The following is a 56,959-nucleotide window of genomic DNA, read 5'->3' on the forward strand; positions in this document are numbered from 1 at the left end:
CCGGTCCCATTCCGAACCCGGCAGTTAAGCTCCCCTGCGCCTATGATACTGGCCGCGAGAGCGGTCGGGAAAGTTGGTCGCTGCCAGGGTTATTTTCTTAACCTTCCACCTTTTTATTGTTAAGCCAAATTTTCTATTATTTTTTCTAAAGCTTTTAATGCAAATTCTGGTGGTATATTTCCTCTTGAAAAATAAAGATATGAATCAAAACCCCATTTCATAAGTCTTGCTAATGGTGAATGGAAAGCTATATCAATATTTCCCCCATATAATACATTAGAGAAAATTAAAGTTGCTTCATGCCCTCCCATGTTCATAATACAAAATACTTCTAAATTATGAGGAGGAATTTCTACATTTTCTCCCATTTCTTCTTTTAAGAAAGTAGCTGCAGCTATACTTGCTTCAATTATTGCTATATGTCCTAGTTTTGGTTGTGCTAATGCTGCAATATCACCTGCTGCAAATATATTTGGAAAGTCTAAATGTCTCATTTTAGTATCTGTAGGTATAAATCCTTTTTCATCTCCTATTCCAGAATCTTTTAATGCTTTAGGTGCAGTATAAGGAGGAATTATAATAGCTAAATCACAAGGTAATTGGGTTTCATCTTCAAAAATTATATAATCTTTTCCTATTTCTTTTAGAACTTTATTGACATGTAAATCTATATTTCTTTCTTGCATAAATTTTCCGATTGTATTTCTAGGATTATCTCCAACGTCTTCAAAAAATACTTTTCCAGGAGTAAATACATCTATTTTGAAATCATCTGGAGATTTCATACTTTTTTCATGTTTTAAATAATAATCAGACATAAACATTATTTCTCCGATGGGTCCTTCACAAGGAGCAGCAAGATTTGGTGCTTTAACCCTTGTTCCCCACGTACTTTTAGCAGCACCGGTTACAATATGGCCTCCTTTAAATGTTTGAATTCTTTTCCAGAGTCTTTGAGCTTGGTAATCATCACAAACTGAATAACCATATTCTCTAAATCCTTTAACACTATCATAATCTTTGACTGCACCTAATGTAATAAAAAGATAATCATATTCTATATTTCCATTTTCTTTTAAAGTTAAAGTATTAGCTTTAGCATTTATATTTATGACTTCATCTTGTATAAAATTTCCATCTTTTGATTCTATTGTAGGTTTCAGTTCCACTAAAGTATGAGAAACAGGTTCACCATTAAAAGCTACTTCAGGAAGAGCTGGTTTTAAAAGGGCGTGACTTCTTGAATCTATAACTGTTAAATCTATTTTATCTCCTATCAAATGACGAATTTTGTAAAATATATGAAGACCTGCAAAACCTGCACCTATAATTACTACTTTTTTCATATTATCTCTCCTTATTCAAATAAAATTTCCTGACAAAAAAGATAAATTTATAGATTTTTTAGTAGATTAGCTACTTTCTCTTCTATCTGATCTCTTATTTTTCTAAATGTTTCTAATTTTTCTTCTTCTGTGCCTTCTGCTCTTGCAGGGTCTGGTAATCCCCAATGCTGAGTATTTACACCAGGTACAACAGGACATGTTTCTGCTGCATCACCGCATAAAGTAATTACATAATCAAGTTCATTTAAAGGAATATCGTTTAATGATTTTGATTTATTTTGAGAAATATCTATTCCTTTTTCTGCCATTACTTTTATAGCTAAAGGATGAACATATCCAGAAGGATTAGAACCTGCAGAATAAACTTCTACATTTTTATCAAGTTTTTCAGCATAATACTTACCAAAACCTTCTGCCATCTGGCTTCTTGCAGAATTTCCTGTACATATAAATCCAATTTTTACTCCCATTTTACCCTCCTATTATTAAATTCCATAAATATAAACCAAATAAAGTAAATAATAAAACTGGTGGCGTTAATATAATTCCAACTTTAAAATAATATCCCCAGCTTATCTTAATTCCTTTTTGTTCAAGAACATGTAACCAAAGTAATGTAGCAAGAGAACCTATAGGTGTAATTTTAGGTCCTAAATCACATCCAATAACATTAGCATAAGCAAGAAGATGTTGGACACTTTCTTTAAATCCTGTATCTGATATAGAAAGATCAACAATCATTACAGAAGGCATATTATTCATTATTGCAGATAAAACTGCTGCAATAATTCCTGTACCAATTATTCCTGCTAAATCTCCGTATGATTGAGATTCAGTAATTAGTTTTGATAATTGAGAAGTTAATCCTACATTTTTTAATCCATAAACAACTACATACATACCGATTGAAAACACGACTATCTTCCAAGGAGTTTCCTCAAATACAAGAGTTTTCATATTTACTATTTTTTCTCTATAAGTTGCTAAACCTAAAATAATAGCTCCAATTATTATTATTATAGAAACTGGAATATGGTATATTTCAGAAATAATAAATCCAGCTAGTAAAAATCCTCCAAGCCACCAAGCAATTTTAAAAATAAACCAGTCTTTTATAACTTCATCAGGATTTTTAAGTAAAGAAGGATCATACTTTTTAACAATATCTTTTCTAAAAAATAGATATAAAACAATAATAGTTGCTACTAATGAGAAAAAGTTTGGAACAATCATTTTAAAGGCATATTCTAAAAATCCTATATTAAAAAAATCTGCAGTAACTATATTTACAAGATTAGATATTACAAGTGGAAGACTTGTTGTATCTGCAACAAAACCACTTGCCATAATAAATGGAAGTATAAATCTATCTTTTAATCCAAGATGTTTAATTTTTGCATAAACAATAGGGGTTAACATTAAAGCGGCACCATCATTTGCAAAAAAATGCTGATATTAAAGCTCCAAGAAGTGTTATATAAATAAATAATTTATTTCCATTTCCACCTGCTTTTTTCATAATATGGAGAGCAGACCATTCAAAAAATCCGATTTTATCCAGAATCAAAGATATGAATATAATACCTACAAAAGCAAGAGTAGCATCCCAGACAATCTTTACAACAATCCAGACATCATTAAGAGAAACAACACCAAATAAAAGGGCTACAACAGCTCCTATTGTAGCCGTCCAACCTATGCTAAGTCCCTTTGGTTGCCAGATAACAAAGATTAAAGTAATTAAGAATATTAAAACTGCAATTACAGTTTGAAAATCCAGTGTTTATAACTCTTTTTTACTTCTGGCCATAGCCTCTTTTATCTCTTCTTCTTTAAGATCACCTTTTATCTCAATAGCTATTTTCCCTTTATCTGCTTTAAAATCCATAAATTGAACTTTTTGCTTTACTTCTTCACTCATACAATCACATTTTCCTGTTTGGCAGTTTTCAACAATCTCTTTTACCTTATCTGCTTCAACAGTGTCATCTTTTATTTCTATAACAACACCATCTTCTGTTTTTTTTATTTTTCCTACATCTTTAATAGTTCTTTTTGTCATTTTAGTACCTCACATAAAAATTTATTTATATGATTATATCATACAAATATAAAAAATTTTTTATATGATGAAAGTCAGGTGTGAAGTTTTAGAAAATTAGATTTGGCATTGGAAATTTATATTTTTGTCTATTTCTATCTGTTTTATAAACTTTAGATTTGCTTTTAATATAGGATTATCAAGATTTAAAAAATAAAAAACCCATTTGCTTTTTCTTTTTGTTTTTACAAAATCTGCATCTCTTAAAATTCTTAAATGAAAAGATAAATTTGGTTGTGATATGTCAAAGATTTCTTGTAATTGGCATACACAAAGCTCTTCAAATTCTATTAAAAATCTAAGAATTTTTAATCTTATATCATCTGATAAAGCATAATAACATTTTTTTAATTCTTGAGTTTCCATATGTATATTTTAATACAATTTTTATAGCTTAATAGATAGATTAAATATAGGAAATAATGTTGCAAATATGAAAAATCCAATCATCACTGATAATATTATTAAGGTTATAGGTTCAAGAAGGGTTATAAATCTTGTAATTAATTTTTCTGTTTGTTTTTTGTAAATATCTGCTATCATCTGAAACATATCTTCAAGTTGTCCTGTTTCTTCTCCAACTGCAAGGATTTGGATACTACTTTCTGGTAAAATCTGTTTTTCTTTTAAGCTATCTGCTAATTTTTTTCCTTTTTCTATTTGTGGTATAACTTCTTGAAGTTTTTCTTTTAATACTTGAAAAGATTTTGCTTTTAATAGTTTTTCTTTCAATAATGAGTTTTCTTGTTGATTTGCTACTATCTCTATTGCAGATGTTATATGTATATTTTTTCCAATTAAAATACCAAGTTCATAAAGGATAAATACTATCTCATCTGTAAAAAACTGCTTTTTAAAAAAAGTGATATTTAAATCTTTTAAGGATTTTATTTTTTTTGATTTTCCAAGTTCTTCTACTTCTAATAATATTAGATTTTTTTTAGACAGTACATTTTTTAGATGGGATACGGAGTTTGCTTCTATTGTTCCTTTTTCTTCTTTCCCTGTTTTTGATAAAGCTTTATATTTATAAACTGGCATTTTAAGATTTAGCCACCTGAAGTACTTCTTCTACTGTTGTAATTCCATTTATCGCTTTTCTAAGTCCATCTTGAAGAAGGGTTCTCATTCCATTTTTTAAAGCTTTAAATTTGCTTTAACTAAAATTAGAGATTAAAAAAAGGTTAATAAACTTTAAAACTGAATACAAAATATAACGCTGTTTGATTTTTTTTAGAAAATAATGATATAATTTATTTTCAACATAAATAAAAATCTGGAGGTAAATTTTTAATGGCAAAAGCAACTATTGTATGGACAAAGATTGATGAAGCACCAGCTCTGGCAACGTATTCTTTATTACCAATTATGAGAGCTTTTACTAAAGATGCTGATGTAGATATTGAATTAAGAGATATTTCTCTTGCAGGAAGAATTCTTGCCCAATTTCCTGATATATTACCAGAAGATAAAAGAGTTCCTGATGAACTTGCATATCTTGGAGAACTTGTATGGAAACCAGAAGCAAATATTATGAAACTTCCTAATATATCAGCATCTTTACCACAATTAAAAGAAGCTATAAAAGAACTTCAAGAACAAGGATATCCTTTACCTGACTATCCAGAGGATCCAAAAACAGAAGAGGAGAAAAAGATAAAAGAAAGATATGATAGATGTGTAGGTTCTGTTGTTAACCCTGTTTTAAGACAAGGAAACTCAGATAGAAGACTTGCTCAATCTGTTAAAGAATATGCAAAAAAACATCCCCATAAATTAAGAGATGTCGCTCCAAACTCAAAATCACATGTTGCATATATGAAAGAAGGAGATTTTTATCAAAATGAAAAATCTGTAATTATCAAAAAAGACACAAAAATAAAATATGTATTTGAAGATAAAAATGGAAATCAGCAAGTATTAAAAGAAGTTGAAGTTGGACAAGGTGATGTAGTAGACGGAACTTTTATGGATAGAAAGGCTTTAAGAGAGTATTTTAAAGAAGTAATTGATGTTGCTAAAAGAGAGGATATTCTTTTCTCTGTCCATGTGAAAGCTACAATGATGAAAGTTTCTGATCCTGTAATTTTTGGAGATGCTATCAAAGTTTATTACAATGATTTATTTGAAAAACATGGAGAAACATTAGAAAAACTTGGTTGGGAACCAAGATTTGGAATGCAAGATCTTGAAAATAGAATAGAATCTTTACCAGAAGAAGAAAAAGAAGCTATTAAAAAAACAATCCAAGAAATTTATAAAAAACAACCAAGACTATACATGGTTGATTCAGATAATGGAATTACAAACCTTCATATGCCTAATGATGTAATTATTGATGCATCTGTTCCTGCAGTAATTAAAAATGGATTAAAAGGTTGGGGTCCTTCCGGTGAAGTTGATGATGTTGTTTTATCTATACCAGATAGATCTTATGCAACAATGTATAAAGAAATAGTAGAAGATATTAAAACAAATGGTCAGTTTGATCCAACAAAAATAGGAACAGTTCAAAATGTTGGATTAATGGCAATGAAAGCTGAAGAGTATGGTTCTCACGATAAAACATTTTTCCCACCAGCAGATGGAAAAATGAAAGTTATTGATGAAGAAGGAAATGTATTAATAGAACACTGTGTAAATGAAGGGGATATTTGGAGAAGCTGTATTACTAAGGATATAGCTATTAGAGATTGGATTAAGCTTGCTATAAATAGAGCTAAAGAAACAGGTTATCCAATAGTTTTCTGGCTTGATGAGTATAGAGCTCATGATAGAAACCTTATAGAGATTGTTAAAGAAGAGCTTCCAAAATATGATCTTTCTGATGTTGAATGGTATATAAAAGCCCCTGAAGATGCTATGAAATATACATTAGCAAGATTCAGAAAAGGAGAAAATACAATATCTGTAACAGGAAATGTTTTAAGAGATTACTTAACAGATTTATTCCCTATTATTGAGGTAGGTACATCTGCAAGATCTTTATCTATAGTGCCACTCATCGCAGGTGGAGGACTTTTTGAAACAGGAGCAGGTGGTTCAGCTCCAAAACATGTAGAACAGTTCTTAAAAGAAGGCCATTTAAGATGGGATTCCCTTGGAGAGTTTTTAGCATTTGTTGAGTCTTTAAAACATGCTTATAAACAACTTAAAACTTTACATAACAAAGATGACAAAAGAATTCTTATACTTGCAGAAACATTAGATAAAGCTGTTGGTAAATATCTTGATAATGATAAAACACCAAAAAGAAAAGTTGGTGAACTTGATACAAGAGGTTCTCATTTCTACTTAGCTTTATACTGGGCAGAAGAACTTGCAAATCAAACAGAAGATAAAGAATTAGCTGAAAAATTTGCTAAAGTTTATGCAGACTTAAAAGAAAATGAACAAAAAATACTTGATGAGATTAAAGCAGTAGAAGGTAAGCCTGCAGAAACTGGTGGATGGTATCACCCAGATGATGAAAAAACTGAAAAATTAATGAGACCTTCCCAAACTTTCAATCAGATTATAGACTCACTTTTAAAATAACCTTTCTAAAAGCCCTCGTATAGAGGGCTTTTTTCTTGAAATTTTCTTGCTTTTTTCTATATTTCTCTAACTAAAAAGTTAGAAACTTTACCTTATGTTAAAATAAAACATAAAAATATTCTAAAGAGGTGTAAAGTTGTTTGAGCTTCTAACTGAAAAATTTTCAAATGTTGTTGAAAAATTAAAAAGAGCTAAAAAATTAGATGAAAAAACAGTAGATGAAGCACTTAAAGATATTAGAAGAGCCTTAATAGAAGCTGATGTAAATATAGAAGTAGTTCAAAAATTTTTAAATGATATAAAACAAAAATTAGTTGGCCAAGAAGTTATAAAAGGTTTAAATGCAGGTGAAACTGTAATAAAACTTATATATGATGAACTTTTAAATATTCTTGGCAAAGAAGAACCTTTAAAAAAAGCAGAAAAAACTCCTACTATTATAATGCTTGTTGGTCTTCAAGGTACCGGTAAAACAACTACCGCTGGTAAGCTTGCCAATTATTTAAAATCAAAAGGTTTTGCAGTTGGAGTTGCTTCTACTGATGTAAGAAGACCTGCAGCAGCAAAACAACTTTGCACCTTAGCAGAAAGTATAAATCTTCCATGTTTTGTAGATGAAGAAGAAAAAGATGCTATAAAACTTACAGAAAAAGTAATAGAAAAAGCCAAAAATGCAGGGCTTTCATATCTAATTCTTGATACTGCAGGAAGACTTCATATAGATCAAGAGTTAATGGATGAACTTGTAGAAATAAAAAATAAGGTTCATCCAACAGAGATTCTTTATGTTGCAGATGCAATGCAAGGTCAAGATGCAATAAATACTGCAAAAGAGTATCACGAAAAAGTTGGACTTACAGGGGTTATTTTAACAAAAGTTGATGGAGATGCAAAAGGTGGAATAGCTTTATCTGTAAGACAAGTTTTAGGGGTACCAATTAAATTTGTTGGAGTTGGAGAAAAAATAAATGATTTTGAACCTTTCCATCCAGATAGAATTGCACAAAGAATTCTTGGACTTGGTGATATTCAAAGTTTAATAGAAAAAATGCAAGCAGCTATAGATGAAGATAAAGCCGAGAAAATGGCTAAAAGAATGATGAATGCTGAATTTACTCTTGAAGATTTAAAAGAGCAACTTCAGATGATAAAAAATCTTGGACCTCTTGAAAATATACTAAAAATGATACCTGGAATAGGAAGCAAAATAAAAGATTTAAAAGTTGACAACAAACAGTTTGTAAAGATAGAAGCAATTATAAACTCAATGACTCCAGAAGAAAGACAAAATCCACATATCATAAATGGAAGTAGAAAAAAAAGAATAGCAAGAGGAAGTGGAACAACAATAATGGATGTAAATAAAGTTTTAAAGCAATATAAAGAGATGAAAAAATTGATGAAAAAAATGAAAAAATCTGGTAAAATGAAACTTCCGTTTAATATGCCAAATTTACCATTTTAAAATTTAAGGAGGTATTAGTAGTTGGTTAAGATTAGACTTGCAAGATATGGAAGAAAGAAGCATCCAGTGTACAAGATGGTGGTAGTTGATAATAAAAAGCCAAGAGAGTCAGATTATATTGAGTATATTGGTACTTATGATCCAATATTAAAAACTGGAAATATAAATATTGAAAAAGCAAAAGTTTGGCTTGAAAAAGGAGCACAACCTACAGAAAGAGCTGCTAAAATCTTAAAAGCATTTGGATTAGAAGAAATTGAAATCCCAAAAGGAAAATAGGAGGTAGAAGAGATGAGCAAACTTCAAGAATTAGTTGAATTCACAGCTAAAGCACTTGTAGATCACCCAGATAGAGTAGAAGTTAAAGAAATAGAGGGTGAAAAAACTACTGTTATAGAATTAAAAGTTGCTCCAGAAGACCTTGGAAAAGTAATTGGAAGACAAGGTAGAACTGCAAGAGCTATCAGAACATTACTTGCGGCAGTTGCAAGAAAGCAAAACAAAAGAGCAGTTCTTGAAATATTAGAATAAAAATAGGGGCTTTTAGCCCCTTTAAATAAAAATATTAAATCTATCATTCTCAATCATTTAAATTAAACAAAATTATTTTTCTATTCAAAATTTAATCAAAAATTATCCAAATAAAAAAATATCTCAATTATGCTAAAATCCTTTAAAATAAACAGTAAAATTTTTCTATAAAAATCAAAAAAGGTGCTTTGTATGTTTAGAGGAAGAGTAAAAAATATTCATTTTGTTGGTATTGGTGGTTCTGGTATGAATGGAATTGCCCATGTCCTTTTAAATCTTGGATTTAATGTCTCAGGTTCTGATTTGAAAGAAAGTAGTACTGTTTTAAATCTAAAAAATATGGGAGCAAAAGTATTTATTGGACATAATCCTAAAAATGTAATAGGTGCAGATGTTGTTGTTTATTCCTCAGCAGTAAAAGAAGATAATCCTGAGATAGTGGAAGCTAAAAAGCTTGGGATTCCTGTAATACCAAGAGGAGAAATGCTTGCAGAACTTATGAGATTTAAATATGGTATAGCAATTGCAGGAAGTCATGGAAAAACAACAACAACTTCAATGGTAGGAACAATACTTGCCAAAACAGGATATGACCCAACTATTGTAATTGGTGGAAAATTAGAGACATTTGGAAGTAATGCAAAACTTGGAAGAGGTGATTTTTTAGTAGCAGAATCAGATGAAAGTGATGGTTCTTTTTTAAGACTTTCACCAACTATTATTTCTATTAATAATATAGATTTAGAGCATGTTGGATATTACAAAGATTTAGATGATATAAAAAAGGCATTTATAGATTTTGCAAATAAAATTCCATTTTATGGAGCAGTAGCATTAAATATAGATGATAAAAATATAAAAGATATTTTGCCTTCAATAGAAAAAAGAGTTATTAAGTTTGCAATTGAAGATAAAAATGCAGATATAGTAGCTTATGATTTAAATCTAGAAAATGGAAGATATAGATTTAAAGTTAATGATTTTGGAGAGATACATCTTTCTATTCCAGGAAAACATAATATTTATAATGCTCTTGCATCAATATCTATAGCTACAGAGCTTAATATACCTTTTTGTGTAATTAAAGAAACCTTAGAAAACTTTAAAAATGCAAATAGAAGATTTGATATAAAATTTGATGGAAAGATTAAAGTCATTGATGATTATGCCCATCATCCATCTGAGATTAAAGCTACTATTTCAGCTGCAAATGATATGTATCAAAATAAAAACAGATTAATAACTATTTTCCAACCTCATAGATATACAAGACTTGCCTCTTTATTTGATGAATTTGTAGATAGCTTTAAAGATAGTGATATTATAATTATTACAGATATATATTCAGCAGGAGAAAAGCAGATAGAAGTAGTTTCAGGAGAGAAATTAGCAGAAACTATAAAAGAAAAGCTAAATAAGCAGGTTTATTTTGCAAAATATCTTTCTGATGTTGAAAATATAACAAAAGATATAATAAAAGAAAATGATGTAATTTTAGTGCTTGGAGCAGGAAATATTACACAAGTTGCAGAAAGCTTGGCTAAATATTTTAGGGGAGAAAAATGAGATTTGGATTTGTAAATGAAAAAAATATGGCTTTATTAACAGACCTTTATGAGCTTACAATGGCTCAAGTTTATCTAAAAGAAAATAGAACAAAAACAGCTATATTTGATTTTTATATAAGACCTACCAAAAAAAGAACCTTTTTCTTAAATGCAGGACTTGAACAGCTTTTATACTATCTTGAGAATATAAAATTTACAGATGAAGATATTCAGTATTTAAAAGAAAAAGGATTTGAAGATTTCTTCTTAGATTATCTTAAGAACTTTAAATTTACAGGAAATATTTATGCAGTAGAAGAAGGAGAGATTGTATTTCCAAATGAGCCTATTGTTCAGGTAGAGGCACCTTTACCTGAAGCACAAATAATAGAAACATTTTTAATAAATACTCTTCAACATCCAATACTTGTTGCAACAAAAGCTATAAGATGTAATATAGCAGGAGATTTTAAAAAGATTTTAGTTGATTTTGGTTTAAGAAGAGCCCATGGAACAGATGCAGGAATGAAAGCAGCAAGAGCCTCATATATTGGAGGATTTGCAGGAACTTCAAATGTTCTTGCAGGTAAAGAGTATAATATCCCAATAGTTGGTACAATGGCACACTCATTTATACTTTCTTATTTTGATGAAGAAAAGGCTTTTGAAGCATTTGCAAAACAATATCCAGAAAATACCATTTTTTTAATAGATACTTTTGATACTATAAAAGGTTTAAAAAACGCATTAAAAGCAGTAAAAAAACTAAATATGAAAAGCTTTAAAGGAGTTAGATTAGATAGTGGAGATTTAGTAAAACTTTCAAAAGAAGTTAGAAAAATACTTGATGAAGAAGGATATAAAGATGCAAAAATAATAGCAAGTGGTTCCATAGATGAGTATAAAATAAAAGAACATATTGAAAAAAATGCACCTATTGATGGGTATGGAGTAGGAACAAAATTAGTAGTTTCTTCTGATCTTCCTTATCTTGATTGTGCTTATAAACTTGTTGAGTATGATGGAAGACCTGTCATGAAATTTAGCCCACATAAGATAACTTTACCATCTAAAAAACAAGTATTTAGACAGTTTGAAAATGGCAAATTTAAAGAAGATACCGTAGGTTTATATGATGAAAATTTAGAGGGAAAACCATTACTAAAAAAAGTGATGGAAAATGGAAAAGTATGTATAAATCTACCGACCTTAGAAAAAATAAAAGAAAAAGCAATTAATAATGTAAAAAAACTACCAAAACAGTTTTTAAATATTGGAAATGAGATAGAATATATTCCTTCAATTTCAGAAAATTTAAAAAAGGTAGTTGAAAAACTAAAAGAAGAGATAAAATGAGAAAAATATTAATATTATTATTACTTTCAATTTATACATCTTTTGCTATAACAATTACAACGACAGTTAAATCAGTTGCAGATATTGTAAAAGAGATTACAAAAGAAAAAGCTAAAGTTTATTATATTATTCCACCAAATGCATCTATTCATACTTATGAGTATAAAGCATCTGATTTAAAAAAGGTTTATCAATCAGATATATTTTTATACATTGGCTCAGGAGAACCTAATATTAATAATATAATTAAATTATTACCAAAAGGTAAACAGATAAAGGTTTCAGATATTAAAGGAATAAAACTTATTAAAGAGTTTGAATTTAAAGAACATACTGAAGAACAGAAACACCACCATGAAACATTTCACCCTGCATTATGGCTTGACCCTGAAAACGCAAAAATAATAGCAAAAGCAGTTTATAAAAGATTAATAAAAATAGACCCAAGGAATAAGAGAATTTATGAAAAAAATCTAAAATCTTTTGAGAAAAAAGTAGATGAAATAATAAAATATGGAAAAGATAAAATAAATAAACTAAAAAATAAAAATTTTATCTCTTACCATTATGCTTGGCCATACTTTACAAAAAGATTTGGACTTAAATATTTAGCAGTTATTGAACTTGGACATGGTAGAGAGCCAACACCAAAACATATTATAAAATTAATTAATTTAATAAAAACAAATCATATAAAATCAATTTTTGCGGCAAAACAGTTTTATAATCCTAAATATGCAGATCTTGTAAAAAATGCTACAAAGGTAAATATTATATTTTTAGACCCTTTTGGAATAAATAAAAATTATATCCAGATGATTAAATTTAATATTGATAAAGTTTATGAAGGTTTAAAATAAGATGGAAAGTTTTTTAAAGATAAATTTAAAAAAATATGCAGTAATTGGTGATGCACATGGTTGTTATTATGAATTAAAAGAACTTATAGAAAAAATATGGTCTAAATATGGAGAAGATACATTTATAATCAGTGTTGGAGATAATATAGATAGAGGAGATTATAATCTAAAAACTCTTGAATTTTGTATGGATTTGCACAAAAAAGGAAAATTTTTAGAAGTTCAAAGTAATCATATGGATAAATTTATTAGATGGTTAAAAGGAAATGATGTAAAAATAAGTTATGGTATGCAAAAAACAGTAGAAGAGTTTAACTCTTTACCAGAAAAAGCTAAAGAAAATTTAAAAAACAAAATCTTAGAATATTACGAAAAAATACCTTTATATCTTATTGTAAATAACAATGAATCTGTAATAGCCCATGCAGGAATAAAAGATGAGATGATAGGGAAAGTTTCAAAAAAGATAAAAAGTTTTGTTTTATATGGAGAAACAACAGGAAGATTTTTAGAAAATGGTTTTCCTGAAAGATTAGATTGGACTATAAATAGAAAAGTAAAACCAGATAGTCCTAAAATTATTTATGGCCATACTGTTTATGAAGAACCTTATATAAATAATAAATGTTATGGTATAGATACAGGTTGTGTTTTAGGAAATAAATTAACAGCATATCTTCCAAGAGAAGATAAATTTGAGTTTGTAAAAGCAAAAAAACAGTATTACAGCTTTTAAGGAGAGTATATGTATTTACCACCAGAATGGTATAAACATTATGGAACTTGGACTACCTACCCTCAAAATCCAGAAACCTTTTTTGATAATTTAGAAAAAGCTCAAAATGAGTTTGCTTTAATGGTTAAATATATCTCTGAAAGTGAAAAAGTTCATATTAATGTTGATAATGAGGAAAATAAAAGAGATTTAGAAAAAAAATTAAAAAAAGTAGATGCACTGCAAAAAAATATAAATATACATATTATCCCTACAAATGATTGTTGGAACAGAGATTTTGGAGCTATCTTTGTAAAAGATAATAAAGACTGGATAGGCCTTGATTTTGAATTTAACTCTTGGGGTGGGAAATATCCTTATGATTTAGACAATCAAGTAGCATCAAAAATGTGCCAGATTTTAAATAAAAAATGTCAAAAAATAGATATGGTTTTAGAAGGTGGTTCAATAGATGTAAATGGAGCAGGTAGTTTACTAACAACAGAAAGCTGTCTTTTAAATAAAAATAGAAATCCTCAATTAACAAAAGAAGATATAGAAAATAATCTAAAAAAATATTTTGGAGTAAAACAAGTTTTATGGCTTAAAGAAGGTATTGTTGGAGATGATACTGATGGCCATATAGATGATATTACAAGATTTGTAAATGAAAATACTATAATTACTGTTATTGAAGAAGATAAAGAAGATGAAAATTATCTACCATTAAAAGAAAATTTAGAGCTTTTAAAAAGCTTTAAAGATACTAATGGAAATAATTTCAATATAATCACGATACCTATGCCAGAGCCTCAATATTTTGATTTTCCAGAAGAAAAAAATTATAGACTTCCTGCAAGTTATGCAAACTTTTATATTACTAATAAATATGTTCTTGTACCAACTTTTAATTGTAAACAAGATAAAATAGCTATTGAAATACTTCAAAAAATATTTAATGATAAAAAAGTAATAGGAATATATGCTTATGATATTTTAATAGGCCTTGGAGGCTTCCATTGCTTAACTATGCAAATACCTCAACTTTAATTTTACTTGCTTTTTTTATATTTTCTTTTGGAAAACCTTATAAAAATGAAGTTATTGTTTATTTAAAAAGTAATATTTCTACTCAAAGTATAAAAGGATTATCTATAGTTAGCAAAAAAGGAAAAAAAGTAGTAATAAAACTTCCAAAAAATGAAACAATGGAAAGTTTTATCCAGAAACTAAAAAAAGATGAAAATGTTTTACTTGCTATTCCAAACTATATAATAAAAAAACAGCTTATTCCAAATGATCCTTTCTATCCTTATCAATGGTATTTAAAAAAAATAGGAATGGAAGATGCTTGGAATATTTCAATAGGATCAAATACTGTCTATGTTGCAGTACTTGATACAGGTGTAGATTATAATCATCCTGATTTGAAAGAACATATCTGGCTAAATACAGGAGAAACCCTTGGACAAGATTTAAACAACAATGGTATAGATGATGGATGTGAAGATAATATAGATAATGATAATAATGGATATATAGATGATTGTTATGGATATGATGCTTTACAAGGAAAAGGAAGTGCTTTAGATAATGATGGACATGGAACCCATGTTTCAGGAATTATAGGGGCAGTAAGTGATAATTTAGAGGGAATAGCAGGAATAAACTGGAATATAAAAATAATTCCTTGTAAATTTTTAAATAAAAACGGAGAAGGAGACCTTAATCATTTAATTGAATGTTTAAAATATGTAAAAAAATTAAAAGATAGTGGTTTAAATATAGTTGCAGTAAATGCCAGTTATGGTTATGATGCTATTCCTGAAATTTTAAATATAGATTGTAATAATCCAGATTACTCAGAAACAGAAAAATGTTTAATGAAATCAATAAATGCAGTTTTTACCGTAGCCGCAGGTAATAGTAGTAATAATAATGATATTTCCACTTTTTTACCTTGTAATTATTCTACAGTTTTAGATAATGTAATATGTGTTGGAGCAACTAATAGACAGGATAAAAGAGCATATTTTTCAAATTATGGAGTAAAAACAGTTGATATTTTTGCACCAGGAGGAGAGTTTGTAAGTTCAGAAAACTGTAGTGAAGGTATTTTAAGTACATATCTTCCATTTAACAATAGTTATGAAGAGGCTTATGCATGTGCAGTAGGAACTTCCCAAGCATCACCAGTTGTAGCAGGAGCAGTAGCTCTTTTATATTCTATAAATCCTAATTTAACACCGAAACAGGTAAAAGATAAAGTTTTAACAACTGGAGATAATATTATTTCTTTATCCGGATATTCTTTAAGTTGTAATAGAGTAAATGTATATAATCTTTTAAAAGATGAAATAAATCCTAAAATATGTATTGATAAACCTATTAATGAAGAAGATGGTAATTATTCCTACTATTTTGGTAATTTTAATATAGGGAAAATAAAAGATATTACATTTAATATAAAAAATTCAGGAAATGATATTTTAAGTATTGGAAATATTACTCTTAAAAATAATCCTTATTTTCAGATTATTTTTGATAACTGTTCTAATAGAAATCTAAATACATTTGAAAGTTGTAGTTTAACCCTAAGGTTTTCTGCAAGCTCTACAGGAATTAAAGTATCAATTTTAAACATACCTAATAATACATATTATCAAAATTTAGAAATTAATCTACGAGCAGATGTATATGATAATAGAGGTGGTGGAGGTGGTGGTTGCTCATTTTCTAAAAATAATTTTAATATTGCTTGGTTTTTATTTATATTACTGATAATATTAAAAAGAAAGGTTATTAAATGGAAGAACTTATACTAGTAATTCATATTTTAGTGGCTTCTTTTTGGATAGGTGGAATGCTTTTTATGGCAATAGTTTTATCGCCTTATGTTAGAAAATTACCTCTTGATTTTAAAAATAAAGCAGAAGTTTATCAAGAAGTTGGAAAAAGATATAGTTTTTGGGGTACAGTAATTGGACTTCCTGTCTTATTTATTACTGGTGTTTTTAATGCTTATTTTATTGGAGGAATAAAATCTTTTAATCTTTTTTTACAAGATTTACCTTATACAAATACTTTAAAATTAAAAATTTTTCTATTTATAATTACTACAATTATTGCAGTTATTCATGATTTTTATTTTGGTCCAAAAGCTCATTTAACAGAAAAATATAAAAAGATAACAAGGATATTTGGTATAACTAACCTTATTATTGGTATTTTGATAATATATTTTGCAGTAAAACTAAGATTAGGCGGTTAAAATGTTTTATATATCAAAAATTACACCACTATTTTTTATTCTTGCATTTATTAATCTGTTTTTATCTTTGTATCTAAAGGCTAAAACAGGAAATTTTATCTATTATGGCCAAATAGCAGTATTTGGATTTATTCTAAACACTATAATTGGAGCATTTTATCAAGTAATTCCAAACTCTCAACAACAAAGATTATCATTAGAATGGATAGAAAAGATTGTATTTATAATTGGAGTTCTTTATTCAGTTTATATTGCTCTTGGAAATTTTAATATTGCTTATTTCTTTATAGCTTCTCAGGTTTTAATATTTTCTTTTCATATATTATCAGTAGTAAAAAATCTAAAGCCTTTAACTGTTAAATATTTAACTGCTTCTATAGTTTTTATGATTTTGTCTTCTATATTCTTATTTTTATCTTTAAAAACAGACAACCTTTCAATTCAGGTAGCTTTGCATACTTTTACTGTTGGAGCAATGATTAATGCAATACTTGGTGTTCAAACTGCTTGGATACCTATGATTTATATGCAAACCTTAGGGAAGACAAAAACAGGACAGATTGTAATAAATTCTCTTTTTTATATTCATCAGATTGTAGTAGTTGGAATAATTTTAAGCTTTTTTATTAGAGATTATAAATTTATTGCAAGTTTTGCTTTATTTGAGTTAATAGTTATACTGCTATTTTTAAAATTTGTATTTTATGACAGCATAAAACCTCAGATTAAACTTCATGGAATACCTTATGTTATTAAATTCTTTATTACAGGGCATATATTTTTAGTTATAGGTCTTATTTTAGCTCATATAGTTGGAGTTTCTGGAAGATTTATACTTATTCCATACCATATATATTTTATGGTTTATGGATTTGGATTGTTTACAATTATAGGAGGAATGCTTCATTTAACACCAAGAATCATTTTTAGTATGAAACAGAATAAAAAAGGTATTCCTCTTTCAAGGAAAAAGTTTGAAAATTTATACAAAATTATATTAATTTCATATGTAGCTTTTATAATACTTGATATTGCAGGATATTTAGTTTTTGGTGTTATAGTATTTAGTTTAGTTTTATTATTTGCATTTTTAAGTTCTTTAATTGATTTTCTAAAACTTTATAAAACCTAAATGTCAAATTCAGCAATTATAGGAGCATGATCTGAAGGAGTTGGTTTTCTTCTTCTTCTTGGCCATAAATCAACTTCAACATCCTTTAATTTTTCTATTAAAGGCTTAGTGCAAAATATATAATCAATTCTCATTCCTTCATTTTTCCATATGGCACCACCTATATAGTCCCACCACGTAAACTGTTGTTTTTCTGGATATAAATATCTAAAAGTATCAATAAATCCCCAGTTTATTAGTTTTTTTAAAGCCTCTCTTTCTTCAGGCATAGTTCCTATACTATCTTTTAATAATTCTGGATCATAAACATCTATATCTTCTAAAGCCACATTAAAGTCTCCAACCATTATAATTGGTAAATCTGGAGAAAAATTTTCCTTTAGCCAATTTAAAAATTTTTCATACCATTCAAGCTTATAATAATATTTCTCTCCACCCCTTAAATCTCCATGAGGAGCATAAACATTTATTATATAAATACCTTTTATTTTTGAGATTAATAATCTTTTTTGATTATCAAAAAAACTGCCAAAATCTTTTATTGTTTCCTCAATAGGCAGTTTAGAACAGATAGAAACACCATTATATCTTTTTTGAGCATTCGCTACACATTCATAGCCTTTTTCTTTAAAATCATTGAAAGGAAATATATCTTCTTCAACTTTTAACTCTTGAAGACATAAAATATCTATATCATATTTTCTTTTTTCTTCAAGCCATTTAAATAAAAGTTCTTTTCTTGCTCTGATTGAGTTTACATTCCAGCTACAGATTTTCATAACTTTTTCCTTTCTTAGTTTTTAAAATTATTATATATTAGGTTGTATGTTTTAATTTTTTGTTAGTTTAACAATAATTTTTATGTATAATTGATTCAAAAAGGAGGATAGATATGAAAAAAGCTATTTTATTTTTAACTATTTTCATTTTTTCATTTTCTTTTGCACTTGAAGGCTCTGTAAAAGGATTTCCTAAAAAAGCACCTGAAATTAAAAATCTTATTACAGATGAAGGAAAACCATTTAGTTTGAAAAATTACAAAGGAAAAGTTTTAATACTGACTTATGGTTATACCCATTGTCCTCATGTTTGCCCTACTATTCTTGCTTATTTAAAGCAAGTAGAAACAGAGCTTAACAAAAAGGGCTTAAAAGGAAAATACAAAATAATATTTATATCGGTTGATCCAAAAGGAGATACCTTAGAAAGGGTTAGAAAATATAAAAAAGAACATGGTTTTGATGATTTTGTTTTTGTAATAGGAAAAAAAGAGGATTTAGAGAAAGTTTGGAAAGATTATAAAATATATGTAAAAGATAAAGGAATAATGACTATGAAACATGGAAATATGATAATGAAACATAGAATGATAGATCATACTGCAAAAGTTACAATAATTGATAAAGATGGAAATATTGTTGAAGAGTTTCTTGGAATGTATCTACCTGTAGATAGTATTGTTAAAGATGTAGAAAAACTTATTAAGGAGTAATAATGGATATTACCCAGCTACTTTTAAATCTTGCCTTAGTTGGTGAAAAACCTGTTTTATATCTACTTATTTTAATGAGTATACTCTCAGTAGCAGTAATAATAGAAAGATTTATATCTATTAAAAAAATAGAAAAAAATTTATTATCTTATGAGCCTTTAAAACTGAAGCTATCATTAGAAAAAAGACTTGGAATTTTAGCAACTTTTGGGAATAATGCACCATTTATAGGATTATTTGGAACAGTACTTGGTATAATGCAAGCATTCCACGACTTAGGACAATCATCAGAATTTGGTGTAAAAGTAGTGATGGAGGGAATTTCTGAAGCTCTTGTAGCTACAGCTATGGGACTTTTTGTTGCTATTCCTTCTGTTATTGCATATAACTATTTTGTTAGGAAAATAAAAACTTTACTTTTAATATATGAAGAAAAGAAAAAACTTCCTTTACAATTAGAGGATTAAAATGAAACTTATAGATAATGATGATAAAGAAATATCAGAAATAAATATGACCCCTTTTGTTGATATTATACTTGTTGTATTAATTATATTTATGGCTACAGCCACTTTTATGGTAGAAGGTAAAATACCTTTAAACCTTCCAAACTCAAAAACTGCACAAAAAAAAGAGATAAAAGAGAAAAAAATCCAGATAACAATAAAAAAAGATGGCTCTTTATTTTTAAATGGAAAACCTATAACAAAAGCACAGCTTAAAGAAGAATTAAAAAATAAAGATAAAGATATTACAGTTGTTTTAAGATCAGATAAAGATACCAAGTTTCAAAATGTTGTTTCAGTTATAGATATTTGTAAACAATCCGGACTTGAAAAGTATATGATAGAAACCAAAAAAGAATGAAAATAAATAAAATATTTTTATTAGCCTTAATTATATCTTTGCTTATACATATATCTATATTTTATTCATTACATTTTTTTAAACAAAAAAAGGAAAAGCAAGAAGAAAAACCAATATTTATTACTTTAAATTATGAAAAACAAAAAGAAAAATCAAAAAAAGGTATTCCAAAAAGAAAAATTCCTAAGAAAACAAAACTAAAAACTGCAAAAAAAAGTAGTATTCCAAAGCATAGCTTTAATAAAAACAGCAATAAAAAAAATATATCTAAAAAGAAGATAAAAAAACATAAAAAGACAAAAAAAATTGTAAAGAAAAAAACTATTTTACAGAATAAAAAAATAAAAAAACAGAAAACTAAGACTAAAAATAAAGAAAAAAGCAAAATCAATAAAAAAATAGAGAAAACAAAACCTAAAAAAATAAAAACTCAAGAAAAAGCAACAAAAAAAGTAGCTATAAGCAAAGAGAAGCCAAAAGAAGAAAAAAAAGTTGAAAATAAAAAGCCAAAGCAAAAGGATGAGGAAAAATTAGTTAATAAAGAGAAAAATCAAGTAAAACAGCCAAACTTACCTTTTCCAAAAACAGAAAATAAAAATTTAAAAATAGCAGAAAAACAAAAAACAAAAAAAGAAGAAAAAAAACTACCAAAGGTACCTATACCACCTGCAGAAAATAATAAAGCGAAAGAAGAAAAACCACCAAAGCAGTTAAATATTTCCCATTTAAAAGGAAAAAATCAGATATTTCAGATAGGAGAAGAAAAACCTAAAAAAGAAGGTACAACAAAGAAAGATGAAGATATTATGAAGTACCTATACTATGTAAGAGATAGACTTCAAGAAAATCTTGCATATCCTTTAACAGCTAAAAGATTAGAAATAGAAGGAACAGTAATAGTTAGATTTATAATAAAAAAAGATGGAACAGTTGATACAAAAGAAATTAAGATTGTAAAAAGTAGTGGTTCTAATGTTTTGGATAAACAGGCTATAATAACTGTAGAAAACTCAATACCTTTTAAACCACCACCAAATAACAAAAGTATTGTTGTGGAGATACCAGTAATATTTGAGATTATAAGGAGTGAGTTTTGAAAAAAGTAGAAATATTTACAGATGGTTCTTCTCTTGGAAATCCAGGACCCGGTGGATGGTGTGCTATTTTAAGATATAACAAACATCAAAAAATAATAAAAGGTGGTAAGAAAAAAACTACAAATAATGAAATGGAACTTTTAGCAGTTGTTAAAGCATTAAAACAGCTAAAAAAGCCTTGTGAAGTAGATCTATACACAGATTCAAAGTATGTAGTAAAGGCGATAAAAGAATGGATACATAATTGGGCAAAAAATAACTGGAAAAACTCAGCTAAAAAAGAGGTATCCCATAAAAAATTGTGGCAAGAAATTTATAACTTAATGAAAATTCATAAAATAAATCCTATATGGGTAAAAGGGCATAGTGGCCATAAAGAAAATGAACTTTGTGATAAAATAGCAAAACAAGAAGCCTCAAAATATATCTAAATCTTAAATAGAAATTAGATGTATTTTAAAGTTAAATATATATTACCTTTATTCTCAAAACCTTCATTCTTTATTTTTAAAATATCACCTGAATTAAGTCCTGGAGGGATTTTTACCTTTAATATCTCTCCTTTTAAATTTTTTATTTTTACAAAATTTTCTTTAAATCTTTTTTCCTTTGGCAAAAATATATCTGCATATAAATCAAGTCCTTTTTTCTTGAAAAATGGATGTTTTTTTAATTTTATATTTAAAACTAAATTTCCATTTTTACCACCATTTATACCTTCATCTCCTAAATCTTCAACAATAATAGATAATCTATCTGATGAAAATGGTTTTATATGGAACTTTTTTTCTTTTATTTCTTTTTTTATACCACTACCACCGCAAGAAATACAGGGATTTAAAATAATAAATTTTCTTCCTTTACATTTAGGACATATAATATTAAGTAGTGGTGTTTTTAATTTTCCTTTTCCTTTACATAAAGAGCATTCTTTTAATATGGAATTTTCAGTAATACCTTTTCCTTCACATTCTTTGCATATTTCCTTTCTTTCATAGGTTATAAGTTTTGTAGTTCCGTTAAATGCTTCTTCATATGTAAGCTCAATGTCTACGTAAATATTTCTGCCATTTACTTTCCTATCAAAAGAAAATATATTTTCTATCGTTTGTTCAATTTTATCTTTAATAGTTTTATTTTTTAAAGTTAAATCATACTGTTTTCTTTTTTCATCATTTATTAAAGTTTCATAAGCTTTTGTGATTAATTTAAATTTTTCAGAGCCTTCAGGGTTTATATCTGGATGATATTTTTTTGCTTTTTCCCTGAAGGCTTTTTTTATTTGATCTTTTGTAGCATTTTTAGGAATCCCAAGAATTTTATAAAAATCCATTATTTATTTTTTTCTTGTTCCTCTTTTTCCTCTGGTGGTATTGCTACAACTACTTTTGCAGGTCTAATTACTTTTTCTTTATATTTATATCCTTTTTGTAATACTTTTACAATCTCATTTGGTTTGTGCTCTGTAGATATATATGTATCAATAGCTTCATGATGTGAAGGATTAAATTCTCCTTCTGCAATTACTTCATTTATCCCAATATTTTCTAAAAATTTAACAAGTTGATAATGAATCATTTGAACGCCTTTAGCTAAAGAAGAAATATCATCAGATAGTTTTGCACTTTCAATTGCTTTCTCAAAATTATCTACTATGTTTAAAAGTTCTTTTGCCAGTTTTTCTATTGTTTCCTCTTTGATTTGTTCTTTTTCTTTTAAAGTTCTTAATTTATAGCTTTCAAAGTCTTGAGATAAAGTTTGATATAAAATACTTAGTTTTTTTGCTTGTTCTTCAGTTTTTTGTAATTTTTCTTTTAGTTGATTTATTTCCTGTTTTAACTGCTCTATATTTTCTTCTGTTTCCATTTTTTCTTCTTTATTTTCCTCTTGTTTTAACTCTTCTTGCTCTTTATTTACTTCTTTTTCTTCAATAGAAATTTCTATATCTTGATTTTTATCTGCCATTTATCTCCTCCTGCTTTTTTTACTATAATATAGGAAATTTCTACTTTAAATCAAAGGAATATATCTTCACCAAAGATAGTTAAATCAATGAATTCGTCAGCTGTTTCTATTAGTTCTTTGGCAGTTGTTTGTTTGAAAGCGGCGACTTCTACTTTTACACCTTTTGTATGTAAATATTTAACAAGCTCAACAAAATCACCATCTCCACTTGTTAATACTGCTACATCTATTTTGTCTGCCATAGATATTGCATCCATTGCTATTCCCATATCCCAATCAGCTTTTATACTTGTCCATAAATTCCCTTGTTCGTCTAATCTTTTGAATATTTTTGGTTCTTTTGCTTTTACTTGATAACCAATATGCCTTAAAGTGTTTATAAAACCTTTTTGATCTACACCTTGAAGTTTTACAAGATAGGCTATAGCTCTTACAAGAACTCTATCATTTAACACTTTATACAAAACACTTTCAAAATTAACTTTTCTATTAAATACATCTCTTGCTGAGTAATATAAGTTTTGAACATCTAAAAATACTGCTATTCTTTGATTTTTATATAAACCTTTTCCCAAATCTTCTCCTTATTCAAATGGAACCAATGCATATCCTTTATTTTGTAATATTATAATCTCTTGCCATGAATTTTTCACAATATTTACAAAATCTATAATATCTTTTTTCTTAAGTCCATATCTATTTAAAGCTATATTACAAGCTTTTATCTGAACATTATATAACTCTTTTAATATCTCAAGCTGATTTTGCAAATCTTCAATTTGGTGTCTTTTTCTAGGTGAGAATTTAGATAAATCTTTTCTTAAAAATAAAACACAACTTCCATGTATAGTTATCTCAAACTTATATTTTAGATTATCTTCTTTAAAATTTTTTATTGTTCTTTCAATTAAAAATAACCTACCTAAAACAAATCTTGCATTATTAGATTCACAATCAAAAACTGCTTTATATTCCTGAGAAAAAGAAAAAGAGAAAAAAAGCAAAACTAAAAATAAGTATTTCATTTTTCTAATTTACTTTTTAACATTAAAGGTGTTTCATGAACATTATGACATTTATAACATACTCCACCAATAGAATTCATAGCTTGCATAAAGTTTTTCTTGTTTTTCTGTCTTACAGACTGAACTAAATTTCTTAAGGCTTTATTTGTTTTTTTACCAAAATAAACATTCTCAACAATCTTATTTGTATGACATTCAGAACAACTTTGAGTTAATGCTTTAAATCTTTTTGTAAAATCTACTGCTGATTTTAAAGCTCTTTTTGTTTTATCATCATCAAAAAAAACTTTTGTTAGTTTATAGCTTGTTGATAATTTTTTCATATAATCTTCAACACTATAATCCATTCCTGATACTGGATCTTCAATTGATATAAGATCAACTGAAGGATAATGGTATTTTACTTTTACAGGTAACATATTCTTTTTATGACAGTTAGAACAGCTTTGCCCTACTAAATTTGCATACTTTCTTATATTTGCTATATTTTTGTTTTTTACTGCTTCAACAAGTTTTTCCATCTCATTTTTTCTAAGATACTTTTTCCATGAAGGAACCATTTTTTCTATTTTAAAATAGGATTCTTTTAATCTTCCAGCCCATTTTTCTGCATTTTTCCAATCTTTTTGCTGTACATTTGTAAGCATTCCTGTAAAAGAAGTAGATGCTTGATACATGTTATATAAAAATAAAGGAGCCTTTGCATTTGGCGGATAGTATTTATCTAACTCTTTAGGGGGTTTTTTTAATTTTACAGTGTTTCCAGCAAATGCTGTTAAAGATAAAGCCATTATACCTACCAATATTCTTTTCATTATATTTCCCTCCTAAATTTCCTATATCTTCAATATAATTTTTATAATTAATATAGTCAATAATTTTTTATGTATAATAGTTTTTTTATGTATAATAGTTTTTGTTGCTATATTTTAATTTATATGGTTAAAATATTTAAAATTTATAAATAATCGTATAGAGGTGTGGAAAAATGGAGCACTTTTATCTAAAAGTATTTAGATACGATCCTACCAAAGATGAACAGCCTTACTACAAAACTTACAAACTACCTGTTGAAAAAGGTATGACAGTTCTTGCAGCTCTATTTAAAGTTAAAGAAACACAAGATCCTTCAATATCTTTTAGGTATAACTGTAGAGCAGCTATATGTGGTTCTTGTTCTATGAAAATAAATGGACATGGGACATTAGCTTGTAAAGAACAAGTAACTAAACTTCTTGAGAAATATAACACAGATACAATTGTTGTAGAACCTATTGGAAATGTTAAACCTTTAAAAGATCTTATATTTGATTTTGATTGGCTATTGGAAAAATTCAAACAAGTTAAACCTTGGTTTATTCCAAAAGAACCACCTCCTGCAGATGGTACAGAATATAGACAAGATCCTTATGATCATCACAAAATAGATTTTGCATCTGATTGTATTTTATGTGCTTCTTGTGTTTCTGAATGTAATGCTTTAAAAGCAAATAAAGATTATCTATCTCCTTTTGTTTTGGCAAAAGCATATAGATTTGCTGCAGACTCAAGAGATGGAGCAAGAAGAGAAAGATTAGAAGCAGTTTTAGATCATTTCAATCTTGAATGGTGTGTAAGATGTTGGCAATGTACAACAAACTGTCCAAAAGAAGTTCAACCTTATGAAAGTATTATAAGACTTAGAATTATTGCAGCAGAAGAAGGATATAAAACTCCCGGTGAAAGACATGCTGAAATATTTGAAAAAGACATTAAAGAAAGAGGCCTTCTTAATGAAATGCTTTTACCAATAAGACAAGAAGGTGTTCTTGGTGCTGTAAAAAGAGCCCCATTTGGAATAAAAATGTTCTTTAAAGGAAAAGTAAATATAGCTGATTTCTTTGGCGGACACAAAGTTAAAAGACATGAAGAAGTTGAAAAAATTTATGAAAAGGCTAAGGAAAAAGAAAAAGAAGTTAAAATTAGAATTCCTCAAATACTTGGAGTTGTATATGAAGATAAAAGGAAAACTAGAAAGAGAGCCAACTTTTTAGACAAAGGAGGTAATGAATAATGGCTGAATTAAAATATGCTTTTTATACAGGTTGTTCTGCAAAGGGAGTAGCTCCTGAGCTTTATAACTCAACATATTTAGTGGCAGAAAAGCTTGGTATGGAACTTATTGAACTTGAAGCTGCTACTTGCTGTGGTGCAGGAGCTGTTCAAGAAAAAGATGAGTTTCTATCATTAACTATAAATGCAAGAAATTTAGCACTTGCTGAAGAACTTGGACTTGATTTATTAACAATATGTAATACTTGTACTGTAATGCTTAGAGAAACAAAATTTAAACTTGATAATGATCCTGAATTAAAAAAGGCAGTTAATGAAGTTTTAGCAGAAGCAGGATTAGAATATAAAGGAACTTCTGAAGTTACTCATTTCTTATGGGAAGTAATAGATGGTGTTGGACTTGATAAATTAAAAGAGATGGTTGTCAGACCTTTAAAAGATTTTAATATAGCTCCATTTTACGGTTGTCATATAATTAGACCTGTATATTTAATAGGTTATGAAGATCCAGATAATCCAAAATCTATAGAAATGATTATTGAAGCATTAGGAGGAAATCCTAAGGATCATGAAGCAAGACTTGCTTGCTGTGGTTTCCACTCTTTCTGGTCTGCAGAAGATGAAGTTACATTAAGACTTACAGCAATGGATACAGAGGCAGCAAAAGAAGAAAAAGCAGATTTTATGGTAACACCTTGCCCACTTTGTCATACTCAACTTGATGCAATGCAAGAAGAAGCAGAGGAAAGAATAGGTACTAATATAGGAATGCCTATACTCCACCTTCCTCAAATGATTGGTCTTGCTTTAGGAATGAATCCTGAAGAATTAGGTCTCCAAAAACATGTAATATCAACAGAAAATATTATCAATAAAATAACAGCGTCTGTATAAATCTTATAAAAGGGCTTTTAGCCCTTTCCCTATATTTATATTATCTAACCAAGCTTGTAAAATCCTATAAATACTTACTTTTAATATTTATATTAATATTCTTATAATATATCTTGAAATTATTATAATATATACTTATAATATAATTTAGTTATATTCTAATATAAATGGAAGGTGATTAAGATGGCAAAAAAAGCAAAGTCAGAAGAACAAATTGTAGATTCAAATTTATGGCAAGATGAAGAATGGCTTGAAGAAAATGCAGAACTTTTAAAAGCTTTAGCCCATCCAAGTAGACTTAAAATAATAGGTTTTTTAAGTTCAGGAAAAAAATGTGTAAAACATATCTGGGAAGCTTTAGATTTACCTCAGCCTAATGTTTCTCAACATTTATCTGTTTTAAGAAATAAAGGTATACTTGGTTATAAACGAGAAGGTTCAATTGTATGTTATTATATTAAAAATGAAAAAGCTTTAAAAATTTATAAATTATTAGTAGAGGAGGAATAAAAAATGGCTGGCAAAGTATGTGTTTTAAATGAATCAAATTGGGAGCAGGAGGTTTTAAACTCTGAACTACCTGTATTAGTTGATTTTTGGGCACCATGGTGTGGACCTTGTAGATTAATAGCTCCTGTTATAGAAGAGCTTGCTGAAGAACTTGAAGGAAAAGCTAAAATATGTAAGTTAAACACTGATGAAAATCCAAATATAGCAATGAAATATGGAATTAGAGCTATCCCTACAATTATGGTATTTAAAAATGGACAAGTAGTAGATACAAAAGTTGGTGTTCAACCAAAAGAAGTATTAAAAAGTTTATTAGTTTAAGGAATTCATGGCTACAGAAATACATCCAACAGCAATAGTTTCTAAAAAGGCAAAAATTGGGGCCAATGTTAAAATTGGCCCTTTTTCCATTATTGAAGATAATGTTGAAATTGGTGATAACACAGAGATTTCTTCCAATGTAAAAATAAAAAACTATACTTCAATAGGTGAAAATTGTAAGATTTTTGAAGGAGCAGTAATAGGCAATATTCCACAACATCTTGGTTTTGAAGGTGAAAAAAGTTTTGTAAAGATAGGAAATAATGTTGTAATTAGAGAATATTGTACTATCCACAGAGGAACAAGATTTGATGATGGTATAACATTAATAAATGATAATACCTATCTTATGGCTTATGTTCATATTGCCCATGACTGTAAAGTTGGGAAAAACACAATTCTTGCAAATAATGTAACCCTTGCAGGTCATGTTCATATAGGCAACAATGTTTTTATTGGTGGTCTTACTCCTATTCATCAGTTTTGTAGAATTGGTGATTATGCAATGGTAGGTGGTGCTTCAGCAGTTGATAAAGATATTCCACCATATACAAGAGCTTCTAAAAATCATGCAAGGCTTTATGGATTAAACCTTGTAGGATTAAAAAGAAATGGTTTTACCAGTGAGCAAATAAAAATTTTAAAAGAGGCATATAAAATACTTTTTATTAAATCTTCTACTTTAGAAGAGGGAATAAGGAAGGTATTAGAAGAATTACCAGAAACAGAAGAGATAAAAAATTTAATTAATTTTATAAAAAATTCAAAAAGAGGAATTACACCAGACGCAACTAAAAAGAAATCAGTATGAAGATAGGTCTTATTGCAGGTTCAGGAGAACTTCCTATCCAGTTTGCTAAAAATGCTTTAGAAAAAGGAAATCAAGTTTTTACAGTTGCAATAAAAAATATTACAGACAAAAAAATTCAAAAATATTCTCAAGTTAAATGGCTTCATTTTGGAGAGGCTCAAAAATTAATAGATACCTTTAAAGAAAAGAATATAAAAAATATTGTAATGCTTGGGAAAATAGAACATTACTCTTTAATATTTTCTATTTATAAATTAGATGAAAGGGCAAAAAGATTTTTTTCATCTTTAAAAGATAAAAAAGCAAAAACTATTTTAGAAGGTGTGATAAAAGAGCTTGAAGCTGAAGGCTTTTATTTTATAGATCCTTCTCCTTATTTAGAAAATCTTCTTGTTCCAGAAGGTTTGGTAAATGATATAAAACCTGAAGGAAAATATATTGAAGATGCAAAATTTGGCCTTAAAATAGCAAAAGAAATAGCTCAATTGGATATAGGGCAAACAGTAGTAGTTAAAGATAAAATAGTTGTAGCAGTAGAAGGTCTTGAAGGCACAGATAAATGTATAATCAGGGCTGGTAAACTTGCAGGAGAAAATACAGTAGTTTGTAAAGTTGCAAGAAAAAATCAAGATATGAGATATGATGTTCCAGTAATTGGCATTAAAACATTAGAAAGCATGAAAAAAGCTAAAGCAAAACTACTTGCAGTAGAAACAAATAGAACTTATCTTTTAGAAAAAGAAAAATTTATAGAAAAAGCTAATAAATATAAAATTTCTGTAATAGGTTTTAATTTAGAAAAGATTTATGAATGAGCAAGAATATCTACAGGAAATTGAAAAGTATTATCTATCTTTAAAAGGTTCTTTAACTTTTTTATCACCAAATGAATCAAATTTAATACTAAAATGGTATAAAGAAAATAGAGATTTAAAATTAATAAAGAAATTGATTAAAGAAGAAATTGCAAAACTGCCTGAAAGAAAGAAAAAATATTTTTCTTTATTGTCTGTTGAAAAAAGATTATCAGAAAAAAAAGAAAAAGCTAAAAAAGATAAAGCAAAACAAAAAAAAGTTTCTATATGGGAAAAAGTTGTAAAAGCTAAAAATTTACCTGAAGAATTATTAAAGGTTCCAGATGATTACAAAGGTGATATAAATCTTTATCAGGAAAAAAATATAATCTCTTATATATGGAAAAATATGAGTTTAGAAGAAAAAGAAAAGTTAAAAAAGGAAGCCATTTTAGAACTGAGAAATTATGATTTTCTTCCTGATGATATAAAATCCACAATAAAAGCTATTATTTATAATAAAATAAAGGAAAGTTTATTAAATGTTTAAATTTTCGTCAAAACTATAAAAAATTAAGTTTTAATGTTTGCATTTAGCAAATAGTTTTCATAATATACACATTAATTTATATAAACCTGTCAATAGTTTGATGATATAATTTTTTTTAGTCTTTATAAGGAGGTAAAAATGTTAAAAATTAATATAGAAGGTATTGGTGAGTTTGAATTTCCAGAAGGAATTACTATAAAAGAAATTATAAATCAGATAGAAGATAAAATTAAAAATCCTTCAGCTATATTAGGTGGAGTTTTTAATGGAGAGATTATAGATATTCATACACCTATCAGAGAAAGTGGTAATTTAAGATTTTTAACTAAAAAAGATAAAGAAAGTTTAGAAATACTTAGACACTCTTTAGCACATATTATGGCTCAAGCATTAAAAGAACTTTATGGCTCAGATAAAGTACATCTTGGAATAGGACCAACTACAGATGTTGGATTTTTCTATGATGTTGAAGTAGAAGGAAAAAGATTAACTGAAGAAGATCTTCCAGTAATTGAAGAAAAGATGAAAGAGATTATAAAAAGAGATTGTCAAATAGAAAGAGAAGAACTACCAAGAGAAAAAGCAATAGAATTTTTTGAAAATACTAAAGAGTTTTATAAAGTAGATTTAATAAGGCATGATATTCCTGAAAATGCTCCTATTTCTGTTTATAAACAGTGTGAATTTACAGATCTTTGTAGAGGACCACATATACCATCTACAGGAAAAGCATCAACAGCTTTTAAACTTTTTAATATTGCAGGAGCTTACTGGAAAGGAAAAGAAGGAAATCCAATGCTCCAAAGAATTTATGGAGTAGCATTTTGGGATAAAAAAGATCTAAAAAAATATCTTAATATGCTTGAAGAAGCTAAAAAAAGAGACCATAGAAAAATAGGAAAAGAACTTGAACTATTTATAATAGATGAAAATGTTGGTGGTGGACTTGCATTATGGCTACCAAAAGGTGCAATTATAAGAAATGAGATAGAAAATGATTGGAGAAAAGAACATATTAAAAGAGGTTATCAGCTTGTTTATACACCACATGTAGGGAAAGAGCAGTTATGGGAAACTTCAGGGCATGTCAATTTTTATAGAGAAAATATGTTTCCTGAAATGCAGATAGAAGAAGAAGGATATTTTGTAAAACCAATGAACTGTCCATTCCATGTTGAAATTTACAAATCAAAACAAAGATCATATAAAGAACTTCCTATAAAACTTGCAGAACTTGGTACTGTTTATAGATATGAAAGAAGTGGAGTTTTACATGGATTAATGAGGGTTAGAGGTTTTACACAAGATGATGCTCATATAATATGTAGAGAAGATCAAGTAGAGGAAGAGATTAGAAAAGTTTTAGAATTTGCAATTGAAACCTTAAAAAATTATGGATTTGAAGAGTTTGAAGTTTATCTTTCAACAAGGCCTGAAAAATCTGTTGGTGATGATAGAATGTGGGAAATTGCAACAGATGCTTTAAGAAAAGCAATAGAGTCTGTTGGATTAGAATATGATATTGATGAAGGTGGTGGAGCATTTTATGGCCCTAAAATAGATGTAAAAATAAAAGATGCTATTGGTAGAATGTGGCAATGTTCTACTATCCAGTTTGATTTTAATCTACCAGAAAGATTTGATATGTATTACATTGGTGAAGATAATAAAAGACACAGACCTTATATGATACATAGGGCAGTATTTGGTTCTATAGAAAGATTTATAGGTGTATTAATAGAACATTATGCAGGCCAATTTCCTTTATGGCTTTCTCCTGTACAAGCAAAAGTAATCCCAATTGCAGATGCTCATGTAGAATATGCTAAACAGGTAGAAGAAAAACTAAAAAATGCAGGTTTAAGAGTTGAGATAGATGATAGAAATGAAAGAATGAATAAAAAAATAAGAGATGCAGAGCTACAAAAAATACCTTATATGCTTGTAGTTGGAGATAAAGAATGGCAAACAGGTACAGTATCAGTAAGAACTAAGAAAAAAGGTAATATTGGTGTATTTACTATTGATGAATTTATAGAAAAGGCTAAAAAATTAATAGATAAAAAAGCTACTGAATATACTTTTGAAGATTAAAATGAGATTTGTATATATTGTTCTTAGCTTTGCTTTAGTATATGGATTTGTTTTTGCATTTCCAATGCATAATTTTGAAACTAAAAATAATAGTCAAGCTCAAGTTATAGAAGGATGTATAGGAGATTGTTCTTCTTGTCATTCTCTTCTTCCTTATGAAGCAAAGCAGATTTTAGGTAAAAAATTTGATGTAAAAAAGATTATATCTATATCTGTAGAAAGAGGATATTTTAAGATAATTTATGAGAACTCAAAAGGTAAAAAAGAGAAGATAAATCTACTTTTTAGCAAGGATAAGGCATGTAAAGACCTTATCCTTTTAGATCATTAAGTTTGAACTCCAAGCTCTTTCCATAAAGAAAAATCTTCTTTTCCTGTTAATAATTTTCTGCCAAGTCTTCTTGCCATTTCTTCATCTTTTCCAGGTTCTCTACCTGCTCTTGTTAAATATCCACCTGCCATTAAGCAGTTTGCAACTTCCATAGCTATATCATGATAGTCTTTTAAATTTTGCTCTCTACCACCACAAAGTCTTATCTCTGCTTTAGGATTAAATATTCTAAATAAGGCTACAATTTTTAAACATTTTGCAGGTGTTAGATTATTTGTGTTTTCAAAAGGTGTCCCGGGAATAGGTATTAGAAAATTTAAAGGTATTGAATGAACATTTAAATTTCTATAAGTATCTGCTAAATCTACAATATCTTCATCAGATTCTCCCATACCAAAAATTCCACCGCAACAAGTAGAAAGCCCAACTTCTTGGATAGCTTTTATAGTTTCAAATCTATCTTTCCAAGTATGAGTACTTACAATATTTGAAAAATATTTTTCAGATGTTTCAAGATTATGGTTAATTCTATTTACTCCAGCTTCTTTTAAAAGCTTTAAATCTTCTTTGTCAACAGTTCCAATAGAACAGCAAACTTTCACAGGATATTTTTCTTTTATATCTTTAACTGCCTCTGCTATTTTTTCAACTTCCTCTTTTGTTGCTCTTTTTCCTGATACAACGATGCAATATCTATTTGCATTTATAGAAACTGCTTTTTCTGCTCCTTCAAGCATTTCCTCTTTTGAAACAAGTCCATAAGCATTTATAGGTGTAGGATATTTTGAAGATTGAGCACAAAAAGAACAATCTTCAGAGCAACCACCATTTTTTGCATTAATTAAAGAACAAAACTCAACTTCATTCTTAAAAAAATACTCTCTAATCTTAGATGCTTCTTCAACTAAATCCATTACTTGCTCATCAGGAATGTTTAATATTTTCAAACCTTCTTCTTTGCTTATTTTTTCTCCATTTATCACTCTTTCAGCCAAATTTTTTATTAAATCCATATTAAACCTCGTTAACCTTTTTTATATTTATAGTTTACCATATATTAAAAATATAATTTTGTATAAAATCAATACTGGATAGAGTTTAACCTCAAAAGTATATAATTTTGAATTATAATAATATTTAAAATATATCTGTAGAGAGGCAAAAATGAGGAAAATATCTATTTTAATTTTATTTATTGGCTTTTTAATTACAGGATGTGCAAATGTGCAAAATGCTTTAAATCCTACACCAGCAAAATTTGTTCCTAAAACAGAAAAATTCGGAAACTATACCTTTGCAGTTCCAGCCAATTTTAAATTAAAAGATGAAGCAACTTTAATGTACAAAAGTGGATCTAATATTAGAGCATATCTTGTTTATTCTGGAACAGGTACCATTGGAAAAATAGTAAAGTTTTTTGATGAAAATTTATCTAAGTATGGATGGACAAAATCTTCTGAATTGATAGGTTCTTCAGCTATATTAGTTTACAAAAAAGGAAATCAGTTATTACTTATAAAAGTGGAAAAGATGATAACAGCCACTTATATAAAAATGATGTTGACTTGCTCTTAATGTCATATAAATTATGATATAATTTTCAACCTTTGCGAGCGTGGCGGAATTGGCAGACGCGCGGGACTTAGGATCCCGTGGCCGCAAGGCCGTGAGGGTTCAACTCCCTCCGCTCGCATTTATTCTTCAAGGTTTTTATTATCTATAAGTGGAAGTTTTTCTGCTGGGATAGGTTCTCTAATATAATATCCTTGAGAATAATCTATACCTATTTCTTCAATTTTTCTTTGAATATTTTCATCACTTACAAACTCTGCTATAGTTTTTATTCCAAGCTCTTTTGTAAAATGAACTATTGCTTTTACTAATGTTAAAGATTTATCATCAGTTAATATATTTTTAATTAAAGAACCATCTATTTTTAGATAATCTACTCCAATATTTAAAATATAAACAAAGTTAGAATATCCAGTTCCAAAATCATCAATAGATATTTTCACATTATATTCTTTTATATCCTTTATGAAATCTGCCACAAGATTATAGCTTTCAATCTCTTCGCTTTCTGTTATTTCTAAAACAACACTATTAGAACTTTTTATATTGTACTCTTTAATTTTATTTTTTATAAATTTATAAATTTCAGAATCTAAAAGATCCAATGTAGAAATATTTAAAGATATCTCTTCTTCTCTATTTTCAAAAACTTTCAAGCTTTTTTCTATCATTATTTTTGTAATTTGAGGATATAATTTTGCTCTTTTTGCAATATCTAAGAAATAATAAGGGGATACAACTTTGCCATCTTCATCTATTAATCTAACTAATGCTTCATACTTTTCTATTTTTTTAGTTTTATTATTATAAATAGGTTGAAAATATGGAACTATTCTATCATTAGCTATAGCATTTTTAATTTTACTAATCCATTTTAATGTATTTACATACTCTTGTTTTGCACTTTTTGATTCATCATAAAATAGATATTTAAAATTAGTTTCTTTTACTTTTTTTACAGCAGCTTCAGTATCTAAAATAGCTTTTTCTATAACTTCATAATTTCCATTGATTAATGCTATGCCTGCCCTTAAAAGAATATTTATATCAAATCCTTCATAATTGAAAGCTCTATTTTCTATATTAAATATAATACTTAATACAAAATCTTTTATCTCATTTTTATCTTTCTTTGAAAAGAAAACAAATGTAAACTCATCTGAAGGAAATTTGTATAATTTTATATATTCTTTTTCAAAGCCTTTTAATATTTTTGACATTTCTTTTAATATATAATTTCCAGCTTCAAAACCATAAATATCATTCAGCTCTCTAAAATCATCAATATTGAATATAACTATAGCATATGGTTGTTTCTTTCTTATATCTTCAATAAGTTTTGTTCTATTTGGTAAAGATGTTAAATTATCGAAATATAACATTCTTCTTAATTTTTCTTGTGCTTCTATTAAATCTGTTATATCTACTCTTACTGCTACAAACTCTTCTATATTACCTTTTTCATCAAGGATTGGAACTATTGACATTTTCATTACTAAAGTTCTTCCATCTTTTGTTTTTATTTTTAATATTCCTTTCCAAACTTTTTTAGATAAAATTGTTTTCCACATATCTTCAAATTTTTCTTTTGGTTCATCTGGATGCCTAAAAATATTATGTGGTTTGCCTAATACCTCTTCTAATTTATATCCTGTTATTTCTAAAAATGCTTTATTTGCATAAGTAATATTTCCCTTTATATCACTTTTTGATACAAGAGTTGCACTATCAAGAGCTATCTGATACCCTTTGAGAAAACTAATATATTTTTTAATTTCATCTTGCATGATATTAAAAGTTTCAGCTATCTTCTTAAATTCATCTTCTGTATTTATAGTTAAATATTCTGTATAATCTTGATTCCTTAATCTTTGAATAGCTCTTTCTATTTTTACTAAAGGTTTTTCTATAGAGTAATAGAATCCAGTAGATAGATAAGATACAATTAACAATAGAGCTATCAGTCCAAAGATAAGTAAATATATTTCTGTGTAAAGCTCATTTTCCCTTTCTTGAATGGAAACATTAATTTTCTGTAAAAGATTTTTTCTAAAAGAATCAATCTTTGAAATAATTTTTCTTGAATCTTCAAAAAATTTCTCAGGCTCTTCATATTCCTTTTGATTGATAATATTTTGAACATAATTTATATAGTTTTCTATATCTTTTTTTATAGATTTATATTCATTTTTCAGAGTATTATTTTTATCCTGCTTAAAATAATATTTAAAGCTTAAATCTAATTTTTGTAGATTGAACTTAAGGACTGAAATTAGATTTTGTATTATTCTTTTATCTTCTGGATTAATATTTTTTTCAGATAAAAATTCTGTTAAATAAACACTTATCTCTCTAATTGTTTCATTAATATTGGGTATTGTATCAAATAGAGCAACTAATATATTATCCTCAACTATATTTTTCCCTCTATGAACATAGAGATCATAGTTAATAGCTAAATTTTCAAGTAAATTTATTATTGTTTTTATTAATTTTGTATGAGCTAAAAAATTCTGTTTTGTATTTTTTATTGATTTAATTTTAAGCCATTCTCTTTTTAAAAATGTAATGTTTATTATATGTTTATAATTTTCTAAATCAGAAAATAATTTATCTATATTTTTTTCTTTAATAAGGATGTCTTTTTTTAATGATTTTTCTCCTTTCAAATATCTATACATTAATCCTCTATGTTCTTGAAAAAGTTTTAAAAGGTCAAAGATTTTTGAAGAAACTTTTAAAGCCTTTTTTTCTTTTTGGATAATAGTTAATTCTTCATAAAAATTTTTATATATAGGATAGGAAAAAATTAGGTAAGGTATTAGGCCACCAATTAGAAACATTACCAAAATTTTGTGTTTAAATTTTAATTTTCTAAAAAAGCTTTCTGCAGGCTTTATTAACCTATCCATCTTATATTCTTAATTCCTTTATTATTTCAAACTCTCTATCAATAACATATTCTGCTATTTTATCTTCAATTTCTGTATTTTTGATAAACTCAATTCCTGCTCTTTTGCTTTCTTTCAAAATATACCTTATAATCCCTTCAGTTTCTATAGTTTCTCCTCTTAACTGAAACTTTATACTTACTTTGTCATCTTTATTTAGAAGATCTATCTTATCTGTATATATACCAATTCCACCTATGGATATATCTCTTATCAATCCTTCTATGATATTACCATTTTTATTAAGATAAACTTTTATTGCTTCTTTTGGAACTACTCTTAAATATCTTCTTTTTTCCTGTGGTAATTCTGTAAAATGAAAATCAGTAAGTGTAATATAATCAAATTCTTTGAATTTTTTTATTTTTGCTTTTATTATCTTTGGAAAAGAAGGAACTTTTAGATATATATATTTTTCTTCTTCAAAAATAGCAAAATTACAATTTTGAATATCAAGTACAACTGTAACTTCTGAAATTTCTTTTATCCAAGATTTACAGATTACAGGTACTTCTTTATAAAAATCAAGTATCTCAATTTTTTCTTTTCTATCTGAAATATTTTTTAGAATAGAAAAGATTATTTCTTCTTCTTCTTTAGCTTTTTCATTTTTTAATTTATGTAGTTCCTCTTCAACTTTTTTATAATAATCTGCATAAGCTTTTTCTACTTCTATTATATATTTGTCTATTAGTTCAATTAAATTTTTTACTGTATTAAAATCTTTCTTTCCATCTAAAATATAATCTATAAAATCTCTAACTAATCTTAATGTTGAACTTATTAATACTATTTTTAAATCTATTTTACTTTCTGCTATTTTATATGCAAAATTATAAAGCTCCTTAGAAGGATCTTTTTCATAATTTAAAAATAACAAATTATAAAGCTTTATTCCTATAGTTGTAAGAACAGAAGATGGTAAACCTTGTATGTTTTTCTGTTTCTTTTCAAGTAGCATTTCTTGAGTAAAAGAGTTTATAAATTTATCTTTTTCTTTTTCAAAAAACTCTTTTTCAGATACAATAGATTTTAATAAATCTAAAATCTTTTTTTCCATAAACAACTCCTATATTTTAAAATATTTATAACAATCTTTATTAAAAGCATAATAAATATAATAAAAAAATAATAAATATCAAAAATTTTTTAAAATGAAAAATTTATCTTGCTTGTATTTAAATTAATGTTGAATATCTTAATTTGCCATAATGTTAAAATAATATATTGGTTTTAATATAAATAGGAGGAATTATTTTGTCTGCAGAATATAAGTTTAATGAAATAGAAAATCAATATTTAAAATTATGGGAAGAAAATAAAGTTTTTAAATCAGAAGAAAAAGATAAAGAAAAGTTTTATGTTCTTGAAATGTTTCCTTATCCATCTGGAAGAATCCATATGGGACATGTAAGAAATTATGCTATTGGAGATGTAATAAATAGATATTTTAGAATGAAAGGTAAAAATACCCTTCATCCTATGGGATGGGATGCCTTTGGTATGCCTGCAGAAAATGCGGCTATTAAAAGTGGAATTCATCCTGCAAAATGGACATATAGCAATATTGATTATATGAGAAATGAGTTAAAAAGACTTGGTTTTTCTTATGATTGGGATAGAGAGATAGCCACTTGTAATCCAGATTATTATAAATGGAATCAATGGATTTTCTTAAAAATGCTTGAAAAAGGCATTGCATATAGAAAATCTGCAACTGTTAATTGGTGCCCTCATGATTTAACAGTTTTAGCAAATGAACAGGTAATAGAAGGAAGATGCTGGAGATGTGATACTCCTGTAGTTCAAAAAGAGATACCTTCTTGGTATTTAAAAATTACAGAATATGCAGAAGAGCTTTTAGAAGATTTAAAACTTCTTGAAGGAAAATGGCCAGATTCTGTTATAAATATGCAAAGAAACTGGATAGGAAAATCTATTGGAGCAACTATAAACTTTCCTATTGATGGTACTACTCAAACATTAGAAGTATTTACAACAAGACCAGATACCATATTTGGTGTAACTTTTATGGCTCTTGCTCCTGAACATCCTTTAACCTTAGAGCTTGCAAAAGGTACAGGCCAAGAAGAAGAAGTTCAAGCTTTTGTAAATAAATATTTATCAATGTCAACTAAGGATAGAAATATAGTAGAAGAAAAAGAAGGAGTATTTACAGGAAGATATGCAATAAATCCTTTAACAAATGAAAAAATACCAATATATACTGCAAATTATATTTTGTGGGGTTATGGTACAGGAGCAATAATGGCAGTTCCTGCCCATGATGAAAGAGATTACGAGTTTGCTAAAAAATATAATATTCCAATAAAGCCTGTTATAAAACCATTAAATAAAGATTGGGATTTTGAAAAAGCACCTTATACAGAAGAAGGAATTTTAATAAATTCAGATGGATTTGATGGATTAAAATCTTCTGAAGCAAAAGAAAAGATAACGAAAATTCTTGAAGAGAAAAAAATAGGATATAAAACAATTAACTATAGACTTAGAGACTGGAATATATCAAGACAAAGATACTGGGGAACACCTATACCTGTTATATATTGTAATGATTGTGGAATTGTACCAGTACCAGAGGAAGATTTACCTGTTGTACTACCTGAAAATGTAGAATTTACAGGAGTTGGTAATCCTCTTGAAAAAGTTGAAGAGTTTGTAAATACAACCTGTCCAAAATGTGGTAAACCTGCAAAAAGAGAAACAGATACAATGGATACATTTGTAGATAGTTCTTGGTATTTCTTAAGATACTGCGATCCAAAAAATGATAAAAAACCTTTTGATAAAGAAAAAACTGAATATTGGATGCCTGTAGATATATATATAGGTGGAATAGAACATGCTATTTTACATCTTTTATACTCAAGATTTTTTGTTAAATTTTTAAGGGATATAGGTCTTGTAGAGATTAAAGAACCTTTTTCTAAATTATTAACTCAAGGAATGGTATTAAAAAAATGGATAAAAATAGAAAAACTACTTGAGATTTATAATATCTCAGAAAATACGAGTTTAACAAAGCTTTACAAAATATTTAACATAGAAAAAGAAGATAATAGGACTATAAAACAGTTTTTAGAAGAAAATCATCTAAATATTAATGATAATGCAAAACTTTTATTTGAAAAATTAAATCTTCCTATGGATGTTTTAAAAGAGCTTGAAGAAAAATATGGAAAATCAGATAAAATGTCAAAATCAAAACATAATACAGTTGATCCTGATGAGATGATAGAAAAATATGGAGCAGATACAGTAAGACTTTATACTCTTTTTGCGGCACCACCTTCTAATAATTTTGATTGGATAGAAAGCGGTGTAGAAGGTACCCATAGATTTTTAAAAAGAGTTTGGAATTTTGTAATGTCAAATAAAGATAAAATAAAAGATATAACTTATACAAAAGAAGATTTTAAAAATTTAAATGAAGAAGACCAAAAATTAAGAAGAAAACTTCACCAAACTATTAAAAAAGTAAATGAAGATATAACAAGAGAATATCAATTTAATACTGCAATAGCATCTATAATGGAGCTTTTAAATGAGCTTACATCTTATAAAGGAAATAATGAAAAAGTATTAAAAGAAGCAATAGAAAATCTAATACTTTTACTATCTCCATTTACACCATTTATATCAGATAAATTATGGAACGAAATAGGTAATGAAGGATTTACAATAAATCGAAAATTTCCTGAGCCAGATGAAGAAGCTTTAATAGAAAAGACAAAAGAAATTCCTGTTCAAGTAAATGGAAAAATGAGAGGAAAAATAGTAGTTCCTATAGATATATCAGAAGAAGAAGCAGTTGAAAAAGCAGTTAATGAAGAAGCAATTAAAAAATGGATAGAAGGTAAAAATATAGTTAAAACTATATTTATAAAAGGGAAAATACTAAATATTATTGTTAAATAGGAGGAATTACATGTTAAAAAAATTAACACTAATTTCATTAATACCTTCTGTTGTTTTTGCACAGGAAGAGTGTAAATGTAAAGAAGATAACAAAGATAAAGAAAAACCACAAGAATTTTCTCTAAGCTTAGGATATGTGCAAACTACAGGAAACTCAGAAACAAATACTATAAACTTAAAATCAGACTATAAATATAAATTTGATTCAAAAAGAATTTATTTTAATTTAAATGGAATATATGGAACTTCAAAAGGAGAAAAAACTGCAGAAGAAATTTCAGGAAATTTAAGACTTGAAAAAAGATATTTACCTTATTTTGTTTTTTGGGATATAAACTATTATAGAAATCCTTTCCAAAGTTATGAGCATTCTGTTAAAACAGGTCCAGGTTTAGGTATATATTTATATGAATCAAAAAAAGCTAAGCTATCACTAGCTTATTATCTATATTATGTTTATAATAAACTCAATGCTCCAAGTCCTTTTTCTAACACTGATGAAGAAAAGTATTACTTACATAATATAGAAGAAAGATTTAAGATAAAATTTACAAAAAATTTAAAACTTAAGCAGAAATTGATATACAAGCTAACAAGTAGAAAAATGCAAGATTATTTTGTTTATTTTGAATCATCCTTAATAAATGCTTTAACAAAACATTTAGCATTAGAAATAGATTATGTAGCAACCTATCAAAATATACCTATAGAAGCAGATATAAAAAGATTAGATACAAAATTTTCTACTTTAATACAGTATAGTTTTTAAGGAGGATTAAAAATGGGATTTAAAAAAATAGTTCTTGGTTATGATGGTTCTGAGCCAAGTAAAAAAGCATTAGAAAAAGCAGTAGAACTTACTAAAGAGTTTGAAGCAGAACTTTTTATAGTTGCAGTTGTTAAACCTTTTGAGTTTGCTGCTATAGATTATATTCCTACTGAAGAGATTGAAAAGTATGAAAAAGAAGAAATATCAAAAGAAAAAACTTTTTTAAATGAAGCAGAAGAATATGCAAGAAGTAAAGGAGTAGGGCCTTTTACAAAAGTACTTGAAGGAGAACCTGCAGAAGAGCTTATGGATTTTGCAGATGAAAATGGATGTGATTTAATTGTTGTTGGATATAGAGGAAAAGGAGGATTTAAAAAGCTACTTCTTGGAAGTACTGCAGGAAATCTTGTAAAATATGCAAATCAATCAGTTTTGATTGTTAAGTAATTTTGCTCTTACTTTATAAATAAATAAAGCAAGAGTTCCTATTAAAAATATAACTCCAACAGCAATAAAATAGTATTCTTTGGCTTTCCCAAAGAATACTTCTGCTGCTTTTCCAAATAAATAGCCTAAGTAAATATATAAAGTAGCCCATATAAAAAGAGAAATTATATTGAAAAATAAGAACTTAAATGTGTTAAATCCAGTTGCTCCCATTAAAACCATAGGAACAATTCTCATCCCATACATAAATCTAACTATAAAGATAGATATTACTCCATATTTTTCTATTAACTGCTTTGCTTTTCTATATTTTCTTCTTGTATAGTTATTTTTTAATAAAAGCTCTCTTCCTTTCCATTTACCAAGAAAAAAATATATTAGCTCATGGAATAAAGCACCTAACATTGATATAATTAAAGATATATAAGGATGTAAATATCCAAGTTTTACAAAAAATCCAACAATTAAAAGGAATATCTCACCTTCTAAAAATGTACCTATGAAAACAGCAATATATCCATAATTTTGTAAAAAATGCTCTACGGATTCTATCCTGCTACTCCTCTGTATTTATTTTCTTATCTATTTTATATTAAAAACTCTATTAAAAATAGTTGGAAAAACATATTTGAAAAGAAGTGAAATATAGAAGATGCCCATATAGATTTTGAGTAATAATAAAGATAACCAAAAATTATAGAAGGAAAAAATGTTAAAACAGATAATATAGAAAAACTTAAAATAAGATGAGGCAAAGAAAATAAAAAAGAAGTAATAATTATAGCTAAATGATTATTAAATCTTTTTGAAAGTTCATTTTGGATATATCCTCTAAAAAATATTTCTTCAGCAAAAATTTGTGGAAACTGATTTAATAAAGAAAATGAAAATCCAGACAAAAATGGAAAATAAATAATTGAAGCTAAAAGGCCATAAATGAAGCCTTTAATCTTAAATAATCCAAATTTCTCAAAATTATAAAACCATAAAGGTAAAATTAAGATAAAAAAAGAAATATAATAAAAGTATGGATAAAGTTTTGCTAAAATTAAACTTATAACTAAAGTAAAATAAAAAATTAAAAAGTTCATAAAGGTATTATATGAAAAAATATGTAGTATGTATAACTGGAGCAAGTGGTGTTATATATGGTCTTAAAATAGTAGAGGTTTTATCAAAAAATAATATTGTTTATCTTTTAATATCTGATAATGGATACTTAGTTTTAGAAAGGGAACATGGAATAAAAAAAACAGAGATAAAAAATTATTTTAATGAAAATGTAAAAATAAAAAATGTAAAAGATATGTCTTCTACATTAGCATCAGGTTCAAGAATTATAGAAACAGAAGGAGTAATAATTGCACCTTGTTCTATGTCAACTCTTGGAGCTATTGCAAATGGAGTAAATTATAATCTAATACATAGGGTTGCAGATATTGCTTTAAAAGAAAAGGTTAAACTTTATTTGCTTGTAAGAGAGATGCCATTTTCATTAATACATATAAAAAATATGGAAAAGCTTTTAAAAGCAGGAGCTATAATTGCAGCTGCATCGCCGGGATTTTATCATAATCCTAAAACAGTAGAAGATATAGTAAATTTTGTAGTAGGTAAAGTATTAGATAGTTTTAATATTAAACATAATCTTTATAAGAAATGGAGAGAAAATGAAGATTAGCGAATGTGCAGAGCTTTATCTTTCATATATTGCAGATAAATCAGAAAATACAGTAAAAAACTATAAAATAGATTTAAAACAGTTTGCAGAAGTTGTAAAAGATAAAGATATTGAAGAAATAACAAAAGCAGATATTGCCAAATTTAGAATGGTGCTACAATCCAAAAAATTAAAATCTTCAACAATAGCAAGGAAACTTGCATCTTTAAACTCTTTTTTTCAGTACTTAATAGACCTTGACTTAATCTCTTCATCACCAATAACTAAATCCCATAGACCTAAAATAAATAACAAAATACCATCCTCACTTACATATGAAGAAGTAAAGAAATTAATAGAAAAAACAGATAATCTTATGGACAGAGTAATAGTTAAATTATTTTTAACTACAGGACTTCGTTCTTCAGAACTTCTTGGAATAAAAAGAGAAGATATAGTAATAGAAAGAGATGGAAAGATTTACAATATAGACTTTGTGTTAGAAGATATAAAAGAAACAGATATAGCTTTTATAAAAATCTTAGGAAAAGGAAATAAAGAAAGACTTGTTCCAATTTCAGGAGATACTTTAAAAGAGTTTACTGAATATTTAAAAAAGTATGATGTTAATCCTGTTTTCCCTATATCTTATATTATGCTATGGAGAAGAATAATAAATCTTGGTAAAAAAGCAGGAATTTATCTTCATCCTCATAAATTAAGACATACTGCAGCAACTTTAGCCTTACAATCAGGAGCAGAATTGAGGGTTATTCAGGAACTTTTAGGTCATGCCTCACCTTTAACAACAGCAAGATATGCAAAAGTAAATCGAAAACAATTAGTAGAAATTACAAAAAATTTATCTAAAACTATAATGGAATAAATTTATTTTATAATATAAAATTAATTATTAAATGAAATTTGAGGTTAATAGATATGTATGAGAAAAGATTGCAAGAAAATCCTTTTATGACAAATTCAAAATTTTTACAAGAGTTTAAAGAAGAAACAGAGCTTGATAGAATATTAAAATTTTTAACTGTTCCAGGCAGAAGTGGAATATATATATCAAGAATAGAAATACAAAAATTAGCAAAAGCTATTGGTGTAGATGTACCAGTAAAAGAAAGAAGAGAAATGTTAAAAGATATTTTTATATATGCAAAACAGATGAATAAAACAATAGATTTATTAAATACAATTATTGATTTTATAGATTATAAAATAAGCCAGTATAAAGAGGTTGAAGACAATTTCCCTTCAAGTAAAGTAATTACTGAAAGATGGATTAAAAAAGCAGAAAAAGCTAAAGCCATAGTAGAAAATATGAGAAAAGAGGCAGAACTACTTAAAGACATATATTAATCTTTATCTGAAAGGAGTTTACCTCCTTTTGCCCAGTTTTCTCTTTCTACTTCATCTATTACAATATAAATTGCTTCTGGTGGCTTATTAGCAACATCTTGTAAAACTTTAGTAATACCTTCTACTATTTTCTGTTTTTGCTCCTTAGTCAATTTACCTGCAACTTTAACATTTACATAAGGCATTTAATCCTCCTGAAAGTTTTTTTATTTTTATCATTAAGTATTATATAGTATAAAGCTGTAATGAAAGCTTATAAAAATGTCCCTGAACCTAAATTTGTAATAGCTGTTGGAGATTGTGTTTTAGATGGAGGAGTATTTAAAGGAAGTTATGCAATTATGGATGGTATAAAAGATAAACTTCCTGTAGATATATGGATAAAAGGCTGTCCACCTGAACCTATAGATATAATTTCTGGACTTTTAAAACTTTTTGAAAATATAGAAAAATAAAACTATACATATTTTTTAACTTCTTTTAAAACCATTTCAGGAGTTATAGCTTTAAAACATCTATAATCTTTATATTTACACTCTTTTTTCCCATGTAAATCACAAGGTTGACATTTTAAATCTGCAAACAAAAAACTTCCTTCATCTTCTAAAGGATAAAATCCAAAATAAGGATGAGTAGCACCATATATCATAATAACCTTTGTCCCAACTGATCTTGATAAATGAGCTATTGCACTATCATTACTTATTGTAAGTTTTGCTTTTGATAAAACTGCTAAGGACTGTCTTAAAGATAATTTTCCTCTTAAATCTAAAACATTTTTATATTCATTTTTATCTTTTTCTAAATCTTCTTTTGAACCTACTAAAACAATATTTTCATTTAAATTTTCTATTACTTGTTTAAAATATGGATAAATTTTACCTTTATATCTTGCTCCTGTTCCTATAGCTATAAAATTTTCAGGTATCTCTATATTTGGAAAATCTTTTTCATCTAATATAAGCTTTGGCTTATAATCTCCTTTTATATTTAAATTTTCTAAAGGTTTAAGATATGCTTTTAAAACATTAAAATTTTGAAGATTTACAAAATTTTTTAAAAAAGGCTTTATTAATAATCTTCTTTGTAGCGATTTTTTATTATACCTTAATGTTTTTATACCTGAAAAAAAAGAAATTAAAAAAGTTCTTAAATTTGAATGAAGATCAAGAATTAAGTCAAAATCTTTTAAACTTTTTGAAAAACTTTTTATATCCTTTACCGTTTTTAAATCTTTTTTATTTAATCCTACAAGCTTTTCTATTCTATAATCTTTTTCAAAAAGGGTATCAAAAGGTTTGAAAGTAATAAATGTTATTTTATAACCTTTTTCATATAAAGGCTGTAAAACTACAGAAGATAATGCTACATCTCCTAAGGAAGAAAATCTAATTACTGCTATTTTCAAGTTTATAACATACTCTTAAGTTGTTCTATTTCTTGTTGAAATTCAGCTACCATAGTTGGATGATTATACTTAGTTGCTTTTTCTATTCCTCTTTCATAAGCCTCTATTGCATTTTCATAATCTCCAAGATTTACATAACATTGAGCTAAGGTTCTATATCCTGCACCTTCATCATCATGTAAAGCTAAATACTTTTTTAAATATATAATTGCATTTTCATAATCACCTTGTTTGTAATATTCCATTGCAAGACCATATAATCCAAGAGGATTATTTGGATCCTTTTCTAAAGCCTTTTTTAATGAATTTATTCTATCACTCATTATTAACTCCTTTTTCTAAAATCTTTTTTATTTCTTCAATTGTAGTTCTAACTGCTTCTTCTAATATTATTTTCCCATATTTTTCTTTTGCAAGCCAAGAGGCTGATTCCATTCTTCCATCTGGATAGATGTTTTTAAACTCATATCTATTTAAAGGCCAGTAAGTATTTGGCTTTTCTATATCTTTTTCTAATTTTGGCTTTATTTTAAAAGCTTCAGGTCTTAAATATTTTGTAATTGATATTTCAGAAGGTGTTGCATGATGTCCTTCTTTATCACCAAATAAATCATAAACTAAGTCTTGAACCTCTTTCAATAAAAACCAAGATATTATTGCATAAATTCCTTCTTTATTTTCATATTTAAGTTGATCAAAAGCAGTTTTAACTGGATTAATATTTCCACCATGTCCATTTATAAATATTATCTTTCTAAATCCATGTTCTAAAAAAGAAGAAACAATCTCTTTAATCAGATTAATATAAGTAATTGGCGATAAAGTGGCTGTTCCGGAAAAAGCCATATGATGCTGAGACATACCATAAGGAAGTGTTGGTGCAACAACTACTTCTATTCTTTTTCCTACTTCTCTTGCTACTGCTTCTGCTGTAATAAAATCTGTTCCAATTAATCCATAAGGGCTATGCTGTTCAACAGAACCTATAGGAATTAAGATAATATCTTTTTCTTGTAGATAAGCTTGCACCTCTACATAAGACATATTTTCAAGTAGCATCTTTCACCTTTATATATTCTTTAAATTTTTTAAAATTTCTTAAAAATTTTAACTGATTAATATTTTTAATATAACCTTTTTTATCTCTAAGCTTTATGATATTTTCAGCTGTTTTCTTGCCAATATATGGAATAGATATTAGCTGATTTAAGTTTGCTTTATTTATATTCACTAACAAATCTTTTTTTGTATATTTGTTAGATGGCTTAAAGAAAGTATAACTAAAAATTATTGCTGTAAAAATTACTAAAAATAAATTGATTTTGTATTTTTGAAACTTTGCAATATCTATCATATAAGTTCTTCTCTGCCTGTAAGCTCATTTTGCAAACCAAGAATAATCTCTATATTTTTCATATCTTCATTTGTAATTCTTACCTGTTTATCTGCTCTAATAAGATAAAATGGATAACTCCCTGAAGCTAAATAATTAAGATAATCTAAAATCTCCTTAGGATTTACAGTTTCTCTATTTGGATTTTCATAAACTTCAATTAAAGATATTGTTCTTCCTATGTTATATTTAGCATAAAAATACTTTATTGTAATATCTTTTAAAGCAGATGCTATTTTATTTTCAAGCTTTTCAAAAACTTCTGAAAATTCCCATTCTTGGGTTTTTTGTTTTGCTTTACTTTCAAAAGATATTGTTATTGGCTCTGTATATCCTGTATCTCTTATAAATTTATGTAGTATTCTAATATCTGGAATTGATCTATTAAAAAGCTCTGTATCTGTTGATGTTTTAGCAACTCCTATAACAAGAGGATTATGCTCAAGTCCATAAAAAAGCTCATATAAAACAAGTAGATACTCAAAATAAACAAGTTTTGATAAAAATGCTTCTAAAATATCTCTTCTTGGCTTTTCATTAAGTCTTTCTTTAATCTGCATCTGTGCTTTAATTTGTATCTCTTCACTAAAGGAAGTAATATCAAAATCAAAGAGCTTTTCTTTTATATCTTTTATTAAACTACCTGCTGCATTTGCAAGTTCTCCACCAAACTCTTTATCAATAAACCAGTTTGTTTTTGGTGGTGGAACAATAAATTTTGATGATAAGGTTCCATCTATTAAAAGTAAATCTGCTTTTTCTTTGTTTGCAAGTTTTACAATTGATTTTAACTCTGATAAAAACATTAAAAGTCTAAAATAGCTATCTGCTTTTTCTGTAATTTTTATTACAGATATATTTATATCTCCAACTAATTCTTCTATTTTTTTTCCATTTTTTTGTCCATAAGAAAATCCTGAAACTGCATAAAGATAAAATCCAAGATAATGTTTTTTATTTATACTTCCATCTTCTCCTATGGCAAATATTTTTTTCTTTGTTGGTTGATAACTATTCCATTTTTCTAAAACTTCTTTTTCTGAGATATTTTCTGAAATTTTAGGAATTAATTCTGATAACTGATTTTGAAGCTTCTTAGCTTTTTTTAAAATTTCTGGATGCATATATCTATTTTATCAAAAAAAGCCCCATTAAGGGGCTTTAGATTATTAGATGTCGTAGTAAAGTTCAAACTCTTTTGGATGAGGTACAAGTCTTATTGCATCTACTTCTGCTTGTTTTGTTTCAATCCACATATTTATAAAATCTTCATCAAAAACGCCGCCTTTAGTTAAAAATTCCATATCTTCTTTTAATGCATCTATTGCTTCTTGGAGTGAACCAGGCATAGAAGGAACATCCGAAAGTTCTTCAGGAGTCATTGAATAAATATCTTTATCTAAAGGTTCTCCTGGATGGATTTTATTTTCAATACCATCAATTGCTGCCATTAATAAAGCAGTAAATGCTAAGTATGGATTTGATGATGCATCAGGGAATCTACATTCTATTCTTTTAGCTTTTGGTGATGCAGAACCCATTGGTATTCTTATAGCTGCTGATCTATTTCTTGCAGAATAAGCAAGTCTTACAGGTGCCTCAAATCCAGGTACAAGTCTGTGGTAAGAGTTTGTTGTTGGATTTGTAAATGCTGCTATAGCTTTTCCATGTTTTATAATTCCACCAATAGCATAAAGAGCTATTTCAGAAAGTCCTGCATATCCATCACCTGCAAAAAGGTTTTCATCTCCTTTCCATATTGAGAAATGAGTATGCATACCAGAACCATTATCACCTGCAAGAGGTTTTGGTAAGAAAGTTACAAATTTTCCATGTCTATATCCTACATTTCTTAAAACATATTTGTATTTTAATACATTGTCTCCTGTAGTAATAAGCTCATCAAATCTAAAGTTTATCTCTCCTTGTCCTGCAGTACCAACTTCATGGTGTTCCCTTTCTACAGTTATACCAACTTCTTCAAGAGTTTTTACCATATCTCTTCTAATTTCTGCTGTTTTATCAAGTGGAGGTACTGGGAAATATCCTCTTTTATAAGGAGTTTTATATCCAAGATTTGGCATCTCTTCTCTACCAGTATTCCACCAACCTTCAATAGAATCTACTTCATAGTAAGAATGATTAGAACCATTGCTAAATTTAATATCATCAAAAATGAAGAACTCAGCTTCAGGTCCAAAAAATGCTATATCACCAATTCCTGTTGATTTTAAGAACTCTAAAGCTTTTGCTGCTATCTGTCTTGGATCTCTGTTATAAGGTTCTTTAGTAATTGGATCTACAACAGAGCATACAAGAGAAACAGTAGGATCTTCAATGAATGGATCAATAAATGCAGATTTTGGATCAGGGATTAAAAGCATATCTGATTCTTGGATACCTTTCCAACCTCTGATAGATGAACCATCAAAAGGAACTCCTTCTTCAAAAGTTTCTGATGAAAACTCATGGGAAGGAATAGTTAAATGTTGCCATTGCCCAAAAGGATCTGAGAATTTTAAATCAATAAAAACTATACCTTTTTCTGAGATAACTCTCATTACATCATCTGGTGTTTGGCATTTGATCATAGCCATATAAATAACCTCCTAAAAATATTATATTTTAATATTATTAAACTGCTTCAGGACCTCTTTCTCCTGTTCTTATTCTTATAGCATCTTCTACAGGAATAATAAATATTTTTCCATCTCCAATTCTTCCTGTTCTTGCTGCATTCATTATTGTTTCAACAACTTTTTCTACCATTTCATCATCTACAACTAATTCAATTTTTAATTTTGGTAAAAAATCTATTACATACTCAGCTCCTCTATAAAGCTCAGTATGTCCTTTTTGTTTACCAAAGCCTTTTACTTCACTAACTGTCATTCCATGAATACCAATTTCTGTTAAAGCTTCTTTTACTTCTTCTAATTTGAAAGGTTTGATTATTGCTTCTATCTTTTTCACTTTCTATCCTCCATCTTTTTACTTTATTTTATAAATCAAATTTTATGCCAGTTTTTATTTAAATTTTTCTAATTTTTTCTTACAAAGTTGCACAAAATTTATTCAAAATTAAATATTTTTGCACAAAAATTATGCATTTAAATCAAATATTACTGTTTTTATTTCTGTATAATCTTCTATTGCAAATTTAGGCCCTTCTCTACCTATCCCGCTTCCTTTAACTCCTCCATAAGGCATATGATCTGCTCTAAATGTTGGTATATCGTTTATTATAACACCACCAACTTCTGCATTTTCAATAAATTTCCATGCATTTTTTATATTATTTGTAAATACTCCAACTTGAAGGCCATAATTTGTTTTATTTACAAGTTTAATAGCTTCATCTATATCTTTAAATCTTTTTACAGTAACAACTGGTGCAAAAGCTTCTTCATAAAATAGTTTACTATCTTCTGCTACATCTACTATTAAAGTTGGTTGAAATACTGTTTTATCTTCAGCACATGCAATACCACCTTTTACAAGTTTAGCACCTTTTTCTACTGCTTCTTCTATCCATGATCTTATTCTATTAACTTCATCTACTGCAATTACAGGTCCAACATCTGTTCTTTCATCCATAGGATCACCAAATTTTAGTTTTGAAACTTCTTCTTTAAGAATTTCTTGAAACTTATCTGCTACTTTTTCATGTACTAAAATTCTTTGTACTGATATACATACTTGTCCTGCTATTGCAAAACCACCAAGTACTGATTTTTTAGCAGCCACTTCAAGATTAGCATCTTCATCTACAACAACTGCTGAGTTTGAACCAAGTTCTAATACTAATTTTTTTAATCCTGCTTGTTTCGCTATAATTTCACCAACTTTTAAACTTCCTGTAAATGAAACAACTCTTACATCTGGATTTGTTGTCATTTCTTGTCCTACATCAGCAAATCCTGGGATAATAGATACTGCTTCTTCAGGTACTCCTGCTTCTAAAAATATTTCACAAAGCATTGTTGGAGAAATAGGTGTTCTTTCTGAAGGTTTTAATATAAACGGACATCCTGCAGCTATAGCAGGGGCTATTTTATGGGCTGTAAGATTTAATGGAAAATTAAAAGGTGTAATACATGCTACTATGCCGGCAGGCTCTCTAAAGTAAAAACCTTTTTTACCTTTTCCATTTGGTGATGCATCCGTAGGAAAATATTCTCCTCCTATTCTTTTAGCTTCTTCTGCTGAAAAAGTAATTGTATTTATGGCTCTATCTACTTCTGTTCTTGCCTCTCTTATTGTTTTTCCTACTTCATAAACAATCGCTTTTGCTATTTCTTCTTTTTTATTTTCTAAAATATTTGCCGCTTTTAAAAGTATTTTATATTTTTCATAAGCAGTTAATTTTTTTAGTTTTTCAAGTCCAATTTTTGCTTTTTCAATAGCTTTTTTTACATCTTCTGGTGAACCTTTTGGCACTTGTCCTATTTTTTTTAGAGTATATGGATAAATTACATCTATCTTTTCTTCTTTATTTACAGGCTTACCACCAATATACATTGGAAAGTCATACATAATTAAACCTCCAAAATTTATTATTTATTTTAAAATAAATATAAAAATATATAAAGGTATTTTAATTGCTTGATTATATTATAGGAAATATAGTAGAAATTTTAGAGGATTCAGTAATTATAGAAACAAGTGGATTTGGCATTAAAGTACATACTCCTCATAAATTTTCTAAAGGAAAAGAGAAAATATATACTCATCTTGTAATAAAAGAAGAAAATATTAAACTTTTTGGATTTAAAGATAGAAAATCAAGAGATTTATTTTTAAAGCTTATAGATGTTAAAGGTGTTGGAGTAAAACATGCATTTTCAATATTAAAAAATCTATCAATAGAAGAAATTTTCAATATTATAGAAAATCAAGATATAAATTCCTTATCAAAAATCCAAGGAATTGGTAAAAAGACTGCATCAAGGATCATTTTAGAACTAAAAGGAAAACTTAATTTTAATGAAAATGAACTCATTAATGAAGCAGTAGATGCATTAATATCCTTAGGTTTTGAAAAAGATAAAGTAATAAAAATAGTATCTCAAATATCTAAAAATACAAAAGATATAGAAAGTATAATAAAGCTATCCCTTCAAAAACTTTCAGAAAAAGGATAAAATAAAGTTATAACTAAACTACAAGGTGAAAAGATAGTGTGGATTTTAGGAAACCATGATGAGCCTGTAAGGAAAACAAGAAATTCTATAATAGAGCTTGTTGGAAATACTCCTTTAGTAAAACTTGAAAAATCTCTTCCAGATGATATAAAAAACAAAGATGTTCATATATTTGCAAAACTTGAAAGTTATAATCCAGGTGGCTCTGTAAAAGATAGGCCTGCTACAAGAATGATTGTTGAAGCTATCCAATCAGGAAAACTTACAAAAGATAAGATTATACTTGATGCAACTTCAGGAAATACAGGTATTGCTCTTGCAATGGTTGGTACTTCCTTAGGTTATCAAGTAGAACTTGCAATGCCTTCTAATGTTAGTGAAGAAAGGAAAAAGATAATACAAGCTTATGGTGCAAAAATACATTTTACTGATCCACTACAAAGTACTGATGGAGCAATTATTTATGTAAGAGAATTAGTAAAAAAATATCCAGATAAATATTTTTATATAGATCAATATAATAATGATGCAAATTGGAGATCTCATTATTATTCAACAGCAGTAGAAATATGGAAACAAACAGAAGGAAAGATAACTCATTTTATAGCTGGTATTGGAACTGGTGGCACAATAATGGGAACAGGTAGAAGGCTTAAAATATTTAATCCTGATATCCAAGTAATTGGTGTACAACCTGATAGCCCATTTCACGGAATAGAAGGACTTAAATATATAGAAACTTCTATAAAACCAGGTATTTTTGATGAAAACAGATTAGATAGAACAATGTTTATTGGTACAGATCCTGCTTATGAAAGAGCAAGAGAACTTGCAAGAAAAGAAGGAATTTTTGTTGGACAATCTTCAGGTGCCGCTTTTGAAGCAGCAATAAAAATTGCAAGAGAGATTGATAGTGGTGTAATAGTTTTCATCTGTCCAGATGGTGGAGAAAAATATCTAACAACTGCTCTTTGGGAATAGTCAATTATGACAAATCTTATAGATAATTAATATTAACATATTTATATTCTTAATATAAGATTTAAAACCCTGCATCTTTCTAACTATTGGAGGATAAATTAATGAATAAAATAGATCCAAAATTAACTATAGAACTTGCTCATCAATGTGTTAAATGCTCTGCATGTCGTTCTGTATGCCCTACATATAGTGTAGTTAAAGAAGAAAGAAGTTCTCCAAGAGGAAGACTTGCTTTAGCAGAGGCAGTAGTTGATGGTGTAATGCCTCTTACTGAAGAAATTGTAGCTCAATGGAACCAATGTGCAATGTGTAGAAGATGTGAATGGATATGTCCAAATGAAGTTGAATATAAAGAGATAATGTTTAGAGCAAGACATTTAGGTAATAAAGAACTTGGTAAAAAAGATATTGTTAAAACAGCAGTATTTACTGGTCTTTCTATGATGGGAAATGTAATTACTAAAACTGCTATGAAATTTGCTCCATCTTTAATGAATGCTTATGGAAAGTTATTTAAAAAAGAAGTACCTGAATATAATGCAGTATACTTAGATACAGGTATTCCAAAATATACAAAACTAATGCCTAAGCCTACTGCTAAACCTTTTGGATTAAGAGGAAAAGTTGTAAAACCAAAAAAAGAGAAAAAAGGGAAACTTTTATTTTTTACAGGATGTATGATTGACGCTTTTTATGGAAAAACAGGAGAAAGTGTTTTAAAACTTATGGAAAACGCAGGATATGAAGTAGTTGTACCTGAAAATATAAGATGTTGTGGAGCTCCTCATTTATATGGAGGAAATATAGAAGCTTTTGAATCTTTAATGAAACATAATAAAGAAGAAATAGATAAATATGATTTTGATGAAATAGTTGTTGCATGTCCAACCTGTGGAGGAGCTTTAGAAGAAGAATATGGATATAAAGTTAAAAGTTTCGCTCAGATTCTTGAAGAACAAGGATATTTAACCTTTAAAGGTGAAGGTGAAAAAGTAACATTCCATTTTCCTTGCCATTCATATACTGCAATGAGTACAGATCCAAATGTATATAGAAATGTATTAAAAAATGTAGTAGATGCTGAGTATGTAGAAGGTGAAAAAGCTATGATGTGCTGTGGATTTGCAGGATATTTCTCTGTTGCAAATTATGAAGTAGCTACAGAACTACAAAAAGATAAAGTACAAGATTTAGAAAAAACAGAAGCAGAATATGTTTTAAGTGATTGCCCAGGATGTGTATTTAATATTTCAGATGGAATGTATAAACATGGAAAAGATTACAGAAAAGTTAAAGTTCAACATTTAGCTGACTATTTAGCAGAAAGATTAACAGATGAACCAATAGAAAAGAAAAAAGAGGAAAAAGAAGAAGAAAATACAGGAGTAAGTTCGGTATATTAAAAACTCCAAAAATTTTCATTAATCTGATAATATATTTAATCCTAACTGCCTGAGTGGCGGAATTGGCAGACGCGGGGGACTCAAAATCCCTTGGGCGAAAGCCCGTGCGGGTTCGACTCCCGCCTCAGGCATAACTTTCTATTTTTTATGATTAAAATACTTTCTTTTTTTTCATTATTTAAATATAATATATAATTCTCAGTAGAAAAAAACTTTTAATTAAACCTTAAAGGAGGTTTTTTATTATGGGCGCTGATAAAAGCCCGAGGATAAACTTTTTCGTAAAAAAATTTTATAAGGAGGATAGAAAATGGAAAAAACCCTCGGATTGCATATCTTAGCGGATCTTTATGGTGTAGATGGTTCTAAAATTGACCACGTTGAAGATGTTAAAGAACTCTTAGAAAATGCTGTAAAGTATGCAAATCTCTCTAAATTATCTTCTCATTTCCACCAGTTTTACCCACAAGGAGCAACAGGAGTAATCCTTCTGGAAGAATCTCATATATCAATCCACACATGGCCAGAACATGGTTATGCTGCCATTGATGTTTATACATGTGGTGGAAAAGAAAAAACATTTAAAGCTATGGAATATATAATAAAAACTTTAAAACCAAAAAGAATAGATGAAAAAGTTGCTGAAAGAGGGGTTATTCCTGTTGATCAGTATCTGACGAATATTGAAAAACTAAAGCTTGAACCTATTAGCGTAGAAGAAAAGTAAGATTATATGATATTAACCATTCCCTCTAAAATATAAAAGGAATATTATTTTTTAAAATTTTTATATGGAGGGAATGGTTATGTCTTTAAATAAAAAATTATTTGAAATTATGCAGGATTTAACCCCTACGGTTATTTCTACAGTAAAAGACGATAAGCCTTATACTACTTTTATTACGTGGGCTATTGCTAAAGATGAAAATACTGTAAGAATAGGAGTAAGTACAAACTCTCAAACAGTAGAAAATATAAGAAATAATGAAAATGTTTGTTTTGAAGTATTTGATAAAGATACTGCTTTATCAGTTTCAGGTAAAGCAAAGATATTGAAAGAAAGTATAGAAGGGATACCTTTCCCTGTAGCTATAATAGAAATTGAAGTTGAAGATATTAAAGATAATTTATTCCCAGGTGCTACTATTGAAGGTAAAATACCTTTTGTTCACACTGGAAATATTGAAAAAGCAGAAGAGTTAGATAATAAAGTATTAAAAGCTTTAAAAGAGTAAAAATGGATAAAAAAGTTTGTGTAAT

At 27.6% G+C, this 56,959-nt stretch carries 65 protein-coding genes, 2 tRNA genes, 1 rRNA gene and 1 pseudogene (1 of these 69 cut by a window edge); 43 read left to right on the top strand and 26 right to left on the bottom strand.

Annotated elements, in window-relative coordinates:
* Window positions 1–89: ribosomal RNA gene (rrf, locus tag CLV39_RS06970) — 5S ribosomal RNA — on the top strand; the annotation flags it as partial.
* A gap of 30 nt (window positions 90–119) precedes the next feature.
* Here the strand turns inward: rrf and CLV39_RS06975 are convergent.
* From CLV39_RS06975 to CLV39_RS07000, 6 genes and pseudogenes are all read right to left on the bottom strand, one after another.
* A complete protein-coding gene (locus tag CLV39_RS06975) occupies window positions 120–1,346 on the bottom strand; it encodes an NAD(P)/FAD-dependent oxidoreductase (protein WP_121923525.1) in 1,227 nt (408 codons plus the stop codon).
* Between the two features lie 47 nt (window positions 1,347–1,393).
* Window positions 1,394–1,816, bottom strand: coding sequence for an arsenate reductase ArsC (locus tag CLV39_RS06980; protein ID WP_121923526.1), 423 nt, complete (start codon window positions 1,814–1,816; stop codon window positions 1,394–1,396).
* 1 nt (window position 1,817) lies between these two features.
* Window positions 1,818–3,126 (bottom strand): annotated as a pseudogene (locus CLV39_RS06985) (arsenic transporter).
* Window positions 3,127–3,129: 3 nt separating this feature from the next.
* Window positions 3,130–3,408 carry a hypothetical protein gene (locus tag CLV39_RS06990; protein ID WP_121923527.1) on the bottom strand — a complete coding sequence of 93 codons (279 nt, stop codon included), beginning with the start codon at window positions 3,406–3,408 and terminating at the stop codon, window positions 3,130–3,132.
* Window positions 3,409–3,504: 96 nt separating this feature from the next.
* Window positions 3,505–3,813 carry an ArsR/SmtB family transcription factor gene (locus CLV39_RS06995; RefSeq protein ID WP_121923528.1) on the bottom strand — a complete coding sequence of 103 codons (309 nt, stop codon included), beginning with the start codon at window positions 3,811–3,813 and terminating at the stop codon, window positions 3,505–3,507.
* Between the two features lie 21 nt (window positions 3,814–3,834).
* The gene (locus CLV39_RS07000; RefSeq protein ID WP_121923529.1) at window positions 3,835–4,488 is read right to left on the bottom strand and encodes a type II secretion system F family protein; all 654 of its coding nucleotides are present in this window, start codon (window positions 4,486–4,488) and stop codon (window positions 3,835–3,837) included.
* A 252-nt stretch (window positions 4,489–4,740) separates the two neighbouring features.
* On the opposite strand from CLV39_RS07000, the gene CLV39_RS07005 reads away from it, so the two are divergent.
* From CLV39_RS07005 to CLV39_RS07060, 12 genes are all read left to right on the top strand, one after another.
* Window positions 4,741–6,984 carry an NADP-dependent isocitrate dehydrogenase gene (locus CLV39_RS07005; protein WP_121923530.1) on the top strand — a complete coding sequence of 748 codons (2,244 nt, stop codon included), beginning with the start codon at window positions 4,741–4,743 and terminating at the stop codon, window positions 6,982–6,984.
* 136 nt (window positions 6,985–7,120) lie between these two features.
* Window positions 7,121–8,449, top strand: coding sequence for a signal recognition particle protein (gene ffh / locus CLV39_RS07010; RefSeq protein ID WP_121923531.1), 1,329 nt, complete (start codon window positions 7,121–7,123; stop codon window positions 8,447–8,449).
* 21 nt (window positions 8,450–8,470) lie between these two features.
* Window positions 8,471–8,728, top strand: a complete 258-nt coding sequence (gene rpsP, locus CLV39_RS07015; protein ID WP_121923532.1) for a 30S ribosomal protein S16 — start codon at window positions 8,471–8,473, stop codon at window positions 8,726–8,728.
* Window positions 8,729–8,740: 12 nt separating this feature from the next.
* Complete coding sequence (locus tag CLV39_RS07020; protein WP_121923533.1) at window positions 8,741–8,980, top strand: KH domain-containing protein; 240 nt, start codon at window positions 8,741–8,743, stop codon at window positions 8,978–8,980.
* 192 nt (window positions 8,981–9,172) lie between these two features.
* Window positions 9,173–10,546, top strand: coding sequence for a UDP-N-acetylmuramate--L-alanine ligase (murC, locus tag CLV39_RS07025; protein ID WP_121923534.1), 1,374 nt, complete (start codon window positions 9,173–9,175; stop codon window positions 10,544–10,546).
* Entirely contained in the window at window positions 10,543–11,883 is a 1,341-nt protein-coding gene (locus CLV39_RS07030; protein ID WP_121923535.1) for a nicotinate phosphoribosyltransferase, read from the top strand. The genes murC and CLV39_RS07030 overlap by 4 nt, the downstream gene beginning before the upstream one ends.
* Complete coding sequence (locus CLV39_RS07035) at window positions 11,880–12,743, top strand: metal ABC transporter substrate-binding protein (protein WP_121923536.1); 864 nt, start codon at window positions 11,880–11,882, stop codon at window positions 12,741–12,743. The genes CLV39_RS07030 and CLV39_RS07035 overlap by 4 nt, the downstream gene beginning before the upstream one ends.
* Before the next feature lies 1 nt (window position 12,744).
* The gene (locus CLV39_RS07040; protein ID WP_121923537.1) at window positions 12,745–13,479 is read left to right on the top strand and encodes a metallophosphoesterase; all 735 of its coding nucleotides are present in this window, start codon (window positions 12,745–12,747) and stop codon (window positions 13,477–13,479) included.
* Window positions 13,480–13,488: 9 nt separating this feature from the next.
* Window positions 13,489–14,508, top strand: a complete 1,020-nt coding sequence (locus CLV39_RS07045) for an agmatine deiminase family protein (protein WP_121923538.1) — start codon at window positions 13,489–13,491, stop codon at window positions 14,506–14,508.
* Window positions 14,478–16,283: a S8 family serine peptidase gene (locus tag CLV39_RS07050; RefSeq protein ID WP_121923539.1), complete on the top strand. Its 1,806-nt coding sequence runs from the start codon at window positions 14,478–14,480 to the stop codon at window positions 16,281–16,283. Before CLV39_RS07045 ends, CLV39_RS07050 begins: the two co-directional genes overlap by 31 nt.
* On the top strand, window positions 16,265–16,729 hold the full coding sequence (locus CLV39_RS07055; RefSeq protein ID WP_121923540.1) for a CopD family protein: 465 nt from the start codon (window positions 16,265–16,267) through the stop codon (window positions 16,727–16,729). The genes CLV39_RS07050 and CLV39_RS07055 overlap by 19 nt, the downstream gene beginning before the upstream one ends.
* A 1-nt stretch (window position 16,730) precedes the next feature.
* Window positions 16,731–17,861 carry a hypothetical protein gene (locus tag CLV39_RS07060; RefSeq protein ID WP_121923541.1) on the top strand — a complete coding sequence of 377 codons (1,131 nt, stop codon included), beginning with the start codon at window positions 16,731–16,733 and terminating at the stop codon, window positions 17,859–17,861.
* Here CLV39_RS07060 and xth read toward each other — a convergent pair.
* A complete protein-coding gene (gene xth / locus CLV39_RS07065; protein ID WP_121923542.1) occupies window positions 17,858–18,640 on the bottom strand; it encodes an exodeoxyribonuclease III in 783 nt (260 codons plus the stop codon). The two genes, CLV39_RS07060 and xth, sit on opposite strands and share 4 nt — an antisense overlap.
* Before the next feature lie 113 nt (window positions 18,641–18,753).
* On the opposite strand from xth, the gene CLV39_RS07070 reads away from it, so the two are divergent.
* Genes CLV39_RS07070 through rnhA form a run of 5 tightly spaced genes read left to right on the top strand, consistent with a single transcriptional unit; the run spans window position 18,754 to window position 21,748 of the window.
* Entirely contained in the window at window positions 18,754–19,353 is a 600-nt protein-coding gene (locus CLV39_RS07070; protein ID WP_121923543.1) for an SCO family protein, read from the top strand.
* Between the two features lie 2 nt (window positions 19,354–19,355).
* A complete protein-coding gene (locus tag CLV39_RS07075) occupies window positions 19,356–19,820 on the top strand; it encodes a MotA/TolQ/ExbB proton channel family protein (RefSeq protein WP_121923544.1) in 465 nt (154 codons plus the stop codon).
* A gap of 1 nt (window position 19,821) precedes the next feature.
* Window positions 19,822–20,220 carry an ExbD/TolR family protein gene (locus CLV39_RS07080; protein ID WP_121923545.1) on the top strand — a complete coding sequence of 133 codons (399 nt, stop codon included), beginning with the start codon at window positions 19,822–19,824 and terminating at the stop codon, window positions 20,218–20,220.
* On the top strand, window positions 20,217–21,317 hold the full coding sequence (locus CLV39_RS07085) for an energy transducer TonB (protein WP_121923546.1): 1,101 nt from the start codon (window positions 20,217–20,219) through the stop codon (window positions 21,315–21,317). The genes CLV39_RS07080 and CLV39_RS07085 overlap by 4 nt, the downstream gene beginning before the upstream one ends.
* Entirely contained in the window at window positions 21,314–21,748 is a 435-nt protein-coding gene (gene rnhA / locus CLV39_RS07090) for a ribonuclease HI (RefSeq protein ID WP_121923547.1), read from the top strand. Before CLV39_RS07085 ends, rnhA begins: the two co-directional genes overlap by 4 nt.
* A 14-nt stretch (window positions 21,749–21,762) precedes the next feature.
* Here rnhA and CLV39_RS07095 read toward each other — a convergent pair whose 3' ends face one another.
* The 5 genes from CLV39_RS07095 to CLV39_RS07115 are packed head-to-tail and all read right to left on the bottom strand — an operon-like array spanning window position 21,763 to window position 25,122.
* The gene (locus CLV39_RS07095; RefSeq protein WP_121923548.1) at window positions 21,763–22,650 is read right to left on the bottom strand and encodes a DnaJ domain-containing protein; all 888 of its coding nucleotides are present in this window, start codon (window positions 22,648–22,650) and stop codon (window positions 21,763–21,765) included.
* Entirely contained in the window at window positions 22,650–23,282 is a 633-nt protein-coding gene (locus CLV39_RS07100) for a nucleotide exchange factor GrpE (protein WP_121923549.1), read from the bottom strand. Before CLV39_RS07100 ends, CLV39_RS07095 begins: the two co-directional genes overlap by 1 nt.
* Before the next feature lie 50 nt (window positions 23,283–23,332).
* Complete coding sequence (locus CLV39_RS07105; RefSeq protein WP_121923550.1) at window positions 23,333–23,857, bottom strand: LabA-like NYN domain-containing protein; 525 nt, start codon at window positions 23,855–23,857, stop codon at window positions 23,333–23,335.
* 9 nt (window positions 23,858–23,866) lie between these two features.
* The gene (locus tag CLV39_RS07110; RefSeq protein WP_121923551.1) at window positions 23,867–24,307 is read right to left on the bottom strand and encodes a DsrE family protein; all 441 of its coding nucleotides are present in this window, start codon (window positions 24,305–24,307) and stop codon (window positions 23,867–23,869) included.
* Window positions 24,304–25,122, bottom strand: coding sequence for a multiheme c-type cytochrome (locus CLV39_RS07115; protein WP_121923552.1), 819 nt, complete (start codon window positions 25,120–25,122; stop codon window positions 24,304–24,306). Before CLV39_RS07115 ends, CLV39_RS07110 begins: the two co-directional genes overlap by 4 nt.
* Window positions 25,123–25,295: 173 nt before the next feature.
* Here CLV39_RS07115 and CLV39_RS07120 point away from each other — a divergent pair, with 173 nt between their 5' ends.
* The 9 genes from CLV39_RS07120 (at window position 25,296) to CLV39_RS07160 (ending at window position 32,664) form a co-directional block, all read left to right on the top strand.
* Window positions 25,296–26,360, top strand: coding sequence for a succinate dehydrogenase/fumarate reductase iron-sulfur subunit (locus tag CLV39_RS07120; RefSeq protein WP_121923553.1), 1,065 nt, complete (start codon window positions 25,296–25,298; stop codon window positions 26,358–26,360).
* Entirely contained in the window at window positions 26,360–27,253 is an 894-nt protein-coding gene (locus tag CLV39_RS07125) for a CoB--CoM heterodisulfide reductase iron-sulfur subunit B family protein (RefSeq protein WP_121923554.1), read from the top strand. The genes CLV39_RS07120 and CLV39_RS07125 overlap by 1 nt, the downstream gene beginning before the upstream one ends.
* A 183-nt stretch (window positions 27,254–27,436) precedes the next feature.
* Window positions 27,437–27,763, top strand: coding sequence for an ArsR/SmtB family transcription factor (locus CLV39_RS07130; protein WP_121923555.1), 327 nt, complete (start codon window positions 27,437–27,439; stop codon window positions 27,761–27,763).
* Window positions 27,764–27,766: 3 nt separating this feature from the next.
* Complete coding sequence (trxA, locus tag CLV39_RS07135; protein ID WP_121923556.1) at window positions 27,767–28,084, top strand: thioredoxin; 318 nt, start codon at window positions 27,767–27,769, stop codon at window positions 28,082–28,084.
* Window positions 28,085–28,091: 7 nt separating this feature from the next.
* Window positions 28,092–28,895: an acyl-ACP--UDP-N-acetylglucosamine O-acyltransferase gene (lpxA, locus tag CLV39_RS07140; protein ID WP_121923557.1), complete on the top strand. Its 804-nt coding sequence runs from the start codon at window positions 28,092–28,094 to the stop codon at window positions 28,893–28,895.
* Entirely contained in the window at window positions 28,892–29,710 is an 819-nt protein-coding gene (locus CLV39_RS07145) for an LpxI family protein (protein WP_121923558.1), read from the top strand. The genes lpxA and CLV39_RS07145 overlap by 4 nt, the downstream gene beginning before the upstream one ends.
* Window positions 29,703–30,239 carry a hypothetical protein gene (locus tag CLV39_RS07150; protein WP_121923559.1) on the top strand — a complete coding sequence of 179 codons (537 nt, stop codon included), beginning with the start codon at window positions 29,703–29,705 and terminating at the stop codon, window positions 30,237–30,239. The genes CLV39_RS07145 and CLV39_RS07150 overlap by 8 nt, the downstream gene beginning before the upstream one ends.
* A 138-nt stretch (window positions 30,240–30,377) precedes the next feature.
* Window positions 30,378–32,333: a threonine--tRNA ligase gene (gene thrS / locus CLV39_RS07155; protein WP_121923560.1), complete on the top strand. Its 1,956-nt coding sequence runs from the start codon at window positions 30,378–30,380 to the stop codon at window positions 32,331–32,333.
* Between the two features lies 1 nt (window position 32,334).
* Entirely contained in the window at window positions 32,335–32,664 is a 330-nt protein-coding gene (locus CLV39_RS07160) for a hypothetical protein (protein WP_121923561.1), read from the top strand.
* On the opposite strand, the gene bioB is transcribed toward CLV39_RS07160, so the two are convergent.
* On the bottom strand, window positions 32,661–33,677 hold the full coding sequence (bioB, locus tag CLV39_RS07165) for a biotin synthase BioB (protein ID WP_121923562.1): 1,017 nt from the start codon (window positions 33,675–33,677) through the stop codon (window positions 32,661–32,663). The two genes, CLV39_RS07160 and bioB, sit on opposite strands and share 4 nt — an antisense overlap.
* Window positions 33,678–33,828: 151 nt before the next feature.
* On the opposite strand from bioB, the gene CLV39_RS07170 reads away from it, so the two are divergent.
* On the top strand, window positions 33,829–34,239 hold the full coding sequence (locus CLV39_RS07170) for a hypothetical protein (RefSeq protein ID WP_121923563.1): 411 nt from the start codon (window positions 33,829–33,831) through the stop codon (window positions 34,237–34,239).
* Window positions 34,240–34,273: 34 nt separating this feature from the next.
* Window positions 34,274–34,357 (top strand) — tRNA-Leu (locus CLV39_RS07175).
* Window position 34,358: 1 nt separating this feature from the next.
* Here the strand turns inward: CLV39_RS07175 and CLV39_RS07180 are convergent.
* A complete protein-coding gene (locus tag CLV39_RS07180; protein WP_121923564.1) occupies window positions 34,359–37,148 on the bottom strand; it encodes an EAL domain-containing protein in 2,790 nt (929 codons plus the stop codon).
* A gap of 1 nt (window position 37,149) precedes the next feature.
* On the bottom strand, window positions 37,150–38,247 hold the full coding sequence (locus CLV39_RS07185) for a PilZ domain-containing protein (protein WP_121923565.1): 1,098 nt from the start codon (window positions 38,245–38,247) through the stop codon (window positions 37,150–37,152).
* A gap of 197 nt (window positions 38,248–38,444) precedes the next feature.
* On the opposite strand from CLV39_RS07185, the gene leuS reads away from it, so the two are divergent.
* The 3 genes from leuS to CLV39_RS07200 are packed head-to-tail and all read left to right on the top strand — an operon-like array spanning window position 38,445 to window position 42,342.
* Window positions 38,445–41,126, top strand: a complete 2,682-nt coding sequence (gene leuS, locus CLV39_RS07190; protein ID WP_121923566.1) for a leucine--tRNA ligase — start codon at window positions 38,445–38,447, stop codon at window positions 41,124–41,126.
* 10 nt (window positions 41,127–41,136) lie between these two features.
* Window positions 41,137–41,895 (top strand): DUF481 domain-containing protein, encoded by a 759-nt coding sequence (locus CLV39_RS07195; protein WP_121923567.1) that lies wholly within the window; start codon window positions 41,137–41,139, stop codon window positions 41,893–41,895.
* A 12-nt stretch (window positions 41,896–41,907) separates the two neighbouring features.
* On the top strand, window positions 41,908–42,342 hold the full coding sequence (locus CLV39_RS07200; protein WP_121923568.1) for a universal stress protein: 435 nt from the start codon (window positions 41,908–41,910) through the stop codon (window positions 42,340–42,342).
* On the opposite strand, the gene CLV39_RS07205 is transcribed toward CLV39_RS07200, so the two are convergent.
* Both CLV39_RS07205 and CLV39_RS07210 read right to left on the bottom strand, forming a co-directional pair.
* On the bottom strand, window positions 42,322–42,912 hold the full coding sequence (locus CLV39_RS07205; protein ID WP_342769310.1) for a DedA family protein: 591 nt from the start codon (window positions 42,910–42,912) through the stop codon (window positions 42,322–42,324). The genes CLV39_RS07200 and CLV39_RS07205 overlap by 21 nt on opposite strands.
* Before the next feature lie 17 nt (window positions 42,913–42,929).
* Window positions 42,930–43,433, bottom strand: coding sequence for a CPBP family intramembrane glutamic endopeptidase (locus tag CLV39_RS07210; protein ID WP_121923570.1), 504 nt, complete (start codon window positions 43,431–43,433; stop codon window positions 42,930–42,932).
* A gap of 11 nt (window positions 43,434–43,444) precedes the next feature.
* Here CLV39_RS07210 and CLV39_RS07215 point away from each other — a divergent pair, with 11 nt between their 5' ends.
* The 3 genes from CLV39_RS07215 to CLV39_RS07225 are packed head-to-tail and all read left to right on the top strand — an operon-like array spanning window position 43,445 to window position 45,370.
* Window positions 43,445–44,023, top strand: coding sequence for a UbiX family flavin prenyltransferase (locus CLV39_RS07215; RefSeq protein ID WP_121923571.1), 579 nt, complete (start codon window positions 43,445–43,447; stop codon window positions 44,021–44,023).
* Window positions 44,013–44,888, top strand: coding sequence for a tyrosine-type recombinase/integrase (locus tag CLV39_RS07220; RefSeq protein WP_121923572.1), 876 nt, complete (start codon window positions 44,013–44,015; stop codon window positions 44,886–44,888). Before CLV39_RS07215 ends, CLV39_RS07220 begins: the two co-directional genes overlap by 11 nt.
* Window positions 44,889–44,941: 53 nt before the next feature.
* Entirely contained in the window at window positions 44,942–45,370 is a 429-nt protein-coding gene (locus tag CLV39_RS07225; protein WP_121923573.1) for a hypothetical protein, read from the top strand.
* Here the strand turns inward: CLV39_RS07225 and CLV39_RS07230 are convergent.
* Window positions 45,367–45,555, bottom strand: a complete 189-nt coding sequence (locus CLV39_RS07230) for a tautomerase family protein (RefSeq protein ID WP_121923574.1) — start codon at window positions 45,553–45,555, stop codon at window positions 45,367–45,369. The genes CLV39_RS07225 and CLV39_RS07230 overlap by 4 nt on opposite strands.
* Before the next feature lie 60 nt (window positions 45,556–45,615).
* On the opposite strand from CLV39_RS07230, the gene CLV39_RS07235 reads away from it, so the two are divergent.
* Window positions 45,616–45,825 carry an NADH-quinone oxidoreductase subunit B family protein gene (locus CLV39_RS07235; RefSeq protein ID WP_245960348.1) on the top strand — a complete coding sequence of 70 codons (210 nt, stop codon included), beginning with the start codon at window positions 45,616–45,618 and terminating at the stop codon, window positions 45,823–45,825.
* Between the two features lie 2 nt (window positions 45,826–45,827).
* Here CLV39_RS07235 and CLV39_RS07240 read toward each other — a convergent pair whose 3' ends face one another.
* From CLV39_RS07240 to CLV39_RS07275, 8 genes are all read right to left on the bottom strand, one after another.
* Entirely contained in the window at window positions 45,828–46,778 is a 951-nt protein-coding gene (locus tag CLV39_RS07240; RefSeq protein WP_245960349.1) for a glycosyltransferase family 9 protein, read from the bottom strand.
* A 2-nt stretch (window positions 46,779–46,780) separates the two neighbouring features.
* Window positions 46,781–47,101, bottom strand: coding sequence for a tetratricopeptide repeat protein (locus tag CLV39_RS07245; RefSeq protein ID WP_121923575.1), 321 nt, complete (start codon window positions 47,099–47,101; stop codon window positions 46,781–46,783).
* Window positions 47,094–47,837, bottom strand: a complete 744-nt coding sequence (locus CLV39_RS07250; protein WP_121923576.1) for a creatininase family protein — start codon at window positions 47,835–47,837, stop codon at window positions 47,094–47,096. Before CLV39_RS07250 ends, CLV39_RS07245 begins: the two co-directional genes overlap by 8 nt.
* Entirely contained in the window at window positions 47,827–48,132 is a 306-nt protein-coding gene (locus tag CLV39_RS07255; protein WP_121923577.1) for a ComEA family DNA-binding protein, read from the bottom strand. Before CLV39_RS07255 ends, CLV39_RS07250 begins: the two co-directional genes overlap by 11 nt.
* Window positions 48,129–49,295 (bottom strand): DNA double-strand break repair nuclease NurA, encoded by a 1,167-nt coding sequence (locus tag CLV39_RS07260; protein WP_121923578.1) that lies wholly within the window; start codon window positions 49,293–49,295, stop codon window positions 48,129–48,131. Before CLV39_RS07260 ends, CLV39_RS07255 begins: the two co-directional genes overlap by 4 nt.
* 45 nt (window positions 49,296–49,340) lie before the next feature.
* Window positions 49,341–50,768: a type I glutamate--ammonia ligase gene (gene glnA, locus CLV39_RS07265; RefSeq protein WP_121923579.1), complete on the bottom strand. Its 1,428-nt coding sequence runs from the start codon at window positions 50,766–50,768 to the stop codon at window positions 49,341–49,343.
* Window positions 50,769–50,805: 37 nt separating this feature from the next.
* Window positions 50,806–51,144: a P-II family nitrogen regulator gene (locus tag CLV39_RS07270; protein WP_121923580.1), complete on the bottom strand. Its 339-nt coding sequence runs from the start codon at window positions 51,142–51,144 to the stop codon at window positions 50,806–50,808.
* Between the two features lie 129 nt (window positions 51,145–51,273).
* Window positions 51,274–52,707 (bottom strand): aldehyde dehydrogenase family protein, encoded by a 1,434-nt coding sequence (locus CLV39_RS07275; protein WP_121923581.1) that lies wholly within the window; start codon window positions 52,705–52,707, stop codon window positions 51,274–51,276.
* A gap of 65 nt (window positions 52,708–52,772) precedes the next feature.
* Between CLV39_RS07275 and ruvA the strand changes: the two genes are divergently transcribed.
* The 7 genes from ruvA to trmFO form a co-directional block, all read left to right on the top strand.
* On the top strand, window positions 52,773–53,315 hold the full coding sequence (ruvA, locus tag CLV39_RS07280; RefSeq protein WP_121923582.1) for a Holliday junction branch migration protein RuvA: 543 nt from the start codon (window positions 52,773–52,775) through the stop codon (window positions 53,313–53,315).
* A gap of 36 nt (window positions 53,316–53,351) precedes the next feature.
* Window positions 53,352–54,296 carry a cysteine synthase B gene (gene cysM, locus CLV39_RS07285; RefSeq protein ID WP_121923583.1) on the top strand — a complete coding sequence of 315 codons (945 nt, stop codon included), beginning with the start codon at window positions 53,352–53,354 and terminating at the stop codon, window positions 54,294–54,296.
* Between the two features lie 101 nt (window positions 54,297–54,397).
* Window positions 54,398–55,699, top strand: coding sequence for a (Fe-S)-binding protein (locus tag CLV39_RS07290; protein WP_121923584.1), 1,302 nt, complete (start codon window positions 54,398–54,400; stop codon window positions 55,697–55,699).
* Window positions 55,700–55,746: 47 nt separating this feature from the next.
* A tRNA-Leu gene (locus CLV39_RS07295) sits at window positions 55,747–55,830 on the top strand.
* Between the two features lie 179 nt (window positions 55,831–56,009).
* Complete coding sequence (gene speD / locus CLV39_RS07300) at window positions 56,010–56,426, top strand: adenosylmethionine decarboxylase (protein WP_121923585.1); 417 nt, start codon at window positions 56,010–56,012, stop codon at window positions 56,424–56,426.
* 79 nt (window positions 56,427–56,505) lie between these two features.
* Complete coding sequence (locus CLV39_RS07305; protein ID WP_121923586.1) at window positions 56,506–56,934, top strand: pyridoxamine 5'-phosphate oxidase family protein; 429 nt, start codon at window positions 56,506–56,508, stop codon at window positions 56,932–56,934.
* A 2-nt stretch (window positions 56,935–56,936) separates the two neighbouring features.
* Window positions 56,937–56,959, top strand: partial view of an FADH(2)-oxidizing methylenetetrahydrofolate--tRNA-(uracil(54)-C(5))-methyltransferase TrmFO gene (gene trmFO / locus CLV39_RS07310; protein ID WP_121923587.1) — the 5' end (the start) only. The gene runs 1,297 nt beyond the window's last position; only the first 23 of its 1,320 coding nucleotides appear in the window; the start codon lies at window positions 56,937–56,939; its stop codon lies off the right edge, out of view.

Source organism: Hydrogenothermus marinus, from assembly GCF_003688665.1.
Lineage (GTDB): Bacteria > Aquificota > Aquificia > Aquificales > Hydrogenothermaceae > Hydrogenothermus > Hydrogenothermus marinus.

Excerpts from the sequence above, each read along its gene's own strand:
- CLV39_RS07075 (WP_121923544.1), top strand. The coding sequence starts at position 19,356 with ATGGATATTACCCAGCTACTTTTAAATCTTGCCTTAGTTGGTGAAAAA.
- CLV39_RS07005 (WP_121923530.1), top strand. The coding sequence starts at position 4,741 with ATGGCAAAAGCAACTATTGTATGGACAAAGATTGATGAAGCACCAGCT.
- CLV39_RS07070 (WP_121923543.1), top strand. The coding sequence starts at position 18,754 with ATGAAAAAAGCTATTTTATTTTTAACTATTTTCATTTTTTCATTTTCT.
- bioB (WP_121923562.1), bottom strand. The coding sequence starts at position 33,677 with ATGGATTTAATAAAAAATTTGGCTGAAAGAGTGATAAATGGAGAAAAA.
- CLV39_RS07230 (WP_121923574.1), bottom strand. The coding sequence starts at position 45,555 with ATGCCTTATGTAAATGTTAAAGTTGCAGGTAAATTGACTAAGGAGCAA.
- thrS (WP_121923560.1), top strand. The coding sequence starts at position 30,378 with ATGTTAAAAATTAATATAGAAGGTATTGGTGAGTTTGAATTTCCAGAA.
- CLV39_RS07035 (WP_121923536.1), top strand. The coding sequence starts at position 11,880 with ATGAGAAAAATATTAATATTATTATTACTTTCAATTTATACATCTTTT.
- CLV39_RS07170 (WP_121923563.1), top strand. The coding sequence starts at position 33,829 with ATGAGGAAAATATCTATTTTAATTTTATTTATTGGCTTTTTAATTACA.
- CLV39_RS07195 (WP_121923567.1), top strand. The coding sequence starts at position 41,137 with ATGTTAAAAAAATTAACACTAATTTCATTAATACCTTCTGTTGTTTTT.
- CLV39_RS07030 (WP_121923535.1), top strand. The coding sequence starts at position 10,543 with ATGAGATTTGGATTTGTAAATGAAAAAAATATGGCTTTATTAACAGAC.
- CLV39_RS07235 (WP_245960348.1), top strand. The coding sequence starts at position 45,616 with ATGAAAGCTTATAAAAATGTCCCTGAACCTAAATTTGTAATAGCTGTT.
- CLV39_RS07000 (WP_121923529.1), bottom strand. The coding sequence starts at position 4,488 with ATGCCAGTTTATAAATATAAAGCTTTATCAAAAACAGGGAAAGAAGAA.
- CLV39_RS07045 (WP_121923538.1), top strand. The coding sequence starts at position 13,489 with ATGTATTTACCACCAGAATGGTATAAACATTATGGAACTTGGACTACC.
- CLV39_RS06980 (WP_121923526.1), bottom strand. The coding sequence starts at position 1,816 with ATGGGAGTAAAAATTGGATTTATATGTACAGGAAATTCTGCAAGAAGC.
- CLV39_RS07200 (WP_121923568.1), top strand. The coding sequence starts at position 41,908 with ATGGGATTTAAAAAAATAGTTCTTGGTTATGATGGTTCTGAGCCAAGT.
- trxA (WP_121923556.1), top strand. The coding sequence starts at position 27,767 with ATGGCTGGCAAAGTATGTGTTTTAAATGAATCAAATTGGGAGCAGGAG.
- CLV39_RS07020 (WP_121923533.1), top strand. The coding sequence starts at position 8,741 with ATGAGCAAACTTCAAGAATTAGTTGAATTCACAGCTAAAGCACTTGTA.
- CLV39_RS07185 (WP_121923565.1), bottom strand. The coding sequence starts at position 38,247 with ATGGAAAAAAAGATTTTAGATTTATTAAAATCTATTGTATCTGAAAAA.
- CLV39_RS07210 (WP_121923570.1), bottom strand. The coding sequence starts at position 43,433 with ATGAACTTTTTAATTTTTTATTTTACTTTAGTTATAAGTTTAATTTTA.
- CLV39_RS06990 (WP_121923527.1), bottom strand. The coding sequence starts at position 3,408 with ATGACAAAAAGAACTATTAAAGATGTAGGAAAAATAAAAAAAACAGAA.
- CLV39_RS07180 (WP_121923564.1), bottom strand. The coding sequence starts at position 37,148 with ATGGATAGGTTAATAAAGCCTGCAGAAAGCTTTTTTAGAAAATTAAAA.
- xth (WP_121923542.1), bottom strand. The coding sequence starts at position 18,640 with ATGAAAATCTGTAGCTGGAATGTAAACTCAATCAGAGCAAGAAAAGAA.
- CLV39_RS07215 (WP_121923571.1), top strand. The coding sequence starts at position 43,445 with ATGAAAAAATATGTAGTATGTATAACTGGAGCAAGTGGTGTTATATAT.
- CLV39_RS07305 (WP_121923586.1), top strand. The coding sequence starts at position 56,506 with ATGTCTTTAAATAAAAAATTATTTGAAATTATGCAGGATTTAACCCCT.
- CLV39_RS07120 (WP_121923553.1), top strand. The coding sequence starts at position 25,296 with ATGGAGCACTTTTATCTAAAAGTATTTAGATACGATCCTACCAAAGAT.
- CLV39_RS06975 (WP_121923525.1), bottom strand. The coding sequence starts at position 1,346 with ATGAAAAAAGTAGTAATTATAGGTGCAGGTTTTGCAGGTCTTCATATA.
- CLV39_RS07260 (WP_121923578.1), bottom strand. The coding sequence starts at position 49,295 with ATGCATCCAGAAATTTTAAAAAAAGCTAAGAAGCTTCAAAATCAGTTA.
- CLV39_RS07100 (WP_121923549.1), bottom strand. The coding sequence starts at position 23,282 with ATGGCAGATAAAAATCAAGATATAGAAATTTCTATTGAAGAAAAAGAA.
- CLV39_RS07250 (WP_121923576.1), bottom strand. The coding sequence starts at position 47,837 with ATGCTACTTGAAAATATGTCTTATGTAGAGGTGCAAGCTTATCTACAA.
- CLV39_RS07275 (WP_121923581.1), bottom strand. The coding sequence starts at position 52,707 with ATGTATGACTTTCCAATGTATATTGGTGGTAAGCCTGTAAATAAAGAA.
- CLV39_RS07225 (WP_121923573.1), top strand. The coding sequence starts at position 44,942 with ATGTATGAGAAAAGATTGCAAGAAAATCCTTTTATGACAAATTCAAAA.
- CLV39_RS07160 (WP_121923561.1), top strand. The coding sequence starts at position 32,335 with ATGAGATTTGTATATATTGTTCTTAGCTTTGCTTTAGTATATGGATTT.
- speD (WP_121923585.1), top strand. The coding sequence starts at position 56,010 with ATGGAAAAAACCCTCGGATTGCATATCTTAGCGGATCTTTATGGTGTA.
- CLV39_RS07060 (WP_121923541.1), top strand. The coding sequence starts at position 16,731 with ATGTTTTATATATCAAAAATTACACCACTATTTTTTATTCTTGCATTT.
- CLV39_RS07115 (WP_121923552.1), bottom strand. The coding sequence starts at position 25,122 with ATGAAAAGAATATTGGTAGGTATAATGGCTTTATCTTTAACAGCATTT.
- glnA (WP_121923579.1), bottom strand. The coding sequence starts at position 50,768 with ATGGCTATGATCAAATGCCAAACACCAGATGATGTAATGAGAGTTATC.
- CLV39_RS07150 (WP_121923559.1), top strand. The coding sequence starts at position 29,703 with ATGAATGAGCAAGAATATCTACAGGAAATTGAAAAGTATTATCTATCT.
- CLV39_RS07245 (WP_121923575.1), bottom strand. The coding sequence starts at position 47,101 with ATGAGTGATAGAATAAATTCATTAAAAAAGGCTTTAGAAAAGGATCCA.
- CLV39_RS07125 (WP_121923554.1), top strand. The coding sequence starts at position 26,360 with ATGGCTGAATTAAAATATGCTTTTTATACAGGTTGTTCTGCAAAGGGA.
- CLV39_RS07040 (WP_121923537.1), top strand. The coding sequence starts at position 12,745 with ATGGAAAGTTTTTTAAAGATAAATTTAAAAAAATATGCAGTAATTGGT.
- CLV39_RS07055 (WP_121923540.1), top strand. The coding sequence starts at position 16,265 with ATGGAAGAACTTATACTAGTAATTCATATTTTAGTGGCTTCTTTTTGG.
- CLV39_RS07095 (WP_121923548.1), bottom strand. The coding sequence starts at position 22,650 with ATGGATTTTTATAAAATTCTTGGGATTCCTAAAAATGCTACAAAAGAT.
- lpxA (WP_121923557.1), top strand. The coding sequence starts at position 28,092 with ATGGCTACAGAAATACATCCAACAGCAATAGTTTCTAAAAAGGCAAAA.
- CLV39_RS07145 (WP_121923558.1), top strand. The coding sequence starts at position 28,892 with ATGAAGATAGGTCTTATTGCAGGTTCAGGAGAACTTCCTATCCAGTTT.
- CLV39_RS07290 (WP_121923584.1), top strand. The coding sequence starts at position 54,398 with ATGAATAAAATAGATCCAAAATTAACTATAGAACTTGCTCATCAATGT.
- CLV39_RS07080 (WP_121923545.1), top strand. The coding sequence starts at position 19,822 with ATGAAACTTATAGATAATGATGATAAAGAAATATCAGAAATAAATATG.
- CLV39_RS07255 (WP_121923577.1), bottom strand. The coding sequence starts at position 48,132 with ATGATAGATATTGCAAAGTTTCAAAAATACAAAATCAATTTATTTTTA.
- CLV39_RS07130 (WP_121923555.1), top strand. The coding sequence starts at position 27,437 with ATGGCAAAAAAAGCAAAGTCAGAAGAACAAATTGTAGATTCAAATTTA.
- murC (WP_121923534.1), top strand. The coding sequence starts at position 9,173 with ATGTTTAGAGGAAGAGTAAAAAATATTCATTTTGTTGGTATTGGTGGT.
- CLV39_RS06995 (WP_121923528.1), bottom strand. The coding sequence starts at position 3,813 with ATGGAAACTCAAGAATTAAAAAAATGTTATTATGCTTTATCAGATGAT.
- CLV39_RS07110 (WP_121923551.1), bottom strand. The coding sequence starts at position 24,307 with ATGAAATACTTATTTTTAGTTTTGCTTTTTTTCTCTTTTTCTTTTTCT.
- CLV39_RS07220 (WP_121923572.1), top strand. The coding sequence starts at position 44,013 with ATGAAGATTAGCGAATGTGCAGAGCTTTATCTTTCATATATTGCAGAT.
- CLV39_RS07085 (WP_121923546.1), top strand. The coding sequence starts at position 20,217 with ATGAAAATAAATAAAATATTTTTATTAGCCTTAATTATATCTTTGCTT.